Raw genomic sequence first — 57,395 nt, 5'->3', positions numbered from 1 at the left:
CGACGCCGCGACCCGGTGCCTCGACGCCGCGGACCTGCCCGCGGACGTGCGCGCCGAATTCCTGCACATCGCCCGATTCATCACATCCAGGGACCACTGACATGACCACCCTCGAGACGACCCCGAGCCTGCTCACCGACGCCGAGCACGCCCTCCGGGCCGCCTGCGATCACCTGATCGGCCTGCGGTCCCCGGAGGGCTGGTGGAAGGGCGAGCTGCAGACGAACGTGAGCATGGACGCGGAGGATCTGCTGCTGCGGCAGTTCCTCGGCATCCGCACCGAGGAGGACACGGCGGAGGCCGCCCGGTGGATCCGTTCGGAGCAGCGGGCCGACGGCACGTGGGCCAACTTCCACGGGGGGCCCGCGGAGCTGTCCACCACGGTCGAGGCGTACACCGCGCTGCGGCTCGCGGGCGATCCGCCCGACGCGGAGCACATGCGGGCCGCGTCGCAGCAGGTCCGGGCCATGGGTGGGATCGAGGCGAGCCGGGTGTTCACGCGGGTCTGGCTGGCCCTGTTCGGGGAGTGGTCGTGGCGGGACCTGCCGGTCATGCCGCCCGAGATGATCTTCCTGCCCTCGTGGTTCCCGCTCAACGTCTACGACTGGGCCTGCTGGGCCAGGCAGACGATCGTGCCCCTGACCGTCGTGACCGCGTACCGGCCGGTGCGCCGGCTCCCGTTCGAGCTGCCCGAGCTGCGGACCGGCCGGGCGCCGCACCGTGCCGGGGGCGGGGGCTGGGAGGCGGCGTTCGGCGCGCTGGACCGGGCGTTGCACCGGTACGAGCGGCGCCCGTCGCGGGCCCTGCGGCGGGCCGCGCTGAGGCGCGCCGTGGACTGGGTGGTCGCCCGCCAGGAGGCGGACGGCTCCTGGGGCGGGATCCAGCCGCCGTGGGTGTACTCGATCATCGCGCTCCACCTCTCCGGCTACGACCTGGACCATCCGGTGATGCGCAAGGCGATCGGAGGGCTCGACCGGTTCACCGTCCGCGACGAGAAGGGGCGCCGGTTGGAGGCGTGCCAGTCTCCCGTATGGGACACGGCGCTGGCGATCAACGCGCTGCTCGACGCGGGCACCCCCGCCGATCTTCCGGCCGTCACCGGGGCCGCCGACTGGCTGCTGCGCGAGGAGGTCACGAGGTCGGGAGACTGGGCGGTGCGCAGGCCGGGCCTGCCGCCCGGCGGGTGGGCGTTCGAGTTCGACAACGACGGCTATCCCGACATCGACGACACCGCGGAGGTCGTGCTCGCGCTGCGCCGGCTGGACCGCCCCGGCGCGCGGCCGGCGATCGAGCGCGGGGTCCGCTGGATGGCCGGCATGGCGAGCGCCGACGGCGGCTTCGCGGCGTTCGACGCCGACAACGACCGCGCGCTCTGCACCAAGCTGCCCTTCTGCGACTTCGGCGCGGTGATCGACCCGCCGTCCGCCGACGTCACCGCGCACGTCGTCGAAGCCCTGGCCAAGGAGCAGCCCCGCTCCCCCGTCCTGCGCAGGGCCGTGATCTGGCTGCTCAAGGCGCAGGAGGAGGACGGATCGTGGTTCGGCCGCTGGGGCGCGAACCACGTCTACGGCACCGGGGCCGCCGTGCCCGCCCTCGTCGCCGCGGGGGTCCGTCCGGGACATCCCTCCGTACGCCGCGCCGTCGCCTGGCTGGAACGCCACCAGAACGACGACGGCGGCTGGGGCGAGGACCTGCGCTCCTACCGCGACCCGGCCTGGATCGGCCGCGGGGCCTCGACCGCCTCGCAGACCGCCTGGGCCCTGCTGGCCCTGCTCGCCGCCGGCGAACGCTCCCCGGCGGTGGAAAGAGGCGTGCGCTGGCTGGTCGAGCGGCAGCGGCCGGACGGCACCTGGGACGAGCCGTACTTCACCGGCACGGGCTTCCCCGGTGACTTCTACATCAACTACCACCTCTACCGGCTCGTCTTCCCGATCAGCGCCCTCGGGCGCTACCTGCGCCGCGACCTGGAGCTCTCATGACCGGACTGCTGATCTGCGCCGCGCTCGGGATCGAGGCCCGCGCGGTCAGGCGCGGCCTGCCGGCCCACCTCGCCAGGGTCGTCGTCACCGGGATCGGCCCGCGGCGGGCGGCCCGCGCGGCCGCGGGCCTGGCCTCGTGGGAGGCGGTGGCCGTGGTCGGTTTCGGCGGCGCCGCCGGCAGGAGCCTGCGGCCCGGCGACGTCCTGGTGGCGAGCGAGGTCCGGTTCAGGGGACGCGTCCATCCCTGCCCGTCCGCTCCCCTCCTCGCCGGCGAGCTGGCCGACGCCGGCCTGCCCGCCCAGGTCGGGCCGCTGGTCACCGCCGATCACGTGGTCCGCGGCGCGGAGCGGCACCGTCTGGCCGCGGAGGGCGCGTACGGCGTGGACATGGAGACCGGCCCGCTGGCCCGCGCCGCCGCGGGGCGCCCGCTGGCCGCCGTGCGGGTCATCGTCGACACGCCGGAGGCGCCGCTGCTGAGCCTGGCCACGCTCACCCGCGGTGTGGCCGCCCGCCGCACGCTCGCCGCCGTCGGCCCCGTCCTGGTGCGCTGGGCGGCGCTGCTACCCGAGGAAGTGCCGTCATGACCATCCCGATCCGGCAGAGCCTGCGCGTCGGCGGCTACATCCTGGGCCAGCGGCTGCGGGGACGGACCAAGTTCCCGCTGCTGGTGGAGCTGGAGCCGCTGTTCGCGTGCAACCTCAAATGCGCCGGCTGCGGCAAGATCCAGCACCCCGCCGACGTGCTGAAGCAGCGCATGCCGGTGGAGCAGGCCGTCGCCGCCATCCAGGAGTGCGGCGCCCCCATGGTGTCCATCGCCGGCGGGGAGCCGCTCATGCACCCGCAGATCGGCGAGCTGGTCCGCCGGCTCGTCGGCATGAAGAAGTACGTGTTCCTGTGCACGAACGCGCTGCTGATCCCCAAGAAGATCGACGAGTTCGAGCCTTCGCGATACTTCGCCTGGACCGTGCACATCGACGGCGTGCGCGAGCGCCACGACGCCGCGGTGTGCAAGGAAGGCGTCTTCGACGAGGCCGTTGCCGCCGTGCGCGAGTGCCGGCGGCGCGGCTTCCGGGTCACCACCAACACGACGTTCTTCTCCACGGACAGCCCGCGGACCGTCATCGAGGTGCTCGACTACCTCAACGACGAGCTCGCCGTCGACCAGATGATGATCTCCCCCGCGTACGCGTACGAGAAGGCGCCCGTGCAGGACCGGTTCATGGGGGTGCGGGAGACGCGCGCGCTGTTCCGCGAGGCCTTCGCCGGCGGGAGACGGCGGCGCTGGCGGTTCAACCACTCGCCGCTGTTCCTGGACTTCCTGGAGGGGCGGATCGAGCTGCCGTGCACCGCCTGGGCCATCCCGTCGTACTCGCTGTTCGGCTGGCAGCGGCCGTGCTACCTCATGGCCGACGGGTACGCGCGGACCTACCGCGAGCTGATCGAGGACACCGACTGGACGGCCTACGGCCGGGGCCGCGACCCCCGGTGCGACAACTGCATGGCGCACTGCGGATACGAGCCGACCGCCGTCCTGGCCACGATCGGGTCGCTGAAGGAGTCACTGCGCGCCATCAGGAGCGGCTGACCCCTCCATGCGCCCGAAGCGCCGCGCGAGCACCCGGAACGCGCCGGGCGCCGCGCCGCGCAGCCTGGCCGGCACCCGCAGCCAGCCCGGCACGAACGACTCCGGCCGCCCGTCCCTGATCGCCGCCACGATCGCCCGCGCCACCCGCTCCGGCGCGATCGGCGCCGGCCGGCCGCGCGTGTACGGGGCGCCGCGCCGTACGAAGAAGGGGGTGTCCACCACCCCGGGCAGCAGGACGGACACGCCGACGCCTGGCACGTGATGCAGCTCATGGCGCAGGCTCTCCGCGAAGGACATCAGCCCCGCCTTGGTCGCCGAGTACACGGCCTCCTGCCCGACGCCCACCGCCCCGGCGATGGAGGCCACGAACACGAGGTGCCCGCGGCCCGCCGCCACCATCCCCGGCAGCAGCAGCCGCGTGAGCGCGATCGGCGCGGCGAGGTTGACCGCCAGCAGCTGCTCGACGCTGCCGGCCGGCATCCGTACGAACGGCCCCGCCCACCCCACGCCGGCGTTGTTCACCAGGACGTCGACGTGTCCGCTCCGCTCGGCCAGCTCCTCGGCCTGGGTGGTCACGTCGCACACCAGCACGCGCCCGCCGGTGGCCGAGGCGACGGCCGCCAGCCGCTCGCGGTCGCGCCCGGCCAGCGTCAGCCGCGCGCCGGTGCCCGCCAGCGCCCGCGCGGTGGCCGCGCCGATGCCCGAGGAGGCGCCGGTGACGAGGACGTGGGCATCGGCGAGCCTCATCGCGTCACCTGTTTTCCGTAACTGTGCGTATCCCGACGTACAGTCGTGTGCTTTCCACTCCCACGCCGTCCCAACCGGCCACGGGGCAGGTCACGTACGCGTCGCGGCGGCGACGATCGTCGCCGCGAGCGCCGTTCGGTGGTCCTTCGCCCAGGGCGGCCCCAGCGCCGCGCGCGGACCGTACAGGACCTCGCCGGCCCGCTCGGCCAGGATCCCGGCCGCCTGGTCCGCCACGTCCTTGGCGTCGTAGAAGTGGACGGCCCAGCCGCGCTCGTGGGCGAGTTCGGCCAGGATCTGGCGGTACATGACGGAGTCCGCCCGGGCCTCGTACGGCACGCGCCGCTGGACGGCGATGTCGTCGGGGAAGTCGAGCGGCCAGGCCCGGAGCGAGAGCGAGACGATCGGTTCGGGCAGCGCGGACGCGAGCTCGTCCAGCGAGGCCGACGTCGCCCGGGCCGCCGACGCCCGCACGCGGGCCACCAGTTCGGAGGCCGCGGCATCGTCGAGACGTCTGCCGTCGTGGTGGATGGGCGCCGCCGGCACGCCGGGCTCGATCAGCTCGATCCGCCGGCGGTCCACCACCTGGTGGTCGGCCGATGCCGTGACCGCCACGGCCCAACCGAAATGATGGGCTATCCCCACGCGCATGGCTCCGATTATGCTCCCGCCCGCCCCTTTCGGCCCGGGACGCGGGGCCGCGGGCCGCGCCTTGGGCGACGGCACGGTATGCAGAATGGACGATGGCGTGCCGCGGCCGTGTTTCCGCCGCTGATTTCCGACGACGCCCCGGACGGTGCCGCCGTCGGCCCGCCCGCCGCGTCCCACCCCCGCCCCCGGCCCGCGCCGGACGCGGTCGCGGGGCCATGGGGAGGACGGACGAATCATGCGAAACGGCGGGCGATTCGTGCCCGTGAGTGTCGAGACGCTGATCAGCGGCACCGCCGGGCGGCGGCGGAACCCGCGCGAGTCGCGTGCCGGCCCGCCGCGAGAGATATCGCCGCGGCGAATTTTATCGCAGGCGTACGACGGGCGGAAAATTTAACGGCAGATTTACCCGCGGTTGGAATTCACCGTCGAGGCAGTTCGGCGAAGTCGTGAGAATTGTTGGTGTCGTCGTGTACACCGAGCGTGGTAATCGCTGCTTTCCTCATATTTCCAAGATAAATGCCAAAGCCCTGTCAGGCAATAAGCCGGCCTACCGAAATATGGCCAATTATTCATTCTGAATCGACGGACAATGCCGCGCTGATTTCCCGGTCGCCGACGCGGATCTGGACGGCCGCCAAGGCGGTGAGCGCCTGCTCCTCGAGCTGGCGGAACCCCCGGCGGCGCGCGTCGTTGAGCGCCTCGTGGCCGTGGGCGGACGCCTGTTCCAGGTTCCCCAGATCGCAATGGGCGCCGGCCAGCCCGATGAGGGACTCCAGCCGGGGCTGCCAGTTGCCGACCTCGCGGGCGATGGCCAGCGCTCTGCCGTGCTCCTCGGCGGCCTGCTCCGGGCGCCCGAGATACGTGCGTACGGTGGCCCGGGTGTTGAGCGTGTCGGCCTCGGCCCGGCGGTCGCCGATCGCGACGGACAGCTCCACCGCGCGGTCGGCGAGCTCGAGGGCGCTGTCGTACCGGCCGGCGTCACGGTGGACCGCGGCCAGCGTGTTCAGGACGAGGACCTCGCCGTAGCGGTTGCCCGACTGGCGGAAGATGGGCAGGGCGCGGTCGAGGTAGTCCAGCGCGCGGTCGAGTTCGCCGAGATCGTGGTAGATCTCGCCCATGTTCTCCAGCGCGATCGCCTCGCCGTTGCGGTAGGCGGCCTGCTGGTAACGCGCCAGGGCCTCGTGCTGGAGCTCGGCCGCCCGCGCCAGTTGCCCCTGGCTCCGGTAGACCATGCTGAGGTTGGCCAGGCTGGTGGCGTGGATGGTGCGCTGGCCCGTCTGCCGGGCGATGGCGATGGCCTGGCTGTAGTGGTCGGCGGCCTCCTGCAGGGAGCCCAGCTTCCAGTGCACGTTGCCGAGGTTGTTGAGCACCGCGCACTCGCACTCGCGCCACCCGGAGCGCTGGGCGAGCTTCAGCGCCTGCGCGTAGTGGCTCAGCGACTGCGGATGCATGCCCCGGCTCTGGTAGACCTGCGCCATGCTGAGCTCGGTGGCGGCCTGGGCGGTGAGATCTCCGTCCAGGCCGGCGGCCGAGCGGGCGGCCTCGGCGACGGCCTGCCAGTCGTTCGGGTCGCGCCGCAGCGACAGGTAGCCGCGCAGCGTGTCGGCCAGCCGCCAGGCCACCTCCCGGGGGCCGTGCGCGGCGGCGTACGTGATGGCCGCGATGAGGCCGGAGCGCTCCGCGTCGAGCCACGCCAGCGCGCTCGCGGGCCCCTCGAACGTCAGCGGGGACTGCTGCCGCGGCGGTCCCGCCAGCTGCAGGGCCTGCGGGTAGAGCAGGCGTTTGGCCTCGTCGGCGACCCGGAGATAGAAGTCGAACAGGCGCGCGAGCGCGCTTGTCCGCTCGGCCCCGTTCGAGTTGTCCCGGGCGTAGAGCCTGATCAGGTCGTGGAACCCGTACCGGCCGGGAGCGGTCTGCAGGATCAGGTGCGTGCGCTCCAGGCGGTCCAGGGCCCGCCGCACCTGGTCGACAGGGGCGGCGGCCAGCGCCGCGGCGGCCTGCGGGGTGAGGTCGGGGCACGGGCTCAGGCCCAGCAGCCGGAAGAGGCGCTGGTCCGGCTCGTCGAGGGCGGCGTACGACAGGTCGAACGCGGCCCGCACGGCGGCCCGGCCGTCCCCGTCGACCTGCAGGGCGTTCAGGCGGTCGCTTCCCGCGAGCTCCGTGACGCCGTCGATGATGGCGCGCGTCGGCTGCCGGGACAGGTTGATGGCGGCGATCCGGAGCGCGAGCGGCAGGTAGTCGCACAGCAGCGCCAGCCTGGCGGCGGCGTCCGCCTCCTGACGTACGCGGTCGGCCCCGAGGATCCGGGCCAGCAGGGTCCGCGCCTCGACCGGGTCCAGCACGGCCAGCGGGAGCGGCCGGGCGCCCTCGAGGGCGACGAGCCCGTTCAGCCGGTCCCGGCTGGTCACCAGGGCCAGGCAGTCGGTGGCGCCGGGGAGCAGCGGGCGGACCTGCTCCGGCGTCGCCGCGTTGTCGAGCAGGACGAGGACGCGTTTGCTGGCCAGGAGGGTCCGGTACAGGGCGGCCGCCTCGTCCGCGTCCGCGGGCACCTGCTCGGGGGCGACCCCGAGGGAGCGCAGCAGGCGGGCCAGCGCCTGCTCCGGCCGCATCGGCGGCCCGGTGGCGAAGCCGCGCAGGTCGACGTAGAGCTGGCCGTCGGGGAAACGATCGCGGATCCGGTGCGCCCAGTACAGGGCCAGGGCGGTCTTGCCGACCCCGGCGGCGCCGGTGATCGCGATCGTGACCGGCGTGCTCGTGTGGTCCTGAACGTGCTCGTCCAGCCACCTGAGCTGCCCGGCCCGGCCGGTGAAGTCGGAGACGGAGCGCGGCAGCTGCGCCGGCACGGCGGGCGGCGCGGGTCCGGCCGCCAGGACGCGATCGGGCTGCGGCAGCAGCACCGGGTCGTTGCGCAGGATCGCCACCTCGAGCCGCTGGAGTTCGAGGCTGGGGTCGATGCCGAGCTCGTCGGCCAGGCGGCGGCGGGCTCTCCTGGCCTCCTCCAGGGCCGTGTGCGTCCGCCCGCTGCGGTACAGGGCGATCATCAGCTGGCAGGTCAGCCGTTCGCGGAACGGATGGCATCGGGTCAGCTCGGTCAGCTCGTCCAGCAGCTGGCGGTGGCGGCCGAGCCGTAACCCGGCGTCGATCTTGTCCTCCAGCGCCACCAGCCGCGACTCCTCCAGGCCGCTGCCCAGGCGCTCCTGGGTCTCCGGAGGCGCCGCCCCGGCCAGCACGGGACCGCGCCACAGGCTGAGGCCCTGGTCGAGCAGCGCCACCCGGCGCTCGTCGTCGGGTTCCGCCCGGGCCCGCTGCACCAGGCCGCGGAAGCGATGGGCGTCGATCCGCTCCGGGTCGGTGCGCAGGATGTATCCCGCGCCCTGCGCCGTCAGCGTGGCCTCGGCCTGGGCGGGGTCGGCGCGGGCCAGGATCGAGCGCAGCTGGGAGACCGACACCCGGATCGCGTGCTGTGCCGTACGCGGGCGGGACCCCGGCCAGTTCAGCTCGACCAGCCGCTCCACCGTGACGGGATGGTTGGCCTCCAGAGCCAGAACCGCGAATGTCAGCCGCTGTTTGCGTGGGCCCAGTCCGACGCGCTGCCCGTCCGAGTAGGCTTCGACGGCGCCGAGCAAGCGGAACTCCAACATGAGTCACACTCCGGTTTGGATTTCGCTCTCATGGTCTGTCAGGCGTTGGGGTTTCTCAAGACCTCGAAATCAGTCTCCGACGGCGCTTTGATCGGACTCTGAAGTAACTATGAACGCCCTCTCCCACTATTTACTCGGAGCCAGAACAATGACGCTGAGGGTGGGCAATGGCTGATTTTCCGGCTGTCGCGGAGGCGCCGCCGCCGCGGACCTTTCGGCTGGCGCACGCCTCGCGCGGCGCGGTCATGGACTCGGCCCGGCTGGCGCTGCCCTGCGCGATCACCCGTGAGTGGGCCTGGGGGTCGGCCACCGGCTCCGGCGTGCGGGTCTGCCTGATCGACAGCGGGGTCGACGCGCCCCACCCGGTCTTCACCAGGCCCATCACCCCGCTCACGGTGACGGGTGACGGCCTGGAGGTCGTGCCCGACGAGGTCGGCGACCAGGCGGGCCACGGGACGGCCTGCGCGGGCGTCATCCGGGCCATGGCCCCGGACTGCGAGCTGACCAGCGTCCGCGTGCTCGGCAGCGGACTTCATGGCCGCGGCGAGGTGCTGCTGGCGGCGCTGGAGTGGGCCATCGAGCAGCGCTTCTCCCTGGTCAACATGAGCCTGTCGACACGTCGCGCCGAGCACAAGGAGGCCCTGCACGATCTCGTGGACAGGGCGTTCTTCGCCGGGGTCACCATCGTGGCCTCCGCCCACAACCGGCCGGTGCGCAGCTATCCGTGGCACTTCCCGAGCGTGATCTCGGTGGGTTCGCACACCTTGGCGCTCGCCGAGCACATCGAGTGCAACCCGGAGCCCCCGGCCGAGTTCTTCGCGCGCGGGATCGGGGTGGAGGTGCCGCTGCCCGGCGGCGGGACCTCGCGCCTGACCGGCAACAGCTTCGCCACACCGCACATCACCGGGCTGTGCGCGCGCGTACTGCAGCGGCACCCGGGCCTTGCCACCGGCCAGCTCAAGCACGTGCTGGCGGCCGTCGCGAACAACCGGACCTGAGGAGGCCACCATGGGCGTGGGCATCCCTGATTCCCTGACCTCCTCGCTGGGGAGGCTGTTGCGCCCCACCGAGCACGACGAGTTGCTGAGGTCGGCCGTACGGCTCGCCCGGCTGACGTTCTCGGCGTCGGCCGCGTCGGTGTTCCTGTACGACGAGGAGCGCGACCGGCTGGTGTTCGAGGCGTCGTCCGGGGAGGGCGAGGACCGGCTGCTCGGGGTGGCCATCCCGACCGGGCGCGGCGTCGCCGGGTGGGTGTTCCAGACCGGCGAGACCGTGCTGCTCAGCGACGTCCAGGAGGATCCGCGCTTCGACCGGGAGTTCGCGCAGAGCACCGGGTACGTGCCGAAGGTCCTGATGGCGGCCCCGCTGGAGCTGGAGGACCGCACGATCGGCGTGATGGAGGTGCTCGACCCGGCGCTGCAGCGATTCGGGGAGATGGCGGCCATCGACCTGTTCACCGAGCTGGCCGCCCAGACGGCGATCACGCTCACGCTCATGGCCGCCGCCCGCTCGCTGACCCGGAGCGCCAGGGAGGGCCTCACCCCCTGGAGCCGGCTGGAGATCGCGCTCAGCCGTACGGAGGCCTCCGACACCGCGGTGGACGAGCTGCTCAACGCGCTGAGCAAGTTCGTCACCGCCACCACGGGCCACGGAGCGACCTGATGCATCTGGCCGAGATGGCGGTGCTGCGCGCCGTGCCCGCCGCGGGCGTCTTCCTCGCCCTCACCCGCCGCTGCCCGCTGTCGTGCGCGCACTGCTCGACGGAGTCCGCCATGGACGGCGCGGAGCACGCGGAACGGCCCTTCCGGCGGCTGGTCGCGTCCTTCACCAGGCAGGAGCATCCGGAGTTCATCGCCATGTCCGGGGGTGAGGCGCTCCTGCGGCCGCGGCTGGTGCGCGACCTCGCCGACTCGGCGCGGCTGTCGGGGACGCGGTCGTACCTGCTGTCCGGGCTGTACTTCGCCCGGGACGGGCACGCGGTGCCGCCCGCCCTGCGGGCGGCCATCTCGGCGGTCGATCACTTCGCGGTCAGCCTCGACCGCTTCCACGAGCGGGAGGTGAGCAGGCGCGCGGCCTTCCGGGTGCTGCACGAGATCCGTTCCTGGGGGCCGCAGGTGAGCGTGCAGATCACCGGGGACGGCGGCGCGGACCCCTACGTCGCGGACCTGGTGCGCGAGGTGCGGGAGGAGTTCGCCGACCAGGTGCCCATGCTCGTGGTGCCGCTCCGGCCGGTCGGGCGCGCGAAGACCCTGGACGGCCCGCGTGCCGGCCCGAAAACCCTGCCCGCCGCGCCGGCGCCCGCGCCGTGCGAGATGGCGGCCTGGCCGCTGGTCACCTACGACGGGACGGTCCTCACCTGCTGCAACGACGACCTCGCCGCAACCGCCCGCCCGCCGCACCTGGTGCTCGGGCACGCCGATGAGGACCCCTGGCCAGTGCTGCGCCGGCGCCACCTGGACCGGCCGCTGGCGCGGGCCGTGCGGATGTTCGGGCCGCGCTACGCGAAAGCGCGGTTCGGATCGGGCGCCGCCGCTCCCGGCTACTGCGACGTCTGCGTCACCTTGCATCAGGACCGCGGGCTGGGCGAACGGGTCGCCGGGTATCTGGACTCGCCTGCCGGTCCGGCGATGGAGAGCGCCGTACGCGGTCTCGTGGAACGGCACGGCCCGTACGGCTTCGCCCGCCGCCACGGCATCACGCGCTACAGCGAGCTGGTGACGCTCGGCTGGGAGGGTCGGGAGCGGTGATGCGCCGGTTGAGGCTAGCGGACATCGAGCGGCTGCGACGTACGCGTGGCCGCACCGTGCTGCTCTACCTCACCGATCGGTGCCCGGTCGGGTGCGCGCACTGCTCCGTCGCCGCGCTCCCGGCCGGCCCGCGCATCACCGACCACCGCCTCTTCGCGGACATCCTGGCGGGGATCTGCGCCGAACCCGGCATCGAGGCCGTCGCGATCTCCGGCGGCGAGCCGTTCGCCGAGCGTCGCGGGCTGATCCTCGCCGTCGACGCGTTCGCGGACGCGGGCAAGGACGTCGTGCTCTTCTCCAGCGGCCACTGGGCGTCGGGGCCCCGATGCCCGCGGTGGATCACGCGGGTGCTGGAACGGTCCTCGACCGTGATCCTCAGCACGGACCGCTTCCACCAGGCCACCGTCGACCGGCTGCGGTTCGGCCGCGCCGTCGCGCACGCGGCGCGGGCCGGCTGCCACATCGTCCTCCAGCTCCTGGACGAGCCCGGCGCGGTGCCGTTCGCCGAGGGGATCCTCCGTGACACGCTGGGGGACGACTGGCCCCGGCGCGCGGAGATCACGCTGATCACCCCGCTGCGGGCGGGCCGTGGCAGCGGCGTCTTCGCCATCGGGCGCCGCTACGGCGTCGCCGAGCTGGGCGCGTGCCCGCTGACCGCGTCGCCGACCGTCCGCTACGACGGCGTGATCACGGGCTGCTGCAACGAGAGCGTCATCACGGGCGGCGGCCCTCAGGGACTGCGGCGGCGGGCGACCGGCGCGGCCGAGGTGCGCGCCGCGCTGGCCGCGTTCCGCGACGACCCGCTGCTGCGCGCCGTCGGTTCGGTCCGGCCGGACGACCTGGTACGGCTGCCGCCGTTCGCCGCGCTCGCCCGCGCCCGCTACCCGGACGTCTGCGGCCTGTGCTGGCGCCTGCACGAGACCGCCGGGGACGACGGGGCCCGGTTGCTGACCGCCCTCATGGGCCGGGGAGGCGGGACATGACCACCAGCCTGCGCCTGATGGCCAAGATCGACCTCGTCATGCCCGCGCTGCTGGCCAGGACGGAGCGGATGTGGCGGCATCCCGCACCACGCGAGCTCTACCTGGAATGGCTCAGAGCCCTGCACGGCATGCTGCGCGCGACCGTGCCGCTCATCCTCGACGCCACCACGGCGTGCCTGGCCCGCGACGACGAGATCGCGCGGGGCGTCGCCGTCTATCTGGCCCGTCACGTGCACGAGGAGTACGGCCACGACCAGGACGTGGTGAACGACTACGCCCGCGCGGGAGGCGACGCCGAGACCCTGTTCACGGACCCGCCGCCGCCCTGCGTCGCCGCGGTGGTCGGCAGCCAGTACTACTGGATCAGGCACGCCCACCCGGTGGCGCTGCTCGGGCACGTCGCCGTCCTGGAGGGCTACCCTCCCCCACCCGATCTGGCGCCCCTGCTCTCCCGGCGCACGGGCCTGCCGCTGGACGCGTTCCGCACGCTGGTGACCCATGCCGTCCTGGACGGCACGCACCGCGAGGAGCTGTGGCGCGCGATCGACGGGCTCCCGCTCACCCCCGAGGCGGAGTCGCTGATCGGCCTGAGCGCACTCAACACGGCATACGGCCTGGCGCAGCTCGTCGACGCCGTCCAACTGCGCGCGAACGCCGCAGGAAAGGAGAGGTCATGGCGACCATCGACCAATTGGAAGCCGCCGGCTTCGACCTGACGACCGCGTCAGAGGAGCAGATCGCGGTGCTGCAGTCGCTCAGCGACGAGGAACTCCAGGTGCTCGCCTCCATCAAGGCGCGCATGGAGGACGCCGCGGACGTCGAAGCGCATGCGTACGCGAGCGGCGGCTGGTGCTGGTGACCGGTGATGCGACCCTGCGCTCAATGCGGCGGTGAGAACCCCGCCGCCGCCCGCTTCTGCATGTCGTGCGGCAGTGCCCTGTCCCCCGCGTCCGCCCCCCGTACCACCCTGCGGTTCGTGACCGTGCTCTTCGGCGACGTGGCCGGCTCGACAGAGCTCGCGCGCGGCCTCAGTCCCGAGGTCTGGCAGGGCACGCTGGCCACGTACTTCGCCGACGTGAGCCGGGCGGCGACCGAGCAGGGCGGCCGGGTGGAGAAGTTCATCGGGGACGCCGTGGTCGCGGTCTTCGGGGTGGAGGCCACCCACGAGGACGACGCGGTCCGCGCGGTGGAGTGTGCCCGGGTCTCCCTGGAGAGGATCGCGCGCCAGGCCGCCGACCTGCGCCGTACGCGAGGGGTGGACTTCTCGGTCCGCTTCGGGATCGCCTCGGGACAGGTCGCCCTCTCCGAGCGGGACTCCTCGTTCGCGATCGGCGAGGTCATGAACCGCGCCGCCCGGCTCCAGGCCGCCGCGCCGGCCGACGGCATCGTCATGGACGTGCGGACCTGGCTGCTCGTACGGGGAGCCGTACCCACCCGGTCCATCGAGCCGATCGCGGCCAAGGGCTTCAGCCGGCCGCTGCGGGCCTGGCAGATCGCCGACACCCCGGAAGGACGCGCCGACGAGGCGCGCACGCCGATGGTGGACCGCCGTTCCGAGCTGGACGAGCTCGTCGCCGCGCTGCGGGACGGTCTGGGCCGGCCGGGCGTCCCCGCCGTGGTGCTGTCTGGCGAGCCGGGCGTCGGGAAGTCCCGGCTGGTGGCCGAGGCGGCGCGGCGGATGGCGCCGGACGCGCGGTTCCTGACCCTGCGCTGCCGGCGCGACGGCCGGCGGCTGGGCTACTGGCCCCTCTACCAGCTGGCCGAGGCCCTGGGGGGAGACGTGCCGAGGGGGCAGGGGCCCCAGGGCAAGGAGGAGATCTTCTGGACGCTGCGGGAGCTGCTGCGGGAGGCGGCGGAGCGGCGTCCGGTCGTCCTCGTCCTCGACGACTGCCAATGGATGTCCCCGGCGGTGCGGGAGTTCGCGGAGGGCCTGGACGATCCGGACCTGGACGTCCGGGCCGTGCTGATGCTCAGCGGCCGGGTGGACGAGCCGCCGCTGACCCGGGGGCCGGTGACCACGCTGCGCGTCCCGCCCCTCGGCCCGGCGGACGCCCAGGAGCTGGCGGAGACCGTCGCCGCCCGGCTCGGGCCGCTCCCGCTGAGCGACGACCTCGCCCGGCGCAGCGCCGGCAACCCGCTCTACCTCGAACAGCTCGTCCACCTGCAGGTGGACGCCGAGGGCCGGACCGATCTCATCGCGCCGAGCGCGGAGGCGGCGGTGGGCGCCCGCCTCGACCAGCTGGGCGTGGACGCCCAGCGGCTGCTCGCCATCGCCGGCGCGCTCGGCGGCGGCTGCGTCGCCGGGGATCTGGAGCAGGTCGCCGCGGCCCTGGACCCGCCGCTCGACCAGACCTTCGACGAGACGCTCGCCCAGCTGCTCGGCGACGGGCTGCTGGTCACCCGGGCGAGCCCGGCCGGCGAGCTGGAGGTCGAGTCGCCGGTCGTCGCCGAGGTCGCGTACGGCCGGTTGCCGCTCGCCGACCGCGCCCACGTGCACGCCCAGGTCGCGGACCTGGCCGAGGCCCGCGTCGACCGCCATCCGTCGGAGATCGAGCTGTGCGCCCTGCACGCCGGGCGCGCGCACGCCGCCTGGCTCGAACTGCGCCCGGGCGGGCCGGAGGAGCGGCACGCCGCCGCCCGCGCGGCGCGTGCTCTGTGCTCCGCCGCCCAGTTCGCGGTCTCGCGCGGCGACCTGTCGATGGCGCTGCAGACCGCGAGCCAGGTCTCCCGGCTCGACTCCGGCCTGCCCGGCCTCGAACTGGAGATCGCGGCCGTCGAGACGTACGCCACGGCCGCCGCCGGGCGGGCGGACGAGACCCTGGCCCGGATCGCGGAGGCCAGGAAGCGCTGGGACACCGACGACAATCTGGCGGCCGCGGTGCAGCTCACCCTCAACGAGGCGGTGGCCCGCTCCACGATGACCGGGCGATGGCACCGGTCCCTGATCGGCCAGGCGCGCGAGCTGGCGTACCGGGCCGACGACCCGGCGGCGTACGCCAGGGTGCTGCTGCTCGAAGGCATCGGGCACATGGAGGACGGCGACTACGTGACGGCCGAAGGCGTGCTGCACGAGGCGTTCGGCCACGCGCGGCGGGCCCGCTGGTGCTTCGGCGCCACCGAGATCCACGGGAACCTGGCGCTCTGCCTCGCCTACGGCGACACCCCCGCCCCGGCGGCCACGGCGATCTGCGCGCAGCTGCACGCCGAGCTCAAGGACGCCCATACGGTACGCGCGGCCGTCGGCTGCCCGGCGGCCCTGCTCGCGGACATGACGTGCGACTCGGCCGCCGCCACGAACCTGCTCGACGAGGGCCGGTCCATCCTGGCCGGGATCGGGCACCAGCCCGGCCTGGCCGGGCTCGACATGTTCCGCGCGACCCTCGCGGAACGGCACGGCGACCACGGCGGCGCCGGGCAGGCCCTGGAGCGCGCCATCCGGCGGTTCGACGCGATCGGGTTCAGCGCGGGCGCGCAGTCGGCCAGGCTCTGGCACGCGACGTTCGGCGGGTACGACCCGCCCGACGCGGGTCCGCCCGACGCGGGTCCGCCCGGTACGCAGAGCGCCGGCAGCTGGGACGTCGAGGTCCTGATCGAGCAGGCCGCCGCGGCCGCCGCGCTCCGCGAGGGCCGCCCGGACGCCGCGGCCGAGCACGTGGCCCGCGCCGGCGCCCGCCTCGACGGGGTGCGCGGCGCAGGCGCCCGGATCACGCCGCTGCTCGTGTCGCTGCGGCTGGCGGCCGGCTGCCGGGACCGCGGGCTCGTCGAACGGGTGGCCGGCCTCGCAAGGGCGGGCGCCGAGGTGAAACGCGACGTCAGAGCCCTGCGCACGATCGACGCGCTCGTATGAGCCGACTATGAACCGACTCTGAAGCCCCTCCCTGACGATCGTAGAGACGGCACCGAGGAGGTGGGCGAATGAAGCGGTCGGCGGAATCCGAGGTCCTGCCGGGGACGGTCCTGGAGGACACGGCGGAGCGCTGGCTCCAGTTCGGTCTCACGCCGATTCGGGAGCGGTCCGGCGACCTCTACGCGGAGCTGGCCGGGACCGCCCGGCAGGCCGTCCGCGACGGGCTGGCCCACGACTTCTTCTTCATGCACAAGCCCCCCGGCCTGCGCATCCGTTTCCGGCCGGCGTCGCCCGAGCTCGACCCGCTGGTGCGCGACCGGCTGACCGCCTGGCGGAGGGACGGCGTGCTCGGCGACTGGCGTCCCGGCGTGTACGAGCCGGAGACGTACCTGTTCGGCGGGCCGGAGTCGATGCGCAGCGTCCATCGGGTCTTCACCGCCGACTCGCTGGCCTGGCTCGACTACCACCGGCTCCGCCTGGCCGGTCACAACCCCGGGCCCTCGTGGGCGATGTCGCTGCTGCTGCTCCGGTCGCTGTTCGGCGCGCTGCAGATCGTGGGCTGGGAGGATCTCGGGGTCTGGGAGCGGGTACGACGGCACCGTCCCCTCGCCGCGACCGCCGTCGCGGATCCGCGGTTCGCGCGGCTGGCCGCGGCGCTGCGGGAGGTCTGGCCGTCGCCCGACGCGCTGGCCGCCAAGCTGTCCCCCGAGGCGGCGGACCTCGCCGAGGACCACCGGCAGGTCGTCCGGCAGGAGGGCGAGCGCTGGTTCCGCGACTACTTCGAGAGCGGATCGGCCGCCATGGGACCGCGCGCGGTGGCGTCGTACCTGGTCATCTTCCACTGGAACCGGGCGAACCTGCCGTCGGTGCGGCAGGCCCTGATCGCCGAGGCGCTGCTGGCCCGTGAAGAGGGTGACGCGCGGTGACCACGATGAGCGAATCGGCCGTGCTCCGCGTCGCGGGGCTGCCCATCCGGCTCTGGCTGGCGGCCTCCTCCCCCGACCTGTTCGCGTGCGTACGCGCGCTGAACCACGTCCATGACGACTACCTCCGGGAGGCGTCCGACCTCGCCGGACGGCTCGGGGACGAGGTGGTGCCGAGGCCGGAGCTGCCGGCCGCGGCCCGGCGGGCGGTCCTCGCCGTACGGCGCCGCCTGCACCAGGGCCAGGCCCTCACCGGCGACCAGGCCCGCCGCCTGCGCGAGATCGTGACCGCCCCGGGCCTGACCGCCCACCTGGACCGCGTGGCCTCGCTGTCCGCCGAGCTGCTGCGGCTGGAGGAGCAGGCCGGGGCCCAGGTCGAGAAGGAGCACGACCGCCTGCTGGCGGCACCGTGGAACCTGCTCGGCTCCGTGCCCGGCGGCCGGGCCTGCCTGACCTCCGACGTGCTCGCGGACATCGAGCGGCGGCTGGCCCAAGGCGAGCCGTGGACCTCCAAGAAGCTGCGCAGGCGCAGCGACTACCTCTGGCGGATGATCGCCCGCGGCGCGGTCAAGACCACGCCGCGGACCTGGCTGGGCCAGGTGTCACTGGTGCCCGTGGCGGAACAGTCGCCCGGCCTCTCGGTGAACGGCCAGGTCGCCGTCGACTGGACGGAGAACGTGCACGCCAGGAGGCTGGAGCTGGCACGATCGGCCGCGGACCGGCTGCGCCGGGATCACCGGCTGTCGATGACGCCCCTGCACCGGGTGGAGGGCGACCGCCTCGCGGTCTGGACGGTCGATCAGGCCTCCGCCACGCCCGACCTGCTCGCCTACCGGCTGCGGCGGAGCCCCGCGCTCGACCGCATCGTCGAGGCCCTGCGATCCGGCGTCCGGCCGGTGTCCGCGCTGGAGCCCGGCTCGCCCCCGGGTCTCGTCGGCAAGCTCGTCCGGCTCGGCGTGCTGGAGGTCTCGGCGCCGCTGAGGCAGCGGCGCGGCCGATGGGAGAAGACCTCCGGCTCGACCGCCTCCGACGCCGGTGCCGGGTTCGTCGACGTGTACCGGCGCGCCGACGGCGCCTTCACCGCCGACCTGGCGACCCTGCAGCGGGCCTTCGAGCAGTACCGCAGGCTCGGCCTGCTGATCGGCGAGGACGAGCCCAAGCCGGAGAGCAGGCTCCGGGAACGGATCGGCCCGCGACCGCGCCCCGTCATGGACGTGTTCGCCGAGGAGCTGGCGGCCCGGACCGAGGAGGGAGAGCTGAACCACCGGGCTCTCCCGCAGAACTCCTGGCCACCGGCACACCGCCCCGGCTCCGGCTACGCGCGGCTCCTGGACCTGATGGCCGCGTCGCCGGACGCGGCACCCGTCATCGACATCACCCCGGCGATGCTCGACGCCGTCGGGGCACCGGACGCCCCGATCACCTGGCCGGTCGACTGCGTGGTCCGCCCGCTCCCCGGCGGCGGGTGGGTGCTGGACAACGCCGGCCCGGCCGCGGTCCTCGACGCGCGCTTCGTCGAGACGCTGCGGCGGCTGCACGGGACGGTGCCGGCTGCCGACGCCTACCGGGCGTTCCTCGCCGAGCTCGACCGAATCAGTGGCGTACCGTCAGTGGAGCTGCTGATTCCGCCACTGGTACCGCAGGCCGCCAACGCGATCCGCAGGCCGAGGTACACCTCCCTCTGGACCGGCGACCCCGACCCCGGCCATTACGGCACGACGTGGCGTACCGGGGCGGCGCGGTACCTGCCGCTGGGAGAGCTCACCGCGCATCGTGAAGCGGATCGGGTCGTGATCTCCCACGCCGGGAGACCCGTACGGATCTGCACCCATGCGACGCGCAGCCCCCTGACGCCGTGGAGCGTGCTGACCCGGATCCTGTGCGCCGACTCCCAGCAGCATGCCCCCCGGTACCGCCGGTTGCGCTGCTCGCTCACCGCGTTTCCCGGACGCTCCTTCGTCCCCCGGATCACCGTGGCGGGATCGCTGGTGGTCTCCGCCGCGCAGTGGCGGATCGCCGCCGATCGGCTGGACCTCGCCGGCGGAGACCTGGCCGGGCTCCGGGCGCTCAGCAGGCTGCGGGACCGGCTCGGGCTGCCCCGGTGGGTGTTCGTCGCCGGCCCGTCCGGATACCGCCCGCTGGCCTGCGACCTGGAAAGCGTGCGCGCGGTCCGGGTGTTCGAGCAGGCCCTGAAGGAACTCGCGGCCGGGGACGAGCTCACCGTCACGGAGATGTTGCCCGCGGCCGACGACCTGAGCGCGTTGGACCACGGTACCGAGCGGGTGGCCGCCGAGGTCGCCGTTCGATTGCCCCACGCGGTGCCGCCCACAGCGCTGGCGGTCGCCGCGGCCCAGATTTCGGCCGGAACGACGTGACCGGCCGGATGCCCGAAACACCCCGTCAAGACAAGACAGAAAGGTGGCCAGCCATGTCCGAGAACACCACCCCCGAGCCCCAGGACACCCCCGAGCCCCAGGACGACGTCGAGGAACTGGTCGACGAGCTCGAGGTCCACAGCATTTCGGACCCCGCGTTCACCGACCCGTGCAGCGGAATGTGCACCGGGACCTGCTGAACCGCGATCGCCAGGGGCGCCGCGAACAGGCGGCGTCCTTGGCGATCCACATGTGAGCCGGCATCCGCTGAAAGGGCATCGTCGTGACATCGACCCACGTGCTCGAACGAGCCGCCGTGCAGGCGGTCGCCGAGACACTCCTTCGGGAATACGCCGTGCCGGCCGAGCCGGCGCAGAACAGGCCGGACTCCGGACCGGCCATCCTCGCCGCGCTGGCCGCGGGTCAGACTTGTCCGCCGGACGAGTCAGCCGCCTCCCGCGCCGTGGTCACGTGGCTGCGCGACTTCCGCAGCCCTCACTACCACCCGGGCCTTTTCGGCGGCGGCGCGTCGTCCAGGATGTTCGGCCTGCGGATCGCCGCCACGGCGTGGCCGCGGCTGAACGAGCCGCTGGCGAAACAGCGGGCCAGGCTCATCGAGTACGTGGCCGCCCCGCGCTGGCGGACCGCGAACGTCGGATGGGAGGACTACGACCTCATCGTGGGCCCGGCGGGTGTCCTCGTGGCGTTCGCCATCGATCCCGGCATCGACGCCGCAGGCCGGGCACCGCTGATCGCCCGGCTGGCGCTGCTCTGCGAGGACGAGGCACTGTCCAGGTTGCGGGTGGGCCAGTACCAGGGCGAGAAGCTGCGCGGCTGGAACGTCGACCGCATCAATCTGGGCCTGGCCCACGGGCTGCCCGGCATCGTGACCGCCCTGCGCGCCGCCGCCGACGCCGACGGGCTGAGCGAGGAGCTGAACGACCTGCTGCGCCGGCTCGCGGGCCGGCTGGTGGCCGAATCCTACGTCGACGACAGAGGAGTGATCACCTGGCCGTTCGGGACCACCCGGCTGGACGGCCATCGCGCGCCTAAGGGAGACGGGCGGCGGCAGGCGTGGTGCTACGGCTGTCCCGGCAACGCCTGGACACTGTGGGAAGCCGCACGCGTGCTCGGCGACGGCGACCTGGCCGCCTTCGCCCTCGAGTCGGCGCGATCGTTCCTGGCGGCGTACGACGATGACCTTTATCTGGACGACCTGGGCATCTGCCACGGGGCCGCCGGACTGATGCTCGTGTTCGACTCCTTCGCCCGATGCGCCGGGCTGCCGGAGGCGGCGAAACTCGCGGATCACCTGACGGACCACCTCATGGGCCGCCTCGACGATCCCGCCGCGCTCGCGGAGACCGGGTGGTCATTACTGATGGGCGCACCCGGGATGCTGTCCGCGCTGCTGACGAGGAGCGGAGGTGACCGGCGATGGCTGGCCGCACTGGGACTGAGGTGACCCGCGGTCGCGGCGCGAGCGGCGTGCTGGAGGTGGTCCGCCTCCTGCCGCGCGTGTCGCTCCCGCTGACCGCTGCCCTGACCGCCGTCGTGCTCCTGCAGGCCCTGCTGAGCAGCGGATTCATGCTGGCCGGCGCCGCCGTCGTCGGAGACGTGGCAAGCCGTGCGGCCGGGGACGCGGGCCTCGCGCTGGATCTGGCCGTCTTCATCGCCGTCTTCGTGGCGCGGCTGGCCCTCACGCCCGTCCTGGGGATGATCTCCGCCGAGCTGGCGCGGCGGCTCAACGCGGCTCTCGGCCAGACGACCCTCGAAGGAGCGCTCCGGCCGGTCGGCATCGGTCATCTCAGCGATCCCGCGATCGCCGACCGCATCCAGCTCGCGCAGGGACTGGCGACGGGCTATCCGCCCGGCGACGCCGTGACGTCTCTCACGAGGCTCGCGACCAGCCGGTTGGGCGGGCTCGCCGCGGCGATCCTGCTCGCCACCGTCGAATGGTGGCTGCCGCTGCCGCTGGCCGCCGCCTGGATCACGCTGTCCCGATGGCGGCTGCGCGAGGTCAGGAAGGCCGTGGACGCCGAGGAAGAGTCGATGCCCGCGCTCCGGCAGGCCGCCTACGCCCGGGATCTCGCGATCGGCGACGCCGCGGCCAAGGAGGTCAGGGTCTTCGGCTTCCAGGACTGGCTGCACGACCGCTTCACCCGGGCCTGGCTGGCCGGCATGGACACGCTGGCCGGGTCGGACCGGCTGCTCAGCAGGACGGTGGGCCCGGTCGTGCTGGCGCTGTCCCATGCCGCCGTGTTCGCGTACCTGGCCTTCGCCGTGGCGGGCGGGCGGCTCGACGTGGAGTCGATCACCGTCGCCCTGCAGGCCATCGCGGCCATGGCCGCGCTGGGCTGGATCGGGGACATCCAGTGGATCCTGGCCCAGGCGAGCGCCACCGTGCCGCACGCCCTGGCGGTCGGCCGGCTCGGGGTGGAGGCCGAGCTCAGCCGGCCGGACACCGTCGCGCCGGACGAGCGGTGGCCCGCGCAGGAGATCCGGTTCGAGGACGTACGGTTCGGCTACCCCGACCGTCCGGTCCTGAAGGGCCTGGACCTGAGCATCCCGGCAGGTTCGTCACTGGCGATCGTCGGGATGAACGGCGCGGGCAAGAGCACGCTGATCAAGTTGCTGGCCCGGCTCTACGACCCCGTCTCCGGCCGGATCACGGTCGACGGCGTGGACCTGCGTACCCTCGACCCGCTCGCCTGGCGCCGCCAGCTGGCGATCGTTTTCCAGGACTTCGTCCGCTACGAGCTGTCCTTGCGGGACAACGTCGGATTCGGACGGCTCGACGCCGACCGCTCCAACGGCGCGTTCGACCGTGCCGCCAAGCTCTCCGGCCTCAACGACTTCCTGCCCAGGCTCCCGGCGGGGTGGGACACCCCGCTCAGCCGCAGGTTCGAGGGCGGCACCGACCTGTCCGGCGGCCAGTGGCAGCGCGTCGCGCTGGCCCGCGCGCTGTTCGCGGTCGAGCACGGCGCCCGCGTGCTCGTCCTCGACGAGCCGACCGCCAACCTCGACGTGCGCGCCGAGGCCGAGATCTACCAGCACTTCCTGGAGATCACCCGCGGGCTCACCACGATCCTGGTGTCCCACCGGTTCGCCACGGTACGGCTGGCGGACCGGATCTGCGTGATCGACGGCGGCGAGGTCATCGAGTACGGCTCGCACGAGGAGCTGATGGCGCTCGACGGGCGGTACGCCCACCTGTTCACCCTGCAGAGCGCGCCGTTCAGGGAGGCCCGCCATGTCTGACCGAACCTCCCCGCGCGTCGCCGTCCGGGCCATGGCCCTGCTGATCGGGGCCGCCTTCAAGGCCGACGCTCCCCGGGCCGCCCTCGTCCTCGGGCTCGCGCCCGTGGTCGGCGCCGTCGCCGCCGTGACGGCGGTCGGCCTGCAGCGCATGGTGAACTCCGCGGTCGAGGCGGACCTGCCCGGCATGCTGACCGCCGCCCTCATCCTGGCGGGCGCGCTCGTCGCCGGCCAGGTCGCGGGCACGGTCGCCGCGGACCTGCGCATCCGGCTGCAGCAGCGGGTCGGGCTCCTGCTCGACCAGCGCATCATGGCGATGACCAGCGGGCTGCCGCACCTGGACCACCACGAGTACCCGCCCTATCAGGACCAGCTCGAACTGCTCCGCAGCCACCGCACCTCGCTCGGCTCGGCCTTCGGGGCCCTGGTGGAGAACCTGCGGGCGATCGTCGCCTTCGGCTCCACCGTCGCGCTGCTGATGAGCGTACGCCCGGAGTTCCTCCTCCTGCTGCTCCTGGCCCTGCCCACGGTGCTCGCCGTACGGCGCGGCGAGCAGGCCACCGCCAGGGCGGAGGAGACGACCGTGGCGCCGGCGCGGCTGCGGCAGGGGCTGTTCACGACCGCCTGCTCCCCGAGCGCGGCCAAGGAGCTGCGGGTCTTCGGCCTGCAGGAGGAGATCGCGGGCCGCCACCGCGCCCTGTGGGAGCAGGTCGACAGGCCCCGGCGGCAGGCGGAGGCCCGTACAACCATGTGGACCTCCGTCGGCTGGCTGATCTTCGGCGCGGGCTTCGCCGGCGCGCTCTACCTCGTCGTCACGGCGGCGGTGCGGGGTCAGGCGAGCCCCGGTGACGTCGTCCTCACCATCGCGCTGGGCGGCCAGCTGACCGGCAGCGTCTCCGGGTTGATCCAGATGCTCACCTGGATGCAGAAGACGCTGCGCGCCATGGGCTACTACCTGTGGCTGGACGACCATGCCAGGGCCCGCATCCGGCCGCGGGAGGCGGGCGCCCCCGCGCCCTCCGCCGGCTCCGACCTCGTCCTGGAGAACGTCTCCTTCAGCTATCCGGACGCCGCCCGGCCGGTGTTGCGGGACGTGTCGCTGCGGCTTCCCGCCGGCCGCACCGTGGCAGTCGTCGGCGAGAACGGCGCCGGCAAGACGACGCTGGTCAAGCTGCTGTGCCGGCTGTACGACCCCACCGCGGGCCGGATCACGTACGGCGGGAGCGACCTGGCCGGCTACGACGTCCAGGCCTGGCGCGACCGGGTGACGGCCTGCTTCCAGGACTTCTGCCGCCTGGAGTTCCTGCTGCAGGAGTCGGCCGGCATCGGCGACCTGCCCCGCATCGACGACGAGCCCGCCGTCAGGGACGCCCTCGACCGCGCGGGCGGGTCCGGCCTGCCCGGCCTGCTCCCCCATGGCCTGCGGACCCAGCTCGGCCCCACCTTCCCGGGCGGCACCGACCTGTCGGGCGGGCAGTGGCAGAAGGTCGCGCTGACCCGTTCGATGATGCGGGACGCGCCGATCCTCCGCGTCCTCGACGAGCCGGCCGCCAGCCTCGACCCGGCGAGCGAGTACGAGATCTTCCGGCGCTTCCAGATCGCCGCGAACCAGACGGAGAACGGCACGATCACGGTCTTCGTCTCCCACAGGTTCGCCACCGTGCGCACCGCCGACCTCATCGTGGTCCTGGACGGCGGCACGATCCGCGAGCTGGGCAGCCACGCGGAGCTCATGGCCCTGGACGGCCTGTACGCCACGCTCTACCGGCTGCACGCCAAGGGGTACGAGGAGACGAAGCCTTCGTGGACCGACGCCCTGGACAAGGACTTCGAGGACGCGCCACCGGTGGCGGCCGAACTCTAGGAGTAGCGCTCGCACACCGTGAACGCCACACTCCTGGTGGCCTTCGACGGTGTCAGCAGGTGGAAGACGATCGTGTGCCGGCCCGGTTCGAAGGCTCCGAAGGGGTTACGCCGGTTCTTGGTCGTGCCGGTCACCCAGTCCGTCTTCCAGCCCTCGTCCTGGCCGTCCACCACCCAGCGGTAGCCGTACTCCACCTGCCTGCCCGACGGGCCCCTGAGCGAGGCGACCGGGAAGAGGCTGGGCGACCAGCAGCCCTTCTCGGTCTGCAGGCCGTCCAGCGTCAGCGACACCAGGCGTACGGTCCCCGCCGGCGCGGCCGTGGTCTTCGTGGCCCTCGTGGGCGTGGGGGTCGGCCGGGCGCGGGAGACGGTGGGGGTGGAGCCGGCCGTCCTGGTGGGACGCGCCTTCCTGACCGGCGCGCTGGGTGTCCTGGCGGGGGTCCTGGCAGGCTTCTTGGCCGACGCGCTGGGTGTGCCGGTGGCTCCCTGGCCCGCGGCCGAGGGTGAGGGCGCGGGTGTCGTCGCCACGCTGGGGGCGGCCGTCGTCGCCGGTGCGGGCATCCACATGATCGCCCCGGCCACCAGGGCCCCGGCCACCGCCAGCGCCCCGGCGCCCGCCAGCAGCGCCTTTCCGCGCGGGCGGCGGGCCACGGTGCCGTCCCGGCGGCTCGCGACCTCGCCCGTCGGGCCGGTGGGCGGGGCGCCGATGAGCCGGAGCAGGACGTCCTGCATGGCGGGCCGGGCCGCGGGGTCCTTGGCCAGGCAGGCCAGCACGATCGGACGCAGCGGACCCGGCAGGTCGCCCAGGTACGGCTGGTCGTGCAGGATGCGCCGGATCACCGCGGGCAGCGAGTCGTTGCCGAACGGAGGCGTCCCGGTGGCGGCGAACACCATCACCGACGCCCACGCGAACACGTCCACCGCGGGACCGAGCGGGGCGCCCGCGAGCTGCTCGGGCGCCATGTACGCGGGCGTGCCGACGATGCTGCTTGTCACGGTCAGCGAATGGCCGGCCGCGCGGGCGATCCCGAAGTCGATGACCCGCGGCCCGTCCCGGCCGAGCAGCACGTTCGCGGGCTTGAAGTCGCGATGCACCACCCCGGCCCGGTGGATCGCCGCCAGCGCGGTCGCGGTCGCCACCGCGAGCCGCTGCAGGTCGGCGCCGAAGTGGCGACCGGCCTGATGGAGCGAAGACCCCTCGACGTACTCGGTCACGATGTACGGCCGCCCGCCCAGCGAGGCGTCGAGCACCTGGGCGATGCAGAACGGCTCCACCCGGCGCGCCGCGTCGATCTCCTTGGCGAAGCGATGGTCGTCGGCCAGTCCGTCCACCAGCACCTTCACCGCGACCCGCCGCCCGTCGGGCCCCTGCCCGAGGTAGACCACGCCCTGGCCGCCCACGCCCAGCCGCCCGAGCAGCCGGTAGGGGCCCACGGCCGGGGGATCCTCGGGCAGGAGCGGGTTCATCACTCCGTCCCGACCGGGCAGATGGTGAACGAGAGAGCCCTGGACGCCGTCGCGGGCGAGGTGACGCGGAGGGTGATCTTGTGAGGTCCGTTCGACTTCACGAGCGGGCCGACGACCTGCATGGTGTGGGATTCGGCGATGACGGACTCGGAGCGCTCGACCACGCGTCCGTCCAGGATCCATTCGTAGTGGAACCTGGTGGCCAGCTTGGTCCCCTCGACCAGGCCGAAGGTGTTGGTCTGGCCGATCTGGCAGTCCTGGGTGTTGGCCTTCCTGGCGCCCATGGCCCGGATCCACACCACCCGGAAGGAACCACCGCCCGACGAGGGCTTCGCCGACGCGGTCGTCGGCTTGGGAGCGGGCTGCGTCGGCTTCACGGTCTTCTTCACGGTCGGGGTCACCGGCTCCGACGGACTCTTGCTCCTTTTCGGACGCTGGCGCGCTTTGGTCGAAGTCGGAGTCGAAGTCGGAGTCGAAGCGGGAGCCGGGGTCGAGGTCCGGGCCGGCGTCCCGGCGGAGGTCAACGCCAGTGCCTGCGTACTCGGCCGCTGTGGCTGGAACCGGACGTTCGTGGCCGCCCAGGCGACGGCGCCCGCGACCGCCAGCGCCCCCACCCCGGAGACGACCGCGATGACCGCCGTCCCCTTCCCGCGCCGCCGCCGTCCCGGGACCGTGGACACACCGCTGCCGCCGCCGGCCCCGGCCGGCGGCCCGGGGGCCTGCCCGCCCAGGAGCCACAGCAACACGTCCTGCATGCTCGGCCGGTGGGCCGGATCCTTGGCCAGGCACGCCAGGAGGATCGTGCGCAGCGGTTGCGGCAGGTCGCCGACCCGCGGCTCGTTGTGCAGGATGCGGTTGATCACCGCGGGCAGCGAGTCCTCGCCGAACGGAGGCGTCCCCGTGGCGGCGAACACCATCACCGACGCCCACGCGAACACGTCCACGGCCGGCCCGATCCGCTCACCGGCGAGTTGCTCGGGCGCCATGTACGCGGGCGTCCCCACGATGCTGCTGGTGGCCGTCGCCCCCGCTTCGACGGACCGGGCGATCCCGAAGTCGATCACCCGCGGCCCGCCCTGCCCGAGCAGCACGTTGGCGGGTTTGAAGTCGCGGTGGACGATGCCCGCCTGGTGGATGGCAGCCAGCGCGGTCGCGGTCGCCACCGCGAGCCGCTGCAGGTCGGCACCGACGTGACGACCGGCCTGCTGGAGCGAGGGCCCTTCGACGTACTCGGTCACGATGTACGGCCGCGGGCCCAGTGAGGCGTCGAGAACCTGGGCGATGCAGAACGGCTCCACCCGGCGCGCCGCGTCGATCTCCTTGGCGAACCGCTCGTCGGCGAGCCCTTCGCGCAGCACTTTGATCGCGACCGGGCGACCGTCGGGCCCCTGGCTCAGGTAGACCACCCCTTGGCCGCCCGCACCCAGCCGCCCGAACAGCCGGTAGGGCCCCACGGCCGTGGGATCGCCCTCCCGCAGAGGCTCGACGCGCGACATGGGACTCCTGTGACGACTGTAGGGGATCTTCGGCACCATAGCGGGAAATGTCAGACGCAGTGAGCCAGTCAGGTAAACCCGCGCGAGATCAGGCGGCAGCGCCCGGCCGCTCGACCGCTCCCGCAGCATCCTGGCTAGGTGCCGGTCGAGGCGGGGGTGGGGGCGGTGGAGGAGCGGCGCAGGTCCGGGGTGGACGCGCCCACCGCGGCGACGGCGGCGAGGCAGAGCAGGCCGCCGCTGATCAGGGCCGCCGCCCCCGAGGTGGCGTCCGCGACGAGGCCTCCGCGCATGTTGCCGAGGTCGGGGCCGGCCTGCCCGACGATCTGTTCGGCGGCGCTGACCCGGCCGAGCAGCTCGTTCGGGGTGTGCAACTGGACGATCGTGCTCCGGGACACCACGGAGACGGTGTCGGCGGCGCCGGCCAGGACGAGGAAGGCCAGCCCGGCCCACGGGTCGGTCGACACGCCGAACAGCGCGAGCGCCCCGCCCCACGTGGCCGATCCGGCGAGCATGACCACGCCGGGCCGGGGCAGCCGGGTGAAGGTCCCGGAGAAGACGGAGGCCACGACGCCACCGACGGCTATGGCCGTGAGGAACAACCCGAGAGTGCGCGGGTCGCCGCCGAACCGCTCCGCGTTGATCAAGGGGAACAGGCTGATCGGCATGGACAGCACAGTGGTGGCGAGGTCGGTGAGCAGGGCTCCGCGAACGACGTGAGTGCGGGACAGGAAGGCCAGGCCGTCCAGCACGCCGCGCAGTCCGGGGCGGGCGGGCGCGCCCTCGGGACCCATCCGCGGCAGACCGATCACGCCGTAGAAGGCGGCGACGAAGGTGAGCGTGTCGATCAGGTAGCAGCCGCCGACGCCCAGCGCGCCCACGATCAGCCCGCCCAGCGCGGGGCCCATCAGCATGGCGCCCTGGAAGGAGATACGTCTCAGCGCCAGCCCGGCGGCCAGCTGGTGCTTGGGCAGGAGGTGCGCGATGAACGTACGCGAGGCCGGGCCTCCGACAGCGCCGAAGCAGGAATGCGCGACCACCAGCCCCAGGATCCCGGCGGGCGGGAGGGGCCCGAAGAAGCCCTGGAGCGTGAGAAGGAGCGAGCACACGGCATGCCCGATGGTCGTGATCAGGCAGAGTCTCCGGCGATCCACCCGGTCGACGAGCGAGCCGGCGAACAGCCCGAGCACCACGAGCGGGATCGCCTGCGCCAGGCCGACGGCGCCGGTCCACGCGGTGCTGCCGGTCATCTCCCAGACCTGGAACATCACCGCGACGATCGTCATCTGGCTGCCGAAACCGGACAGGGCCTGGCCGATCCATAACCGCCGGAACCGCGGCGACGACCGGAGCGGGGTCACGTCGAGCAGCGTGCTCCTCAGCCCCATTCGGGGTCCTGTGCCAGCTTCTCGGCGATCCGGTCGTGGAAGCTCCTGCGTTCGAGGGCCTGCTCGATGTCGGTGACGACCCGGGAGAGCGGATAGGGGAGCTCGGCCTCGAGGTCGGCGAGGGCGGCCTCGGTGGCCCGCCACTCCGCCGCCAGGCGGCCGATGACGCCTCGGGCGCGGTCGGTGAGCGTCACCTTCTTGCTGCGCGCGTCGTCGCCCGCGACGGTCTCGACCCAGCCGGCCTCGCGCATCGCGGCCACCTTCTGGCTGAGCGCGGAATGCGTCCGGTTGACCGACTCGGCCAGCTCGGTGATGGTCATCGGTCCGCGGGCGTGCAGCCGGAGCAGCTCCATCACGTAGCTCGGCTTGAGCCCCTCGATCCGCTCCTCGGCGTAGATCCGGGCGATGTCGGCGTCCATCGACGCCTGGAGCAGCCGCAGCGGGCGCCAGAGGCTCTGCCGGCTGGGATCGAGCTCATGGGGGTCGGCCATGAGCAAATCGTAACAGCACTTATATAAGCACTGTTAGATGTCAGGCATGGCGCCGCACCCGTTCGTACGCGCACCTGGCCGACCGGCCTCGCCGGAGGCGGCGAGCGGTGGCCGGAGTGCAGCAAGGCGGCACGAACACGGGCGCGGTGCGAGGCGGACGCCGTCGGCGGGACAGATACCGCCCCACGTTCCGCCGCAGGATGACGGTGCCGGCCAGCACCACCAAGGCGATGAGGAAGGCGCTTTCGGCCACTTTTCTCGCCTCCTTACAGCGACTGCTCTTCGCACGACACTCGGCGCAGGAGCTATATATCCGCCACAGGGCCGCTACAGAGCTTCAGGCTCCCGGCCAGTTTCTGAGCAGGACGTCCAGCGCGTCCAGGGCCCTGGACCACGACACGTCCGCGCTGCGCGGGTTGGTGGCGAACCGGCCCGTCGTCTCCAGGGACACGTATCCATGGAAAGTGCCGCCCAGCAGCCGTATCGCGTCCGTCTGGTCGGGGTCCGACAGGTCGTAGCCGCGCAGGAGCGCCCGCGCCAGCTCCGCGTGCCGGCCCGCCGCGCTGGTGGCCGCCGCCACCGGGTCGAGTTCGAGCTGCGCCGCGGCGTACCTGCCCGGGTGCTCCTTCGCGTAGTCCCGGTAGGCGTTGGCGAAGGCCACCAGCGCCTCCTTGCCCGCCCGGCCGGCCAGCGCCGCGGCGACCCTGTCGGCGAGCTCCCCCATGGCCAGCTCCCGCACCCTGAACCGCAGGTCCTGCGCGTCCTTGACGTGCGCGTACAGGGCCGCGGGCTTGACCCCGAACCCGCGCGCGAGCGCCGAGACGGTCACGTTCTGGAAGCCGATCTCGTCGGCCAGGTCCGCCGCCGCCCTGGTCAGCCGCTCCGGGGTCACTCCCGCCCGCGCCATGCGCCCACCCTTCTTACACCTTTTAAGTATTTGCATAATAGCCTTAAGGAGAGCTAGCCTCGCCGCCCATGAGACCAGTCACCGAGCGGGACATCCGCACATCGTTCATCAACTGCTCGAAGGGCGAGACCCAGCGCCTCAGCGTGCCCAGGGACTTCACGCAGAGCCCCTGGGAAGACCTCGACTTCCTCGGGTGGCGAGATCCGGGCGCGCCCGAACGCGCCTACCTGGTGGCCGAACGCGACGGCTCCTTCGTCGGGATCGCGCTCCGGGTGACGTCCGGCACGTCGCGCGGCTTCACCTCGCGCAGCATGTGCTCGCTGTGCCTGACCATGCACACCAGCGGCGGCGTCGCGCTGATGACCGCGCGCCGGACCGGCGAGGCCGGCCGTCAGGGCAACTCGGTCGGGCAGTATCTGTGCACCGACCTCGACTGCTCCCTGTACGTACGCGGCAAGAAGAAGGCCGCGGGCGACGGAGCCATCGACGAGTCACTCAGCCTGCCGGAGAAGGTCGCCCGCACCCGGGCCAACCTGTTCGCCTTCCTGGCCAAGGTGTGACCGGCGGCGGTCGGTGTGCGTGGTGTGGACGGCGGGCCAGCCCTCGGAGGGGGCGGGCTCCCGGCACAGGCCGTTGAGGGTGGCGCGGATGACGCGTTCGGCCTGGAGGTCGAAGGCCCGGGCGTCGTCGACGCGGATCAGGCCGTCGATGAGCAGGACCGCGAGGCCGTGGATCGGCGCCCAGACCACGAACTCGGCCCCCGGGCGCGACGCCGCCGAGAGAGCGCCGAGGTCGGCGAGGCGGTCGAGCTCGGCCGTCAGGACGTCGTGCGGGTGGGGCGAGACGCGCGAGTCCGGGCCGGTGGCGCCGGCCCCGAAGACGAGGCGGGCCACGGCCGGATCCTGGACCGCCCAGTGCAGGTAGCCGCGACCGAGGGCGATCAGGCGCCGCAGAGGATCGGCGGTCTCGCCGACGGGCGCCCGCGGACCGGCACCTGCACCGCTCAGCTCGCCGGCCTGTTCGCAGGCGTCCGCCAGGAGGTCGCCGAGGCGGGAGAGGATCCGTTCGGACAGCGCGCGGACGAGCGTGTCGCGCGAGGCGAAGTGGTGGTAGGCGGCGCTGGGGCTGACGCCGACCCGGGCGGAGGCCTCGCGTAGCGACCAGCCGTCGGCGCCGCGCTCGCGCACGAGCTCCTCGGCGGCGTCCAGGAGCGCCGCGCGCAGGTCGCCGTGGTGGTAACGCCCCTTCGCCATGAGCCGATCTTAACACCGATCAGATCCGTGTTACGCTGCGCGAAAAGCCATCTCAACACTGTTCAGATTGGAGTGGGTCATGTGCCCCACCGCTTCTTCGCCGTCCGCCGGACAGAGCGTCGTGCCGGACGTCCGGCAGAGCCCGCCGCCGATCGTGCGGGGCGAGCCGGTCGAGGTGGCCGACGGCGTGTACGTCATCCCGGACGGCCGCGTCGAGCTCGTCCCCAACGTGGGCATCGTCGTGGGCGAGCGGGCCGCGCTGGTGATCGACACCGGCATGGGACCCCGTAACGGCGCCCACGTCCTGGAACAGGCCCGCCTCCTGGCCGGCGACCGGCGCCTGTACCTGACCGTCACCCACTTCCACCCCGAGCACGGCTTCGGCGCGCAGGCCTTCCAGGGGGCCGCGACCATCGTCTACAACGCCGCCCAGCGCGCCGAGCTGCGCCGCAAGGGCGCGGCCTACCTCGACATGTTCAAGGGGCTGAGCCCCGCCGTCGCGGCCGAGCTCCAGGACGTCACCCTCGTCGAACCCGACCTCGTCTACGACGGCGAGGCGGAGCTCGACCTCGGCGGCCGGACCGCGGTCCTGCGCACCGCCGGCCCGGCGCACACCGCCTCCGACCAGATCATCCTCGTCGACGACCGCATCCTCTTCGGCGGCGACCTGTTCGAGACCCGCATCTTCCCGATCACCCCGTACCTTCCGCCCCATGACGTCGACGTCGACGGCGCCCGCTGGATCGACGTCCTCGACCGGCTCATCGCCCTCTCCCCCGAGGTCGTCGTCCCCGGCCACGGCGAGGTGACCGACGCCTCCCTGCTCCACGACGTCCGCGACTACCTCGCCTACGTCCGCGCCGAGGCCGCCCGCCTGCGTTCCTCCGGCGCCACCGAGGAGGAGACCGCGGCGGCGATCGACCAGGCCGCCCGCGCCCGCTGGACCACCTGGGAACGTCCCGAGTGGATCGGCTTCGCCGCCCGCGCCTTCTACCACGAGGCCGCCTCATAGCGCCTGGACCTGCGGCGACGCCGGGTACGGAGCACAGGCCGTACCGGCCGGGGCAGCTCGGCGCGATCATCGCGGCCCGGGCCGGCCCTGGTTCGCGATCGCCGATTCACACCCTTGTCGAACGCCCGCCGGCCCCGACTCCGAAGCGGCCCTGACCGCCGGGGGCAATGGCGCGGCAATCCCCCGCGGATAATGGTCGGCGGGACCGCCATAAAATCACTACATTACCGCCATACGAATTCAGCAGGACATCGGTACATCTTCATCAGAGACCCGATAAGGGCGCCATAAATTCACCAGAAAAGCCGCTCTGGCCTGGGATTATGCGAGCGCTGGCGGTGTCTGTAAATGCGGGTTCGTCGAACGCGTCACCGCTTACCGAAGGGCGCGAAGGGTGCGACTCCGAATGCGATTCGAGCACCGATCCGAATGGCTGTCCAGACCCTTGTGGAGTGAATTCCGATCATCTACTGTCCAGGTGATCAAATCACTCACCCGCGCACTCGGGAGGCCCAATTGCGCCGATTAACGACCGCCGTCGCCCTTTCGGCGGTGCTGATCCCCTTCCTCTCTCCCGAGGCCTCCGCCTCCGCCTCCACCTCCACCGTTGCCGTCGCCGAGCCGCCCCCGGCCGAGGTTCAGGAGGTCGGCCCCGGTCAGTACTTCGCCGACTCCGGCACCTTCAAGATCGCCGAATCGGACGTGTCCTTCGCCGCGATCGGCCGCCGGCACGGTGTGGCCGCGGCCAACGGTGACCTGGCCCGGCCGCAGTCGGCCCCCGCCACCCGCCCCGAGCTGGCCGTCTTCGGGCCCGGCTGGCAAGGGGAGTTCCTCGGCGGGGCGATCAACCGGAAGCTGGAGGTCCAGAACGGCGCCGTCGTCGTCACGGACCTGGAAGAAGGGGGTTCGACCCGCTACGACCTGAAGAGCAGCGTCTCGCTGCCGGGCGGCGGCGGCATCAACACCTACGAGGACGCCACCGGCGCCAAGCTCACCGAGACGACCAAGTGGGACGCGACCGCCGGCGCGATGCGTACCACGATGGCCGAGGCGATCACGGTGGATGCGACCACCCAGGACGCCGGTGACGACACCTTCACCGACGCCAACGGCAACCCCGTCAGCGCGGCCGACCTCAAGTTCAACTACACCTGGGCGCAGCCGGCGGGCCTGCAGAGCACCGACACCTGGCGGGTGACCAGCGTCGGCACCACCGCGTACGGCAAGTCGACGGTCGGCTACGACACCCAGGGCCGCATCAGCACCATCAAGGAACCGGCCGGGGCCGAAGCTCCCGAGACCACCCTCGCGTTCACCTACGCCACGTCCACCACGGCCGGCACCTCCTCGCTCGGCGACTTCACGGGCCGGCTCAAGGAGGTCACGGTCACCCTCGGCACCGAGGCGCCGCAGACCGCGGCCCGCTACGCGTACGACCTGTCCGGGCTGCTGCGCACGGTGTCCGACCCCAGCGACGGCACCACCCAGGCGACCTACGCCTACGACGAGATCGGCCGCCTGACGTCGATCGACTCGCGCAGCAACGGCGCGTGGCAGCTGAGCTTCCCGGCGGGCAGCGCGGTCCCCCAGGCGACCTCCGTCGACGCCGACCGGCCGACCGCCGACACGCCGATCGAGGGCTCGGGAGGGATCCCCAGCCCCGTGACCCCGGAGCCGCCGCCGGGCGACTTCATCCCGGGCGGCATCGACGGCACGCAGGCCTATCCGAAGTACTGCCCCACGGCCAAGGACTGGATGTGGTGGACCAAGATCGGCTGCATGGCCTACGCGGCGCACTACGGCTGGCACAGCCCGAGCTGGAAGCGGACCGCCAGCGGCTTCAAGGTCATGGGCATCAACCACGACCACTGCACGCAGGCTCCGGACCGCCCCAGCGGCTTCGACTACCGGCCGGCCTGTGACTCGCACGACTACGGGTACGGGCTGATCGGCAACACGTACAAGAAGTACAAGTACTACCTCGACCGCAGCCGCAAGGCCGACGTGGACAACAGGTTCTACATCACGCTGCGCGACAAGGTGTGCGGCGGTTACTTCATCCTGGTCCGCGGGGCCTGCCGGCGGATCGCCCTCGTCTACTGGGCCGCCGTCCGCGTCAAGGGCAACCCCAAGAACGGCGCGAACGCGACGTAACCACTCGCTGTGACCCCAGAGGCCGGACGGCGGGATCGATCGCCGTCCGGCCACCCCCTCATGTCGGCGTCGTCACCATGGAACTCTTCACGTAAGGCGCGATATGTCATGAAATTTCCGGTCTTATCCTGCGTCATCGTGGCATTCGCGGCCACGACGCTCGTGAGCGTGCCGGCCCACGCGGCCTCGGCCAACCTGGAGAAGCAAACCACCCAGCAGACCACCCAGCAGGTCACAGCGGCCGCACCGACGGTGGAGCCCGAGCTGCGCACCAAGCTGGCCGCCGGCGGCAAACTCCGGGTGAACGTGGTCACCAAGTCCCGGACCGACCTGCCCGACGCCTCCGCCAACGGCCAGGTCCTGCAGACCTCCTCCCGCTTCCCCATGGTCACCCTGCGCGTGGACGCGGCGGCCGTGGACCGGCTGTCCAAGCTCGCCAACGTGGTCAGCGTCACCGAGGACAAGCCCGTACCCCCGGTGCTGGCCCAGAGCATCCCCCTGATCGGCGGGGACCGCACCCGCGCCGCGGGCATGACCGGCGCCGGCAGCGTCGTCGCCGTCCTGGACACCGGCGTCGCCGTCAACCACCCCTTCCTGGGCAGCCGCGTCCTCGAAGAGGCCTGCTTCTCCCCCGTCGACGCCGACTACTCGGCCACCAGCCTGTGCCCCGACGGCAACGCCGAGCAGGAAGGACCCGGCGCGGCCGACACCGACACCGGCCCCTGCGCCGACGTCGCCCTCGACTGCGACCACGGCACCCACGTGGCCGGCATCGCCATCGGCAACGGCCAGAACGTCACAGGAGCCCCGCCCGCCGGCGTCGCCCCCGCCGCCGAACTCGTCGCCATCCAGGTCTTCAGCAAGTTCACCTCCGAGGACTTCTGCGGCGCCGGCGCGGCCCCCTGCGTGCTCAGTTTCACCAGCGCCCAGATCGCCGGCCTGGAGAAGGTCCTGGAGCTGCAGGAGGGCGGCACCCCCATCGTGGCCGCCAACCTGAGCCTCGGCAGCGGCCGCTACACCGCCGCCTGCGACTCCGACCCCCGCAAACCCGCCATCGACGCCCTCCTGGCGGCCGGCGTGGCCACCGTCATCGCCTCCGGCAACAACGGCTACGGCGACGGCATCAGCGCGCCGGCCTGCGTCTCCTCGGCCATCGCCGTCGGCAGCACCACCGACACGGACACCCCGTCCACGTTCAGCAACCGCGGCACCCTGCTGGACCTGTTCGCCCCGGGCACCGACATCGTCTCCTCCATCCCCGGCAACAAGTACGCCTCCATGAGCGGCACCTCGATGGCCGCCCCCCACGTCACCGGCGCCCTGGCCGTGATGCGCCAGGCCCAGCCCACCACCGCCGTCTCCCAGCTGGTGACCACCCTGAAGACCACCGGCAAGGTCATCACCTACACCGGCGCCACCACCCCCCGCATCCAGCTCGACACCGCCGTGCTCGGCGGCACCAACCCAACCCCGGACCCCGACGCGGACCCCTGGCCGCTGCCCAACTACACCAACGGGACCGACTACGCCATCCCCGACCACGGCTACGTGGAATCGAAGATCGTGGTCAACGACCTCATCGGCAGCGCACCCGCCAACATCGAGGTCTACATCGACATCCACCACACCTGGCGCGGCGAGATCAAGGCCGACCTGATCGCCCCGGACGGCAAGGTCTATCCGCTGCGGGCGCCCGCCCCCAACGACAGCGCCGACATCATCCACGAGACGTATCACATCAACGCCAGCGCCTCCCCGGTGAAGGGCACCTGGAAGCTGCGCGCCCAGGACGTCGAATGGCTCGACACCGGCTACATCGACAGCTGGACCATCAGGCTGCCCTGCTTCGGCGCCTGGGACGACGTCCCCATCCCCGACCCCGGCAGCGCGGACTCCCAGATCGTGGTCGGCTGGCTCTCCGGCAACGCCCCCTCCAACGTGACCGTCTACGTCGAGATCAACCACACCTGGCGCGGCGACCTCAAGCTCGACCTGGTCGCCCCGGACGGCAAGGTCTACCCGCTACGGGCCCCGGCACCCAAGGACGACGCCGACGTCCTGAACGAGACCTATCACGTCAACGCCAGCACCTCACCAGCCAGCGGCAGCTGGAAACTCCGCGTCGAAGACGTCACCTCCGGCGACAAGGGCTACATCAACGGATGGACGCTCACCCAGTGAGGGAACGCGGCGGCCCGCCGAGCCGCCGCGCACCCTCGACCAGCTCGGCGACGTCGGCGGCCGCCGCGAAGCCGAGCCGCAGGTAGCCGCCCGGAGCCTCCGCGGCGAAGTAGTCGCCGCCCGCGCTGATGACCACACCCCGCGACCGCGCCGCCTCGACGGCGGCGTGGTCGTGGCCCGCGCTCATCCGCACCCACAGGTGCAGCCCTCCGGTGGGGATCTGCCCGGGCACCCAGCCGGGGACCTCGCGGGCGAGCGCGGTGACCAGCGCGGCGCAGCGTTCCCGCAACGCGTGGGCCAGGGCACGCAGGTGCCGGTCCCAGGCCGGGGTGCTGAGCAGCTCGACGGCCGCCTCCTGGAGGGGGCGCGCGATGAAGAAGTCGTCGACCCGCCGCATCGCGCGCAGCCGTTCCATCACCGGGCCCCTGGCGATGACCGCGCCGATGCGCAGGCTGGGCGAGGCGGGCTTGGTCAAAGAGGTCACGTGGACCACGGTGCCGTCGCGGTCGTCGGCGACGAGCGCGCGGGGCACCGGCGCGCCGTGCCCGAGGTGGCGCGCGAAGTCGTCCTCGACCAGGAAGGCGCCGGCCGCGCGGGCCACGTCGGCCACCTGCCGGCGACGCTCGGGCGAGAGCACGGCGCCGGTCGGGTTGTGGAAGGTCGGCTGGCAGTACAGCAGCCGGGCCCCGGTCGTGGCGAAGGCGTCGGCCAGCAGGTCGGGCCGGATGCCGTCGCCGTCCAGAGGCACGGGTACGGGTCGCAGCCCCGCCGCGCGGGCGGCCACCAGCGCGCCCGGATAGGTGGGCGATTCGACCAGGATCGGGCTGCCGGGCGCGGCGATGGCACGGAACACCATGGAAAGGGCGCTCTGCCCGCCGCTGGTGATCAGCACGTCGTCGGAGCCGACGTCGCCACCGGCCTGCCGGGCGAAGATCGTACGCAACGGCGCCAGGCCGGCCACCGGCGCGCGATCCCACGCGTCCGGACGGCGGGCCGCCCGCGCCAGGGCGGCGGCCAGCGCCTTGACGGGCTGCAGGGAGCTGTGCAGGTAGCCGCCGGCCATCGTGATGGCGCCGGGCGGCGGGCCGAGCAGCTCGCCCGCCGTCAGCGCGGGCATGCTGCGGTCCGCGAGCACGACCGTCTGCCAGGAGGTGTCCCCCACTCCGTCGGCGGACCGGTCGCGGCGCGCCGCGACGAAGGTGCCGCTGCCCGGCCGGGTCACCACCGCCCCCTCGGCGGCCAGCAGAGCGAAGGCACGCGTCACCGTCACGGGGCTCACCCCGTGGCGGCGCACCAGGTCGCGGGCGCTGGGCAGCCGGTCGCCCGCGGCCAGCCCGGCGATCTCCGCCCGCAGGCTCGTGGCGAGAGCCTCAGTAATGTTACTCTCTGACATGAGAGACAAGAGTAACGCTTTCCACTTTTCACCGGAAACGCTTCGAGCCCTTCGCGCCGACACCCCGGGCTGCGAATCGGTGGTGCACTTCAACAACGCCGGCTGCGGCCTGCTGGTCAGGCCGGTGCTCGAGGCGATGCTCTCCCACCTGCGGCTCGAAGCGGCCATCGGCGGATACGAGGCGGCCGCGGCCCGGCAGGCGGAGGTCCGCGACTTCTACGCCGCGACGGCCGGGCTCCTCAACTGCTCCCCCGAGAACATCGCTTTCGCCGGGAGCGCGACCGACGCCTACACCAGGGCGCTGTCCGCCATCCCGTTCGAGCGCGGCGACGTCATCCTCACCACGCGCAACGACTTCATCTCCAACCAGATCGCCTTCCTGTCCCTGCGCAAGAGGTTCGGCGTCGAGATCGTGCACGCCCCGGACCACGCCGACGGCAGCGGCGTCGACGTCGAGGCGATGGCCGCGCTCATGCGCTCGCGGCGGCCCCGGCTGGTCGCCGTGACCCACGTGCCCACCAACTCCGGCCTGGTCCAGCCGGTCGCCGAGATCGGCCGCCACTGCCGTGAGCTGGAGCTGCTGTATCTCGTGGACGCCTGCCAGACGGTCGGCCAGTACGAGATCGACGTCGAGGAGATCGGCTGCGACCTGCTCACCGCCACGTGCCGCAAATTCCTGCGCGGCCCGCGCGGCTCGGGCTTCCTCTACGTCTCCGACCGGGTCCTGCGCGCCGGCTACGAGCCGCTGTTCATCGACATGTACGGCGCCCGCTGGGTCGAGCCGGGCCGCTACCGCCCGGTCGAGACCGCCGCGCGCTTCGAGGACTGGGAGTTCCCGTACTCGGCCGTGATCGGCAGCGCGGTGGCCACCAGGTACGCCCTCCGGGTCGGCGTGCACCGCATCGCCGAGCGCACGCCCGCGCTCGCGGCCCGGCTGCGTGACCGGCTGGCGGGCGTCCCCGGCGTCCGGCTCCTCGATGGCGGCACGCGACCGGCGGCCCTGGTCACCTTCGAGATCGAAGGCTGGCAGCCGCAGCCCTTCAAGGAGGCCATGGACGCGCGGGGGATCAACTCCGCCCTCAGCTTCCGCGAGTTCGCCCAGTACGACTTCGGCGACAAGGACGTGGAGTGGGCCCTTCGCCTGTCACCGCACTACTACAACACCGAGGAGGAGGTGGACCGCGTCGCCGCCGCGGTCGCCGAGCTCAGCCTCACCGCCGCCCGGCGGTGAGGCTGAGGGCCCGCACTCAGAAGTACGTGGGCAGGCGGGGCGTGTAGTGCTCCTCCAGTGACGTGACCTCGTCGTCGGTGAGCTTGACGTCCAGCGCCGCGACCGCGTCGGCCAGATGGCGCGCCTTCGTGGCGCCCACGATGGGCGCGCTGACGACCGGGTTGTTCAGCACCCAGGCCATGGCCACCTGCGCCATCGAGACGCCACGCGCCTGCGCGATCCGCTGGACGGCGTCCACGATGGCCTTGTCGCCCTCCAGGAACAGCGGCCGGCCCTGGCGGTCGGTCGTCGGGTTGGTCGCGGCGCGGCTGGTGCCCTTCTCCCCCCAGGGACGGGCGAGCAGGCCCGCGGCGAGCGGGCTCCACGGCATGCTGCCCACGCCCTGGTCCGCGAGCAGGCCGAACATCTCCCGCTCCTCCTCCCGCTGGACCAGGCTGTACTGGTCCTGCATGGAGACGAACCGGCTCCACCCGTTCGCCCGCGCGACGTGCTGCATCGTGGCGAACTGCCAGGCCCACATCGACGAGGCGCCGATGTAGCGGGCCTTGCCTGCCTTGACGACGTCGTGCAGGGCCTCCATCGTCTCCTCCACCGGCGTCTCGGGGTCGAAACGGTGGATCTGGTAGAGGTCGACGTAGTCCGTGCCGAGGCGGCTCAGGGAGGCGTCGATCTGCTCCATGATCGCCTTACGGGACAGCCCGGCGCCGCCGGGGCCCTGGTGGATCGGGAAGAACACCTTGGTCGCCAGGACGATGTCGTCGCGGCGCGTGTACTTCTTCAGCGCGCGCCCGACGATCTCCTCCGACGCGCCCATCCCATAGACGTTGGCGGTGTCCCAGAAGGTGACGCCGAGCTCGACCGCCTGCCGGAAGATCGGCTCAGCCCCCTCGTCGTCGAGCGCCCACGGCGTCCACTCCCCGGACACCCCGAAGCTCATGCAGCCGAGCGCGATCCGGCTCACCTTCAGGCCCGACGACCCCAGACGGGTGTACTCCATTTGCTATCTCTTTCCTCGCGAAACCGCAGTTCGACGGGGAGGCGGCCGCCCCCACCGGGGGAGGACACCTCCTCGACCGTCCATCCTGCGCGCGGCGGGCGCGCGCTGGCAGGGTGGGCTGTTCGGGGGTGTGACAGGGCCCCCCAACGCAGCCGCCGCGCAGGTCAGGGCCCGGCAGACTGGAAGGTATGGCACGTGAGCAACGGGACAGCAGTGGCGGCAGCGAGCTGGGACGTTTCCTGCGCGCACGCCGCACCCAGGTGACCCCGGGCGAGGTCGGCCTGACGGTCGGCCCGGGCCTGCGGCGCACCCCCGGCCTGCGGCGCGAGGAGCTGGCCACCCTGGCCGGGGTCAGCGTCGACTATTACGTCAGGCTGGAGCGCGGCAGGGAGACCCGGCCCAGCCCGGCCGTCGTCGACGCCCTGGCCCGCGCCCTTCTGCTGGACGAGATCGAGCACGAGCACCTGCGCAGCCTGGCCGCGCGCGCCGCCCGCACCGCTCCCGAGCCGCCGGCCGCGCCCGGCCGGACCGTCCGGCCCGGGGTCAAGCTGCTGCTGGAGAGCCTGCGGCCCTACCCCGCGTACGTGGGCAGCCGCACCGGCGACCTGCTCGCCCACACCCCCGCCGGGCTGCGGCTGTTCGCCGGGATGGACAGCTGGCCGCCCAGGCAGCGCAACATCGCCCGTTACGTCTTCCTCCATCCCTCGGCCCGCGAGCTGTTCCACGACTGGGACAACCAGATCCGCGGCTGCGTCGCCAGGCTGCGGGCCCTGGCCGGCACCGACCCGGACGCGCCCGACCTGACCAACCTCGCCGGGGAGCTTCTGCTCAAGAGCCCGGAGTTCGCCCGCCTGTGGGAACGCTACGACGTGCGCGGCCACGTACAAGGGCGCAAGACCTTCCACCACCCTGAGGTCGGGGACCTCACCCTCGGCTACCAGTCCATGCTGCTGGAGGGCACCCCCGGCCACCGGCTGATGACCTACTACGCCGAGCCCGGCACCCCCGAGTACGACGCGATCGTCCTGCTGGACCTGCTCGCCTCCGAGCGCGCCACGAAGCTCCCCTCCAGGTGAATCGTGGGAGGCCCTGTCACTCCCCCGAACAGCGCGGTCTGCCACCCGGCCGGCACGAACGCCATGGTGGACGCGACGAGCGAACCTTCGTGAGGAGAACATGATGTCCGCTGAGCCCACACCCGCCCAGCGCCTGATCGGCGACTTCGCGCCGAAACTGGTCGAACTGACCGACGAGGTGCTGTTCGGCGACGTCTGGGAACGTCCCGGCCTGTCGCCCCGCGACCGCAGCCTGATCACCATATCCGCGCTGGTGGCGCTGTACCGCACCGGCCAGCTCGAATCCCACCTGCGCCGAGGGCTGGACAACGGCCTGACCGAGGACGAGCTCGTCGAGGCGATCACCCACCTGGCGTTCTACGCCGGCTGGCCCAACGCCATGACGGCGATCACCACCCTGAAGGAGATGCACCGATGACCGCTTGCGCCGCGACGATCAGGCTCGTGCCCGGCTCCTGACTTGCCCATCAAGATCTAGACGTTTAATATCCAGGATTATGCGGATGAGCGAGGGCGTGGAGTGGGCCCTGCACAGCTGCCTGAACCTGACGTGGGTCGAGCAGGACGAGGCCATGACCGCCGCCCGGCTGGCGGCGTTCTACGAGCTGCCCACGGCGTACCTGAACAAGCAGCTCCAGGCGCTGGCGCGGGCGGGCCTCGTCACCTCCACCCCCGGCCCCCGGGGCGGGTTCCGGCTGGCCCGCGCGCCCGAGCGCATCACGCTGCTCGACGTGGTCACCGCGATCGAGGGGCCGGGCGATGCCTTCCGCTGCGAGGAGGTGCTGCGGAAGGGGCCGGGCGGGCGGCCGGACGTCGACTACCGCAAGGCGTGCTTCGTCTCGCAGGCCATGCGGCGGGCCGAGCTCGCCTGGCGCAAGGAGCTGGCCGGCCAGACGCTGGCCGACATCAAGGCGACGGTGGAGCGCCACTCTCCCGGCACGCCCGCGGCCACCCGCGACTGGTTCGCGAGCCGCCGCCCCTGAACGGCCCTGTCCCCTGAGCGGCCCCGCCGCATGGGGTAATTCTGGATATCAAATATCCAGACCATCCAGGAATAAGGAGATCCAGCAATGCGCATGAGCATTCGCAAGCCCGCCGCCGACGGCCTGAAGGCGATGTACGCGCTGGAGGCGTACATCAACGCCGCCCCCGTCCCCCGCGCCACGCTCGACCTGCTCCGGTTGCGCGTCAGCCAGATCAACGGCTGCGGCTTCTGCGTGGACATGCACGCCCGCGAGGCCCGGGAGGCGGGCGTGCAGGACCGGCGCGTCAACGCGGTCGCGGCCTGGCGGGACACGCCGTTCTTCTCCGACGAGGAACGCGCCGCCCTCGCGCTCGCGGAGGCGGCCACGCGGGTCGCCGACAACCCCGACGGCGTCCCCGACGCGGTGTGGCAGGAGGCCGCGGCCCACTACGACGAGGAGTCGCTGGCCGCCCTGGTCATGGCGATCTCGGCGATCAACGCCTGGAACCGCATCAACATCACCCTCCGCAACGCCCCGGCCTAGCACCTCGTTATCGAGCAAACGCTTGGTAGAGTCATGGCGTGCTGCTCGATGACAAGGTCGCGGTCGTCACCGGGGCGGGCCCCGGGCTGGGGCGGACCCTGGCGCGCCTGCTGAGCGAGGAGGGCGCCAGGGTCGTCGTGGCCGCCCGCACCGCGGCCACCGTCGAGCGGATCGCCGCCGAGGTGCCGGGCGCGCTGGCCGTGCCCGCCGACGTGACCAGGACGAAGGACGTACGGCGGCTCGCCGGCACCGTGATCGACCGGTTCGGCCGGGTGGACGTGCTGGTCAACGCCGCCTTCCCCGGATCGCACCGCAGGAACGTGCTCGACATGTCCGACGACGACCTCGAGGCCTGGCGCGCGGCCGTCGAGACGGGCGGCTACGGCACCCTGCTGGCCTGCAGGTTCATCGCGCCGCACATGGTGGCCCAGGGCTCCGGCTCGATCGTCAACATCACCTCCATGTCCTCCCGCACGGGCTACGCGGGGCGCAGCGACTACGCCGCGGGCAAGGCCGCCGCGCACCTGCTGTCCCACTGCCTCGCCGACGAGCTCGGCCCGTACGGGGTGCGGGTCAACTGCGTCGCTCCCGGCTGGATCGCCAGTGACGTGCTCGACGACTGGATGCGCACGCGGGCCGCGGCGGAAGGCGTGCCGTTCGAGCAGATCCTCGCCCGCGACGTCTCCGCGATGGCGCTGCGCCGCATCGCCACCGAGGAGGACGTGGCCCGCGCCGTCCTCTACCTCGCCTCCGACCACGCCAAGGCCCTCACCGGCGCCACCATCGACGTCAACGGCGGCCAGCTGTTCACGTAAACGCGATCTTGTCTGCTGCCCCGGAAGTGATCACACTACGGTTCAGGCAGAGCTCGGCGTCGAACGAGGAGCACCTCCATGACCACCCCTTTGACCTGGCTCGTACGGATAGGTGCCGCGTGCGTCCTGGCCGCGCCCGCGCTGTCGCCCGGCGTCGCATCGGCCCTGACCACGGCCCCAGCAACGGACACAGCGCCGCTCCAGCCCCTGAGCCTGACGGGCCTCGACCTGCGCGCCGGGTCCGACCCGTACACCGTGCCGCTCACGGCGGAGTACGAGCAGGTGGGCATCGGCGGGGCGCTCAGCGGGACGGACCGCGTCGCGCTGCCCGGCAACGAGGACCCCGCCTGCGCCGCCCGGGCGGCCTATCTGCCGCGGGTGCCGGTCCGCTCCTGGTTCTGCTGGCCCGCCGCCACCCAGGGCGACAAGGCGGACCTCCCGCACTCCCCCTGGGTGCCGCAGGGGCTGGCCACCTCGGGCGAGGCCCAGCTCGACGGCACCCCGATCGGCGGCGACCACCGGACGCTCATCACCAGCTGGGTCTGGCTGAACTCCCCCGACCCGGACAACCCCGACTACCGCACCAACTCCGTGAACCTGTCGGTGGTCGACCTCGACGACCGCCGCTACCGCAACGTCCTGCCCGTGTGGGTCGACAGCCAGGGGAAGCTGCGCCGCGTGTACGGGCACGGCGGCGGCCTGGCCTGGTACGGCCCCTACCTGTTCATGACCTCCAGCACCAACTGGAACGGCTACTCGGGCCCCGACTCCACGTACAACACCATCCGGGTGTTCGACACCCGCAAGATCTACCGCAAGCGGGACGGGAGCGGCGGCGACTACAAGTACGTCATCCCTGAGGTGCGCCACTACATCACCCCCATCCGCCTGGACTACGTCTCCCTGGACCGCCACAGCTCCGGCGGCGCCAGCCTGATCACCGGAACCTACAAGGCCTCCAGCGGCTCGACGGGCTCCCCGGCCGGCACCAAACTGGTCCGCTACCGGTTCCAGCCGCCCCCGGACGGCGACTACCGGCTCATCAACGCTCCCGTGCAGGCCTGGGTGTCCACCGTCCCGGCCGACCCCGCCGACGCCATCAGCGACGTGCAAGGGGTCCAGTCCGACGGCGACCTCCTCTACATCAACATGGCGGCCGGCGCGCACCCCGGCCCCGACCCGAGAAGACGCTTCGCCACCGTGAACGTCGCCGCCACGCCCCGGACGATCAGCGCCCACACGAGCTGGGCGTACCGGCCGGAGGACCTGTCACAGTGGTACGCCACCGGCGAGCTGTGGGGGCTCACCGAGGGCGAGGAGGAACGGGTCGTCTTCTCCGTCGCCATCGCCGACGTCGATCCCTCCTGAACTCGGCACCACTGGCGAAATCTTGATGGTCCCGGATTAACGACATCGCCATCCGCCGGGCGTCCCGGTGGAGGAATCGTCCCGAGTTTGCTGGGGTGGGTCCGGGAGGTGACCGATGCCCCAGGACAGACCGATTCTCGTCACGGGCGCCGCCGGCAGCGTCGGAGCGGTCGGCCGGACCGTCGTGGAGACGCTGCGGCGTCAGGGGCTCCCGGTCCGGGCGCTCGTCCATCGCGAGGACGAGCGCGCCGAGGCGCTGCGGGCCACGGGGGCCGAGGTCGTCGTCGCCGACATGACGCGCGCCGCCGACGTCGTGCCCGCCATGCACGGCGTCGGCCGGGTGTTCTTCAGCATGAGCGTCTCGCCGTCGTACCTGGAGGGCGCGGTCACCATGGCGACCGTGGCCCGCCAGACCGCCGGCATCGGGGCGTTCGTCAACCTCTCGCAGATGACCGTCTCCGGGATGACCACCACGAGCACGGAGGAGTCACGCCAGCAGCGGCTGCACTGGCTCGCCGAGCAGGCGCTGACCTGGTCCGGGCTGCCGCTGGTCGTCGTCCGGCCCACGGTCTTCCTCGAACACCCCTTCTTCACCCTCTTCGCCGCCGCCTCCATAGCCGAGCGGGACGAGATCCGCCTCCCGTTCGGGGGCGCGCGGACCTCGCCGGTCGCGGCCGGCGACGTGGCGGAGGTCGTCGCGACCATCCTGGCCGCCCCGTCGCCGCACGTCGGCAAGGTGTACGAGCTCACCGGCCCGCGCTCGGAGGACATGAACGCCGTGGCGGCGGAGTACTCCGAGGCCCTGGGGCGGCGTATCACGTACGTGGACATGCCGCTGAAGGAGTGGATCGAGCGGGACCTCCGCAAGGCGAAGCTGCCGGACCACGTGGCCGAGCACATCTCCACCATGGCGCGGCTGCACGCGCGGGGCCGCTACGCCCGCCTGACCCACGACGTCGAGACCATCACCGGACGGCCCGCGACGAGCGTCAAGAACTTCGTCGCCGGTCACGCGGCCCTCTTCGGCGGCACCCGGGTTGGCCCTGGGGGCCTGCGGTAGCGATCATCGGAGGATGCCGAGAAGTGCGCTGGACCGGGCGCGTGACCTGTGGGCGGCCCTGACCGGCACCCCCGTCACGTTTCCCGCGAGCGGGGACGTGAAGGTCGTGGTCTCGCCCGGGTCGTCGTTGTGCCCGCCGGGCTGGACGGGCGTCGTCGCGCTGGGTGGGGCGATCCTGGCCACCGTGCCCGGCGCCGGCCTGGCCGAGCCGGTGCGGAGCGCGCTGCTCAACCTCGGCGACGCCGGCCTCGCCCGGCTCCCGGACCTCCTGCCGGTCCTGGACGTCCTGGGCCCGGCGACACTGGCCTACCTCGACGCCGGTGACTTCGTCGCCGCCCCGCCCGTCGCCGAACGCCTGCCGGCCGATCACCCGGCGATCCTGGCCCTGCTCGAATCGGTGCCGCAGGAGGAGGCGGACGAGTCCGGCCTGGAGGAGATCGCCTCCGCCTACGCCGTCCGCGAGGGCGGGGACGTCCTCGCCGCCGCCGGCTTCCGCCCCTGGCTGGACGCGGCCGCGCACGTGAGCGTGCTGACCGCGCCGCGGTGGCGCGGCCGGGGGCTGGCCCGCCTGGCGGCCTCCGCGGCGGTCGCCGACGCGCTGGCGATCGGGCTGCTGCCGCAGTGGCGGGCACGTCCGGAGCCGTCGCGGCGCGTCGCCCGCGCGCTCGGCTTCCGCGAGCACGGCGCGCAGATCAGCATCCGCCTCTAGGACCGCTCACGGGCCGAAGATCCGGCGAGCTCGGATGTTTATACGCCGCGGATATACCCTCAGAGTATAGTCTCCGGGCATGAGCGTTCCCCTTGCGCTGCTCGGCCTCCTGGAGCGGGAGCCGAGCCATGGTTACGACCTGAAACGCGACTACGACACCTACTTCGGCGGGGGCAAGTCCCTGCCGTTCGGCCAGGTGTACTCCACGCTCGCCCGCCTGGTCAGGGACGGCAAGATCGCCGCCGGGCAGAGCGAGCCGGGCGACGGCCCCGACCGCAAGCGCTATGCCATCACCCCGGTCGGCCGGAGCGAGGTCGAGAGGTGGCTGGCCGAGCCGGTCGAGGCCGAGCCGTACCTGCAGACGGTGCTGTTCACGAAGGTCGTGCTGGCGCTGATGCTGGGCCGCGACGCGGCGGGCTACCTCGACGCCCAGCGCGCCACGCATCTGCGGCGCATGCGGGAGCTGTCCGAGATCAAACGCGGCGGCGCGCTGATCGACACGCTCCTCGCCGACCATGCCCTGTTCCGGCTGGAGGCCGACCTGCGGTGGATCGACGTCACCCAGGCCAGGCTGGGGGCGCTGGCGGAAACGGTGCGCGAACGATGATCGTCAACGCTCTGCTGCGGGCCGAGGGCATCAGCCGCTCCTTCGGCAGCACGCCCGCGCTGCGGGAGGCCGCCCTGTCGGTGGCCGCGGGCGAGGTCCTGGCCATCATGGGGCCCAGCGGTTCCGGCAAGTCGACGCTGCTGCACTGCCTGGCCGGGATCTTCACCCCGGACACCGGCGAGGTGTGGTTCGACGGGCGGCGGCTCGACACGCTGGACGACGGCCGCCGCAGCGAGTTGCGGCGCACCGCCTTCGGGTTCGTCTTCCAGTTCGGCCAGCTCGTGCCCGAGCTGACGGTGGCCGACAACGTGGCGCTGCCGCTGCTGCTCGGCCGTACCAGACGCAAGCAGGCGTACGCGCGGGCCGCGTCCTGGCTGGAGCGGCTGGAGCTGGCCGGGCTGGGCGGCCGGCGTACCGGGGAGCTGTCGGGCGGGCAGGCGCAGCGGGTGGCCATCGCGCGGGCGCTGGTGACGGGGCCGCGCGTGATCTTCGCCGACGAGCCGACCGGCGCGCTCGACTCGCTCACCGGTGAGCACGTGATGAACCTGCTGGTGGGCCTGGCCCGCGAGGAGGGCGCCACCGTGATCGTGGTGACGCACGACGCCCGGGTGGCCGCCTGCGCCGACCGCGAGGTCGTGGTGCGCGACGGCAAGGTGACCGACCCGTACGCCGGCGGGGTCCTCCGATGATCTCGCTGGGGCTGCGGCTGTCGCTGCGCAGCGGCAGGGAGACGGCGGCCCGGCTGGCGCTGATCGTGGCCGGGGTGGCGGTCGGCGTCGCGGTGCTGCTGGCGACGTTGTCGCTGTTCAACGCCTTCCAGGCCACCGGCGACCGGCCCTGCTGGGAGTGCGCGCGCGGCACGGCGCCCAGCGGCTGGGCCCTGGACGCCACCGGCGACGGCGCTCTGTGGAACCTCCGCGAGGACTTCTACGCGGGCCGGACGATCACCAGGCTCGACGCCGCCGCGCTCGGCGGCCGGGCGCCGGTCATCCCCGGCCTGTCCCGCATGCCCGGCCCCGGCCAGTACTACGCCTCGCCGGCGCTGGCCCGGCTCCTGGACTCGGCGCCGCGCGAGCAACTCGCCGCCCGCTTCCCCGGGACGCGGGCGGGCCTGATCGGCCGGGCCGCGCTGTCCGGGCCCGACGAGCTGGTCATCGTGGTGGGCGGGACGCCGCAGCAGGTCGCCGCCATGATCGGCACCCGGCGGGTCGACACGGTCGCCACCGAGCCGGCGGTCGACCAGAGTGCGGACGTCTACCGGTTCGGGTTCGGCATCGCCGCCGTCGGGCTGATCGTCCCGCTGCTGGTGCTGGTGGGCACCGCCACCCGGCTGGCCGCCGCCCGCCGCGAGACGCGCTTCGCGGCGATCCGGCTGGTCGGCGCCACCTCCCGGCAGATCAACATCCTCGCCGCGGTGGACGCCGCGCTGGGCGCGCTGCTCGGCGCGCTGGCCGGCGTCGTGCTCTTCCAGCTCGTACGGCCGGTCGTGGCCGGGATCCGGATCACCGGTTCGCGCTTCTTCCCCGAGCTGGCCGTCCCGAGCCTCTGGCAGTACGCGGTCGTGCTCGCCTGCGTGCCCGTCGTCGCGGCGGCCGCCTCCCTATTGTCGCTGCGCCGGGTGCGGATCTCACCGCTCGGCGTGGCCAGGAAGGCCGCACCGCCGCCGCCGAGAGCGTGGCGGATGATCCCGCTGCTCGCCGGGCTGGGGCTGCTCGCGGGTCCGGCGTTCAAGGACGGCAAACCCGACACCCTGCTGGCCAACGCGGGGATCGCGCTCGTCATGGCCGGGCTCGTGCTGGCCGGGCCGTGGCTGACGATGCTCGGCGCGCGCCTGGCCGCCCGGCTGACCCGCGGCGCGGCGACGCTACTGGCAGCGCAGCGCCTGGCCGCCGACCCGAAGACCGCGTTCAGGTCGGTGAGCGGGCTGGTGCTGGCGGTGTTCATCGGGACGACGATCGCGGCCCTCGTGCCCACGGTGGTCGCGGGCCAGCGGGCCGTGGCCGGCGGCACGCTCAACGACGTGCTGGGCGCCACGCTCTGGCGGCCGGGCATCGCGAGCCTGTCGCCGCGGGCGGCGGCGGACCTGCTCGCCCAGGTGCGCGCCCAGCCCGGCGTGGACGTGCTGCCGATCTACGCCAGGGCGGATCTGGAGAGCCTGCGCCCGCCGCCCGACGGCTCGCCGCCCGCGACCTCCGTCGTCGAGTGCTCGAACCTGGCCCGCTTCCCCGTGCTCGGCCGGTGCCCCGCGGGCGCGCAGGCCGTGCTGGGCCGGTTCGACCGCGTCGTCGGCGCCGACAACCCCCTCACCATCGACAAGCTCCTCCCGCTGGCCGGACCGGCCAGCGAGTCCGCCTCCGCCGCCGGGCTCGATCTGATGGCCGTCATGATCCGTACGGGCGACGCGGCGACGCTGGAGCGGCTGCGTACCCTGGTGGCCGGCTACTCCGCGCAGGCGCCGATGACCTTCGCCGAGGTCGCCCAGGTCAGGGCCGACCTGTACACCAGGGCGGAGAGCATCGCGCTGGCCATGGTCGCGCTCACCCTGGTCGCGGGCGGCTGCAGCCTCGTGGTGGCGGTCGGCGGCGGCCTGGTGGAGCGCAGGCAGCCGTTCACGCTGCTGCGGCTGGCCGGCACGCCCACGCGGACCCTGGCCACGGTGGTGCTGCTGGAGTCGGCGCTGCCGCTCGTCCTGGCCGCCGTGCTCGCCGCCGGCGCCGGCTTCGCCGTGGCCGAGCCGCTCATCGGCCAGCTCGCGATGAAGGGCGCCTCGCTCGCGATGCCCGGGCCGGTCTACTTCGCCTCCCTCGGCGGCGGCCTGGCCGCCTCCCTCCTGGTGATCCTCACCGCCCTCCCGCTGCTCAGGCGCATGACCGCGCCCGACAACGCGCGTTTCGAATAGGAGTTGCGATGAAGCTGAAATCGGCCGCGCTGATCGCGCTGGCCCTGGTCGCAGCCGTCATGGTGGTGGTGCGCACCGACGCGCCCGCCCTGGCGGACGACGGCCGCTACGCCGCCGAGATCCGCCGCACCGAGTACGGCATTCCCCACATATCCGCCAAGGACTACGGCGGGCTCGGATTCGGGTACGGCTACGCCTTCGCGCAGGACAACCTCTGCGTGCTGGCCTCCTGGGTGGTGACGTTACGGGGCGAAAGGTCCCGGTACTTCGGCCCCCAGGCGAAGTCCGACGACCCGGTCCGCCCGGTCGCCAACCTGGTCAGCGACGTCTACTACAAGAGCGTCGCCGACTCCGGCGTGGTGCCGCGGCTGCTGGCCCGGCGATCGCCCCTGGGCCCGACCGGCGAGCTGCGCCGGCTCGTGGACGGCTACGTCGCCGGGTACAACCGCTACCTGGAGCAGACCGGGGTGGCGAACCTGCCGGATCCCACCTGCCGGGGCAAGGCCTGGGTCGGCCCCATCACCGCGACCGACCTGTGGAACAACCTCCTCGACCTCAGCCGGATGACCGGCATCGCCGGGATGAAGGAGTACGTCGTCGGGGAGGCCGAGGCCGAGGGGCCGGAGCGCAGGCCAGCCGCGGGCAGCAACGCCTGGGCGCTCGGCCGCCGGGCGACCCGCGACGGCCACGGCATGGTGCTGGCCGACCCGCACTTCCCCTGGAACGGGATCCGCCGCTTCTACCAGGTGCAGCTGACCATCCCCGGCGTGCTCGACGTCTCCGGCGGCAGCCTGTACGGCACGCCGGTCGTCGAGATCGGCCACAACGCGACCACGGCCTGGACCCACACGGTCTCCCACGCCCAGCGGTTCAACCTCTACCGGCTCGACCTCGTGGACCGCACCAGCTACCGGGTGGACGGCCGGACCGAGCCGATGGGCCGCCAGGAGGTGCAGGTCACCCTCCAGGACGGCACCGTCGTGGACCACACGCTCTACACCTCGCGCTACGGCCCGGTGCTGGCCGCCGGGCAGACCGGCAAGGTCGCCTACGCGCTGGCCGACGTCAACGCCGACAACCTGCGCGCGGCCGACGAGTGGCTGGCGATGGCAAAGGCGCGCAACCTCACCCAGCTGCGCGCCGCCCAGAGCACGTACCAGGGCATGCCGTTCGTCCACACGCTCGCCACCGACGTCGGCGGGAGCGCCTACTTCGCCGACACCTCGATGGTCCCCCACGTCACCGACGCCCAGGCGGAGCGCTGCGGCAAGCCCTCCCCCATCCCGGGCCTGGAGGAGTACGTCCTGGACGGCTCGACCTCCGCGTGCCTGTGGGGCAGGGACCGCGACGCCGTCGTGCCCGGCGTCTTCGGGCCCGGCGACCGGCCGAGGCTGACCCGCGCCGACTACGTGGCCAACTCCAACAACACCTTCTGGATGACGAACCCGTCGGCGCCGCTGACCGGCTACCCGCGCGCGTTCGGCAAGGCGCGTACCGATCTGGAGCCGCGCCCGCGCGTCAGCCTGGACATGATCGCCCAGCGGCTGTCCGGCGCCGACGGGCTCGGCGCTCCCGGCTTCACCCTGGAGACGCTGCAGGCGAGCGTGCAGGGCAAGCGCAATTACACCTTCGAGCTCATGCGCCCGGACCTGCCGAAGCTGTGCCGTGACAGCACCCTGACCACGTCCGGCGGCAAGCCGGTGGACGTGCGCGAGGCCTGCCGGACACTGCTCAAGTGGAACGGGCGGGCCACCCTGGACGGTCAGGGGGCCATCCTGTGGCGCGAGTTCTTCCAGCGGCTGGGGCAGCCCACCGAGCCGGGAGAGCCCGTCTACAGCCCGTGGCGGGTGCCGTTCGATCCCGCGCGTCCGCTGGCCACCCCCCGGGGTCTCAAGAGCGACGACCCGGTGGTACGGCGGGCCCTGGCCGACGCCGTGGCCGCCTTCCAGGCCGGCGGCATCCCCCTGACGCTCACCCCGGGCCAGGCGCAGCGCTACTCCTCGATCCCGATCCCCGGCTGCACCGAAGGGGAGGGCTGCTTCGACCGGGTACGCATGCGCGGCATCCTCGGCGCGGACGGGCGCTACCCGGAGGTGGACACCGGTTCGACCTTCATGATGGCCGTCGAGCTCACCCCCGCCGGGCCGCGTACGCGGACCATCCTCACCTATTCGCTCTCGGCCGACCCCAGCTCGCCGCACCACACCGACCAGACGGTCCTGTTCTCGCGCGGCCGGTGGGTCACCGAGCGGTTCACCGAGGCCGAGATCGCCGCCGACCCGAAGCTGAGGACCTCCACCGTGCGCGGGTGATCCGGTCGGCGGGGACCTCACCCTTCAGCGGTCCCCGGTGAGGCCGAGGCGGGCGGCGAGCCTGCTCCGTACCGGATCGTCGCCGGGCCGGTCGAGCTCGTCGAGGATGTCCAGCGCGGCCCGCCACTCCCGGCGGGCCGCCGCCTCGTCACCGGCGGACCGGTGGGTGTCGCCGAGGTTGAGCAGGCACGCCGCCTCCTCCCCGCGGTCCCCCGCCTCCCGGAACAGCCGCAGAGCGTGCCGGTAGCGGCCGGCGGCCCGGTCGTGGTCGCCGGCGCGGTGGTAGGCGTAACCCAGACTGTCCAGGGCGGCCGCCTGGCCGTACGGGTCGCCGAGCGACTCGAACAGGGCCACGGCCTGCTCGCAGTGGTCGATGGCCTCGCGGTGATGCCCGAGTTCGGCGTGCTCCCAGCCGACGGAGTTGAGAATGTCGGCGGTGCTGCTCTTGTCGCCCAGGTCCCGGTACAGCTCAAGTGCCCGCTGGGCGTGCGCGAGGGCCTCGCTGTGGCGCTTCTGAGCGCTGAACACCATGGTGAGACTGTGGTTCGCGCGAGCCTGGAGCGCCAGGTCGCCGAGCCGGGTGGCCAGGTCGAGCGCGTGATCGAGCTGGACGCGGGCGTCGTCGTAGCGGCCGAGCCGCAGATGGGTGCGGGCGATGGTCTGGTGCGCCCGGCACTGTCCGACGAGGTCGTCCTGGTCCCGGGCGGCGTCCAGGGCGGCCTGCTGCGTGGTGAGGATGTCCTGCCGGCGTCCCTGGCGGTTGAGGTAGTCGGCCAGCGACCAGGCCAGCTGCCAGGCGTGCGTGGCCAGCCCGGCGTCGGCGGCCCGCCTGACCGCCCACAGCAGCGCCTGGATCTCGGCGGCGAGCCAGTCGGCGGCCTGCTGGTGGTCGCGCAGGACGACCGGGACGGCGCCGGGGGCGAGGGGTTCGGTCAGCTGGATCGCCCGCCGGTTCGGGTAGAACAGCAGGGCCGCCGCGTGCGCGGTGTGCAGGTAGTGGTCGAGCAGGCGGCGCAGCGCCGCGTCGCGCTCGGCCTCGGTGTCCTCGGCGTACGCCCGTTCGGCCGCGTAGTCGCGCAGCAGGTCGTGGAGGGCGAAGCGGCCGGGAGCGTGCTCGGTGACCAGGTGCGCGCGGACCAGCCCGGCCATGGGCCGCCGGGCGTCCGTGCCCAGGAGGCCGGCCGCGGCGGGCGGTGGGATGTCCGGTCCCGGGTGCAGGGCCAGTAATCGGAACAGCCGGGCCGCCTCCGGCTCCAGCGCGCGGTACGAGGCGGCGAACACGGTCCGCAGGTCCGCCGACAGCTCGCCGGCGTCCAGCGCGTCGAGGCGGGTGGACTCCGCGCGCAGTTCCTCGGCCAGGGACGCGAGCGGGAGCCCCGGGCTCATCAGGGCGCGGGCCGCGATGATGCTCAGCGCCAGCGGCAGCCCGGCACAGCGCTCCACCAGGGCGGCCACCGCCTCCGGCTCGGCGTCGACCCGCTCGGGCCCCAGGTGGTGCACCAGCAGCCGGCGGGCTTCGGCGGCGTCGAGCACGTCCAGCGGCACGTGGCGGGCGTCGTGGCCGGCGATCAGCCCGGGGAGCTGGTTGCGGCTGGTGACCAGCACGGTGCAGGAGGGCGTGCCCGGCAGCAGGGGGACGACCTGGGCGGTGTCGCGGGCGTTGTCGAGCACGATCAGCAGGCGTTTGCGGGCCGTCAGGCTGCGGTAGAGCGCGGTCTGCTCCTCCGGCCGCTGCGGGACGGCGGCGGGATCCGCGCCGAGCGCGCCGATCAGCAGGCGCAGGGCCGTCTCCACCGGCATCGGCGCGTTCCCGGCGTCGAATCCGCGCAGGTCCAGGTAGATCTGCCCGTCCGGGAAGCGGTCCACGTGGTGGTGCGCCCAGTACAGGGCCAGCCAGGTCTTGCCGATGCCGCCGTACCCGCCGATGGCGGAGATCATCGCCACCCGGTCCCTGCCGTCGCCGGTCAGCGCGTCGTCCAGGGTGGCCAGCTCGCGCGGGCGTCCGACGAACACCGGCGGCGGCGCGGGCAACTGGCGCGGCACCATGACCCCGGCGGGTGGGGGCGTCGGCGCGGGAGGCGCGGGGGCGGACTCGGCGGGAGCGGGCGCCACCGCGGCGGTGAGCATCTGGTGGTGCAGGAGCCGCAGGTCGGGGCCGGGGTCCACGCCGAGGTCGGCGGCCAGCCGCTTGCGGATCCGCTCGTACTGCTGGAAGGCCTCGCCCTGGCGGCCGCTGCGGTACAGGGCGAGGATCAGCTGGGCGGCCGGCCGCTCGTCCAGCGGGTGTTCGGCCGCCAGGGACTCCAGGGGGCCGAGCAGCGCGGCGTGGCCGCCGCGGCGCAGCCGTACGTCGTGGTAGGCCAGGCGCGCGGCCAGCCGCTCGCCCTGCAGGACATGCCGCTGGGCCCTCGCCCACGAGGTGTCCAGGTCGGCGAAGGGCTCGCCGCGCCACAGGTCCAGCGCCTGCTCGTACAGGCGTTCGGCGGTGGCGTCGTCGCTCGTGCGGGCCCGGTTCCGCAGGTCACGGAAGCGGTGCAGGTCCACCGCGCTCTCGTCGGCCCGCAACAGGTAGCCGCCGCCGCTGCGGCGGATGCCGCCGTCCCAGGCCGCCGGCAGGGACGTACGCAGCCGGGACAGGTAGCTCTGCAGGGTCGCGGTCGGCCGGCGCGGCGGATCCTCCCCCCACACGCAGTCGGTCAGCTGGTCGAGGGACACCGGCTGGTTGACCTTCACCAGCAGCGCCGCCAGCACGCTTCGCTGCCTGGCCGGCCCCAGCTCGATCGCCTGGCCGTCGGCCCAGGCGCAGATCTCCCCCAGCACGCCGAAATCGACTCGTAGCACTCAGCCCTCCAGAGACCGGCTCATCATCCGGGGGTCGCGACCCCGTCTGGATGCTCGCATGCCGCGGGGCGCCCCGCACCACCGCTCGCGCGAGTGGAGCAAGGGGTCGTGCGCTCTGGGTAGTTATAATCGGTAGATATACCCCAATATGAACAATTACCCCCCAGATCGACGCTGATGACCCCGGCGACGTGGTGAGGGGATGGGATGGGCGAACAGCGTGCGCAGGGTCCGCGGACCGTGCCGGCGGACCAGGTTTCCGAGGAGCGAAGACGGCTGCTCGCGGAGGTCGGTGACGATCTGTGGGGGATCGAGCTCCTGCGGTTCGCGCTCGAACAGGCGGTGGCCGATCTTGCCGGGCTGGGCGGGATGGTGCACCTCGGCAGCCCCGGTCACGGCGGCGGGCTGCGTCTCGTCGTGACCAGCGGACTACCCCCCGCGCTCACCCTCGCGTGGGAGCGCGTCGACGGCAACGGCCCACTCGCCCCTGCCCGCGCTTTCCGCAACGCCGCGTCCGTCCGGGTCTCCATGGCGAACATCGCCGCCGGCATCCCCCAGCAGGGCTCCGCCACGGCCGAGGCCCGGTCCTGGCCGGTCGGCACGGCGATGACGGCCGTCCCACTGCTCGGCCCCGGCGGGCCGGTCGGCGCGCTGTCGATCGTGACGGCCTCCTCCCACGAGCCGTCGCCCGGCCAGCGGGCCTTCCTCGACCTGCTGAGCCGATGGGTGGGCGGGCGCCTGGGCAGGCCCTCCGCGCCACTGCCCGGCTCGGGCCCCATGGGCGGGCGGAGCCGGTCCGCCGGCTCTCACATGCCGCAGCACCTGGAGACCATCGGCACGTGGGACTGGGACATCCGGACCGGTGACGTCATCTGGAACGACGCGATGCTGACCCTGCTCGGCCTCGAGCCGGGCACCTTCGACGGACGCATCGAGACCTGGATGGCCCTGGTCCACCCCGAGGATCTGCCGTGGGTGCTGACCGACATCGACGAGGCGATCCGCGCGGGCAGGATGTACAACACCGAGTACCGGGTGTGCCGCCCGGACGGGACGGACGTCTGGGTGCGAGCCCGCGGCCGGTTGCTGGTCGACGAGAACGGCGAGCCGGCGCGCATGGTCGGCACGCTGTGGGACATCACCAAGACCCATGACGACCTCGAGGCGGTCGCCGAGCAGCGCACAGATCACACCGAGCGCGCGGCCCAGGAGCGCTCCGCCCGTATCAAGCAACTGACCAGGGCGCTGGCCGAGGCGGTCACCGTGCGGGACGTCTTCGACGCCTCCGCCGAGCACATCCTGCCGGCGTTCGGCGCCGCCGGTCTCATGCTCACCTTCCTGGACGGCGACCATCTGCGGCCGGTCGGGTTCACCGGGTACTCGCAGGAGTTCGTCGACCGGGTGACCCGGATACCCGCCACCGCGGGGCTCCCGATCTCTCAAACCCTGCGGGAGCGCACGCCGATCTTCATCAACTCGGTCGAGGAGTACATCGAGCGCTACCCCGAAACGGCCGACCTGCCGGCGGCGGGCGGCAAGAAGGCGTGGGCCTTCCTGCCGCTGATCGCCTCGGGACGCCCCGTCGGCAGCTGCGTCGTCTCCTTCACCGATCCGCGCCAGTTCACGGGCGAGGAGCG

General features: G+C 72.9%; 47 protein-coding genes (1 of these 47 running past the window's edge). 35 read left to right on the top strand and 12 right to left on the bottom strand.

Annotated elements, in window-relative coordinates:
• The 4 genes in view from ACIHFD_RS58045 to hpnH are tightly spaced (at most 1 nt apart) and all read left to right on the top strand, a layout consistent with a single transcriptional unit that may run on beyond the window.
• Positions 1-100, top strand: partial view of a polyprenyl synthetase family protein gene (locus ACIHFD_RS58045; protein WP_397374237.1) — the 3' end only. The gene continues 911 nt to the left of window position 1, outside the view; the window shows 100 of its 1,011 coding nt (coding positions 912-1,011); the start codon falls outside the window, past its left edge; it ends in the stop codon at positions 98-100.
• Between the two features lies 1 nt (position 101).
• Positions 102-1,979 (top strand): squalene--hopene cyclase, encoded by a 1,878-nt coding sequence (shc, locus tag ACIHFD_RS58040; RefSeq protein WP_397374236.1) that lies wholly within the window; start codon positions 102-104, stop codon positions 1,977-1,979.
• Positions 1,976-2,563, top strand: coding sequence for a hypothetical protein (locus ACIHFD_RS58035; protein WP_397374235.1), 588 nt, complete (start codon positions 1,976-1,978; stop codon positions 2,561-2,563). The genes shc and ACIHFD_RS58035 overlap by 4 nt, the downstream gene beginning before the upstream one ends.
• A complete protein-coding gene (hpnH, locus tag ACIHFD_RS58030; protein WP_397374234.1) occupies positions 2,560-3,564 on the top strand; it encodes an adenosyl-hopene transferase HpnH in 1,005 nt (334 codons plus the stop codon). The genes ACIHFD_RS58035 and hpnH overlap by 4 nt, the downstream gene beginning before the upstream one ends.
• Here hpnH and ACIHFD_RS58025 read toward each other — a convergent pair.
• The 3 genes from ACIHFD_RS58025 to ACIHFD_RS58015 form a co-directional block, all read right to left on the bottom strand.
• Positions 3,538-4,311 (bottom strand): SDR family NAD(P)-dependent oxidoreductase, encoded by a 774-nt coding sequence (locus ACIHFD_RS58025; protein WP_397374233.1) that lies wholly within the window; start codon positions 4,309-4,311, stop codon positions 3,538-3,540. The genes hpnH and ACIHFD_RS58025 overlap by 27 nt on opposite strands.
• Positions 4,312-4,401: 90 nt before the next feature.
• Complete coding sequence (locus ACIHFD_RS58020) at positions 4,402-4,959, bottom strand: hypothetical protein (protein ID WP_350732985.1); 558 nt, start codon at positions 4,957-4,959, stop codon at positions 4,402-4,404.
• Positions 4,960-5,528: 569 nt separating this feature from the next.
• Entirely contained in the window at positions 5,529-8,600 is a 3,072-nt protein-coding gene (locus ACIHFD_RS58015; protein WP_397374232.1) for a BTAD domain-containing putative transcriptional regulator, read from the bottom strand.
• Positions 8,601-8,767: 167 nt separating this feature from the next.
• Between ACIHFD_RS58015 and ACIHFD_RS58010 the strand changes: the two genes are divergently transcribed.
• From ACIHFD_RS58010 to ACIHFD_RS57950, 13 genes are all read left to right on the top strand, one after another.
• Complete coding sequence (locus tag ACIHFD_RS58010) at positions 8,768-9,598, top strand: S8 family serine peptidase (protein ID WP_397374231.1); 831 nt, start codon at positions 8,768-8,770, stop codon at positions 9,596-9,598.
• A gap of 10 nt (positions 9,599-9,608) precedes the next feature.
• Positions 9,609-10,262 carry a GAF domain-containing protein gene (locus ACIHFD_RS58005; RefSeq protein ID WP_363982680.1) on the top strand — a complete coding sequence of 218 codons (654 nt, stop codon included), beginning with the start codon at positions 9,609-9,611 and terminating at the stop codon, positions 10,260-10,262.
• Entirely contained in the window at positions 10,262-11,347 is a 1,086-nt protein-coding gene (locus ACIHFD_RS58000; RefSeq protein ID WP_397374230.1) for a hypothetical protein, read from the top strand. The genes ACIHFD_RS58005 and ACIHFD_RS58000 overlap by 1 nt, the downstream gene beginning before the upstream one ends.
• Complete coding sequence (locus ACIHFD_RS57995) at positions 11,347-12,330, top strand: hypothetical protein (protein WP_397374229.1); 984 nt, start codon at positions 11,347-11,349, stop codon at positions 12,328-12,330. The genes ACIHFD_RS58000 and ACIHFD_RS57995 overlap by 1 nt, the downstream gene beginning before the upstream one ends.
• Complete coding sequence (locus ACIHFD_RS57990) at positions 12,327-13,046, top strand: iron-containing redox enzyme family protein (protein WP_397374228.1); 720 nt, start codon at positions 12,327-12,329, stop codon at positions 13,044-13,046. The genes ACIHFD_RS57995 and ACIHFD_RS57990 overlap by 4 nt, the downstream gene beginning before the upstream one ends.
• Positions 13,004-13,189: an aroma-sacti cluster domain-containing protein gene (locus tag ACIHFD_RS57985; protein WP_350732996.1), complete on the top strand. Its 186-nt coding sequence runs from the start codon at positions 13,004-13,006 to the stop codon at positions 13,187-13,189. Before ACIHFD_RS57990 ends, ACIHFD_RS57985 begins: the two co-directional genes overlap by 43 nt.
• A gap of 117 nt (positions 13,190-13,306) precedes the next feature.
• A complete protein-coding gene (locus ACIHFD_RS57980) occupies positions 13,307-16,177 on the top strand; it encodes an AAA family ATPase (protein WP_397374227.1) in 2,871 nt (956 codons plus the stop codon).
• Between the two features lie 68 nt (positions 16,178-16,245).
• On the top strand, positions 16,246-17,103 hold the full coding sequence (locus ACIHFD_RS57975) for a thiopeptide-type bacteriocin biosynthesis protein (RefSeq protein ID WP_397374226.1): 858 nt from the start codon (positions 16,246-16,248) through the stop codon (positions 17,101-17,103).
• A 5-nt stretch (positions 17,104-17,108) separates the two neighbouring features.
• Positions 17,109-19,475, top strand: a complete 2,367-nt coding sequence (locus ACIHFD_RS57970) for a hypothetical protein (RefSeq protein WP_397374225.1) — start codon at positions 17,109-17,111, stop codon at positions 19,473-19,475.
• A gap of 53 nt (positions 19,476-19,528) precedes the next feature.
• Positions 19,529-19,675 (top strand): hypothetical protein, encoded by a 147-nt coding sequence (locus tag ACIHFD_RS57965; protein WP_397374224.1) that lies wholly within the window; start codon positions 19,529-19,531, stop codon positions 19,673-19,675.
• 83 nt (positions 19,676-19,758) lie between these two features.
• Positions 19,759-20,940, top strand: a complete 1,182-nt coding sequence (locus ACIHFD_RS57960) for a lanthionine synthetase LanC family protein (protein ID WP_397374223.1) — start codon at positions 19,759-19,761, stop codon at positions 20,938-20,940.
• The gene (locus ACIHFD_RS57955; protein ID WP_397374222.1) at positions 20,913-22,736 is read left to right on the top strand and encodes an ABC transporter ATP-binding protein; all 1,824 of its coding nucleotides are present in this window, start codon (positions 20,913-20,915) and stop codon (positions 22,734-22,736) included. Before ACIHFD_RS57960 ends, ACIHFD_RS57955 begins: the two co-directional genes overlap by 28 nt.
• A complete protein-coding gene (locus ACIHFD_RS57950; protein ID WP_397374221.1) occupies positions 22,729-24,597 on the top strand; it encodes an ABC transporter ATP-binding protein in 1,869 nt (622 codons plus the stop codon). The genes ACIHFD_RS57955 and ACIHFD_RS57950 overlap by 8 nt, the downstream gene beginning before the upstream one ends.
• On the opposite strand, the gene ACIHFD_RS57945 is transcribed toward ACIHFD_RS57950, so the two are convergent.
• The 5 genes from ACIHFD_RS57945 to ACIHFD_RS57925 all read right to left on the bottom strand — a co-directional run bounded on the left by ACIHFD_RS57945 (position 24,594) and on the right by ACIHFD_RS57925 (position 30,342).
• Entirely contained in the window at positions 24,594-26,063 is a 1,470-nt protein-coding gene (locus ACIHFD_RS57945; RefSeq protein WP_397374220.1) for a protein kinase, read from the bottom strand. The two genes, ACIHFD_RS57950 and ACIHFD_RS57945, sit on opposite strands and share 4 nt — an antisense overlap.
• Entirely contained in the window at positions 26,063-27,559 is a 1,497-nt protein-coding gene (locus ACIHFD_RS57940) for a serine/threonine-protein kinase (protein ID WP_397374219.1), read from the bottom strand. The genes ACIHFD_RS57945 and ACIHFD_RS57940 overlap by 1 nt, the downstream gene beginning before the upstream one ends.
• A 134-nt stretch (positions 27,560-27,693) precedes the next feature.
• Positions 27,694-28,944, bottom strand: a complete 1,251-nt coding sequence (locus ACIHFD_RS57935; protein WP_397374218.1) for an MFS transporter — start codon at positions 28,942-28,944, stop codon at positions 27,694-27,696.
• Complete coding sequence (locus tag ACIHFD_RS57930) at positions 28,935-29,435, bottom strand: MarR family winged helix-turn-helix transcriptional regulator (RefSeq protein WP_397374217.1); 501 nt, start codon at positions 29,433-29,435, stop codon at positions 28,935-28,937. The genes ACIHFD_RS57935 and ACIHFD_RS57930 overlap by 10 nt, the downstream gene beginning before the upstream one ends.
• 337 nt (positions 29,436-29,772) lie before the next feature.
• On the bottom strand, positions 29,773-30,342 hold the full coding sequence (locus tag ACIHFD_RS57925) for a TetR/AcrR family transcriptional regulator (protein WP_397374216.1): 570 nt from the start codon (positions 30,340-30,342) through the stop codon (positions 29,773-29,775).
• Positions 30,343-30,410: 68 nt separating this feature from the next.
• Here ACIHFD_RS57925 and ACIHFD_RS57920 point away from each other — a divergent pair, with 68 nt between their 5' ends.
• Positions 30,411-30,902, top strand: a complete 492-nt coding sequence (locus ACIHFD_RS57920) for an FBP domain-containing protein (RefSeq protein WP_397374215.1) — start codon at positions 30,411-30,413, stop codon at positions 30,900-30,902.
• Here the strand turns inward: ACIHFD_RS57920 and ACIHFD_RS57915 are convergent.
• Positions 30,834-31,595: a TetR/AcrR family transcriptional regulator gene (locus tag ACIHFD_RS57915; RefSeq protein ID WP_397374214.1), complete on the bottom strand. Its 762-nt coding sequence runs from the start codon at positions 31,593-31,595 to the stop codon at positions 30,834-30,836. The genes ACIHFD_RS57920 and ACIHFD_RS57915 overlap by 69 nt on opposite strands.
• A 79-nt stretch (positions 31,596-31,674) precedes the next feature.
• On the opposite strand from ACIHFD_RS57915, the gene ACIHFD_RS57910 reads away from it, so the two are divergent.
• The 3 genes from ACIHFD_RS57910 to ACIHFD_RS57900 all read left to right on the top strand — a co-directional run bounded on the left by ACIHFD_RS57910 (position 31,675) and on the right by ACIHFD_RS57900 (position 36,942).
• Positions 31,675-32,607 carry an MBL fold metallo-hydrolase gene (locus tag ACIHFD_RS57910; RefSeq protein ID WP_397374213.1) on the top strand — a complete coding sequence of 311 codons (933 nt, stop codon included), beginning with the start codon at positions 31,675-31,677 and terminating at the stop codon, positions 32,605-32,607.
• Positions 32,608-33,123: 516 nt separating this feature from the next.
• Positions 33,124-34,761, top strand: a complete 1,638-nt coding sequence (locus ACIHFD_RS57905; RefSeq protein WP_397374212.1) for a phospholipase A2 — start codon at positions 33,124-33,126, stop codon at positions 34,759-34,761.
• Positions 34,762-34,899: 138 nt separating this feature from the next.
• Positions 34,900-36,942, top strand: coding sequence for a S8 family serine peptidase (locus ACIHFD_RS57900; protein WP_397374211.1), 2,043 nt, complete (start codon positions 34,900-34,902; stop codon positions 36,940-36,942).
• On the opposite strand, the gene ACIHFD_RS57895 is transcribed toward ACIHFD_RS57900, so the two are convergent.
• Positions 36,932-38,335, bottom strand: a complete 1,404-nt coding sequence (locus tag ACIHFD_RS57895) for a PLP-dependent aminotransferase family protein (RefSeq protein ID WP_397374210.1) — start codon at positions 38,333-38,335, stop codon at positions 36,932-36,934. The genes ACIHFD_RS57900 and ACIHFD_RS57895 overlap by 11 nt on opposite strands.
• Here ACIHFD_RS57895 and ACIHFD_RS57890 point away from each other — a divergent pair.
• Positions 38,334-39,566: an aminotransferase class V-fold PLP-dependent enzyme gene (locus tag ACIHFD_RS57890; protein WP_397374209.1), complete on the top strand. Its 1,233-nt coding sequence runs from the start codon at positions 38,334-38,336 to the stop codon at positions 39,564-39,566. The two genes, ACIHFD_RS57895 and ACIHFD_RS57890, sit on opposite strands and share 2 nt — an antisense overlap.
• A gap of 16 nt (positions 39,567-39,582) precedes the next feature.
• On the opposite strand, the gene ACIHFD_RS57885 is transcribed toward ACIHFD_RS57890, so the two are convergent.
• Positions 39,583-40,563, bottom strand: coding sequence for an aldo/keto reductase (locus tag ACIHFD_RS57885; RefSeq protein WP_397374208.1), 981 nt, complete (start codon positions 40,561-40,563; stop codon positions 39,583-39,585).
• A gap of 188 nt (positions 40,564-40,751) precedes the next feature.
• On the opposite strand from ACIHFD_RS57885, the gene ACIHFD_RS57880 reads away from it, so the two are divergent.
• The 12 genes from ACIHFD_RS57880 to ACIHFD_RS57825 all read left to right on the top strand — a co-directional run bounded on the left by ACIHFD_RS57880 (position 40,752) and on the right by ACIHFD_RS57825 (position 52,917).
• Positions 40,752-41,639: a helix-turn-helix transcriptional regulator gene (locus ACIHFD_RS57880; protein WP_397374207.1), complete on the top strand. Its 888-nt coding sequence runs from the start codon at positions 40,752-40,754 to the stop codon at positions 41,637-41,639.
• 100 nt (positions 41,640-41,739) lie between these two features.
• Entirely contained in the window at positions 41,740-42,057 is a 318-nt protein-coding gene (locus tag ACIHFD_RS57875; protein WP_350733037.1) for a carboxymuconolactone decarboxylase family protein, read from the top strand.
• Between the two features lie 85 nt (positions 42,058-42,142).
• Positions 42,143-42,622 carry an RrF2 family transcriptional regulator gene (locus ACIHFD_RS57870; protein WP_397374206.1) on the top strand — a complete coding sequence of 160 codons (480 nt, stop codon included), beginning with the start codon at positions 42,143-42,145 and terminating at the stop codon, positions 42,620-42,622.
• A 93-nt stretch (positions 42,623-42,715) separates the two neighbouring features.
• On the top strand, positions 42,716-43,147 hold the full coding sequence (locus ACIHFD_RS57865; RefSeq protein WP_397374205.1) for a carboxymuconolactone decarboxylase family protein: 432 nt from the start codon (positions 42,716-42,718) through the stop codon (positions 43,145-43,147).
• A 38-nt stretch (positions 43,148-43,185) separates the two neighbouring features.
• Entirely contained in the window at positions 43,186-43,962 is a 777-nt protein-coding gene (locus ACIHFD_RS57860; RefSeq protein ID WP_397374204.1) for an SDR family oxidoreductase, read from the top strand.
• 78 nt (positions 43,963-44,040) lie between these two features.
• Positions 44,041-45,330, top strand: coding sequence for a hypothetical protein (locus ACIHFD_RS57855; protein WP_397374203.1), 1,290 nt, complete (start codon positions 44,041-44,043; stop codon positions 45,328-45,330).
• 115 nt (positions 45,331-45,445) lie between these two features.
• On the top strand, positions 45,446-46,390 hold the full coding sequence (locus ACIHFD_RS57850) for an NAD(P)H-binding protein (protein WP_397374202.1): 945 nt from the start codon (positions 45,446-45,448) through the stop codon (positions 46,388-46,390).
• A 13-nt stretch (positions 46,391-46,403) separates the two neighbouring features.
• A complete protein-coding gene (locus ACIHFD_RS57845; protein ID WP_397374201.1) occupies positions 46,404-47,099 on the top strand; it encodes a GNAT family N-acetyltransferase in 696 nt (231 codons plus the stop codon).
• A gap of 79 nt (positions 47,100-47,178) precedes the next feature.
• Positions 47,179-47,706: a PadR family transcriptional regulator gene (locus tag ACIHFD_RS57840; protein ID WP_350733046.1), complete on the top strand. Its 528-nt coding sequence runs from the start codon at positions 47,179-47,181 to the stop codon at positions 47,704-47,706.
• A complete protein-coding gene (locus ACIHFD_RS57835) occupies positions 47,703-48,395 on the top strand; it encodes an ABC transporter ATP-binding protein (RefSeq protein ID WP_397374200.1) in 693 nt (230 codons plus the stop codon). Before ACIHFD_RS57840 ends, ACIHFD_RS57835 begins: the two co-directional genes overlap by 4 nt.
• Positions 48,392-50,605: an FtsX-like permease family protein gene (locus ACIHFD_RS57830; protein WP_397374199.1), complete on the top strand. Its 2,214-nt coding sequence runs from the start codon at positions 48,392-48,394 to the stop codon at positions 50,603-50,605. The genes ACIHFD_RS57835 and ACIHFD_RS57830 overlap by 4 nt, the downstream gene beginning before the upstream one ends.
• Positions 50,606-50,613: 8 nt before the next feature.
• On the top strand, positions 50,614-52,917 hold the full coding sequence (locus ACIHFD_RS57825; RefSeq protein ID WP_397374198.1) for a penicillin acylase family protein: 2,304 nt from the start codon (positions 50,614-50,616) through the stop codon (positions 52,915-52,917).
• Between the two features lie 24 nt (positions 52,918-52,941).
• On the opposite strand, the gene ACIHFD_RS57820 is transcribed toward ACIHFD_RS57825, so the two are convergent.
• Positions 52,942-55,758, bottom strand: a complete 2,817-nt coding sequence (locus tag ACIHFD_RS57820; RefSeq protein ID WP_397374197.1) for an AfsR/SARP family transcriptional regulator — start codon at positions 55,756-55,758, stop codon at positions 52,942-52,944.
• Positions 55,759-55,965: 207 nt separating this feature from the next.
• On the opposite strand from ACIHFD_RS57820, the gene ACIHFD_RS57815 reads away from it, so the two are divergent.
• Positions 55,966-57,395 (top strand): PAS domain-containing protein (locus ACIHFD_RS57815; protein ID WP_397374196.1); only part of this gene is annotated, 1,430 nt, incomplete at its 3' end.

The sequence above is a fragment of the Nonomuraea sp. NPDC051941 genome (assembly GCF_044593615.1).
The sequence above is the reverse complement of the archived record's forward strand: the minus strand, read 5'-3'. Positions and strand labels throughout refer to the sequence as shown.

Bases quoted from the DNA above. Each gene is read 5' to 3' on its own strand.
- shc (WP_397374236.1), top strand. From the start codon at position 102: ATGACCACCCTCGAGACGACCCCGAGCCTGCTCACCGACGCCGAGCAC.
- ACIHFD_RS57890 (WP_397374209.1), top strand. From the start codon at position 38,334: ATGAGAGACAAGAGTAACGCTTTCCACTTTTCACCGGAAACGCTTCGA.
- ACIHFD_RS57840 (WP_350733046.1), top strand. From the start codon at position 47,179: ATGAGCGTTCCCCTTGCGCTGCTCGGCCTCCTGGAGCGGGAGCCGAGC.
- ACIHFD_RS57825 (WP_397374198.1), top strand. From the start codon at position 50,614: ATGAAGCTGAAATCGGCCGCGCTGATCGCGCTGGCCCTGGTCGCAGCC.
- ACIHFD_RS57920 (WP_397374215.1), top strand. From the start codon at position 30,411: ATGAGACCAGTCACCGAGCGGGACATCCGCACATCGTTCATCAACTGC.
- ACIHFD_RS58005 (WP_363982680.1), top strand. From the start codon at position 9,609: ATGGGCGTGGGCATCCCTGATTCCCTGACCTCCTCGCTGGGGAGGCTG.
- ACIHFD_RS57895 (WP_397374210.1), bottom strand. From the start codon at position 38,335: ATGTCAGAGAGTAACATTACTGAGGCTCTCGCCACGAGCCTGCGGGCG.
- ACIHFD_RS57850 (WP_397374202.1), top strand. From the start codon at position 45,446: ATGCCCCAGGACAGACCGATTCTCGTCACGGGCGCCGCCGGCAGCGTC.
- ACIHFD_RS57885 (WP_397374208.1), bottom strand. From the start codon at position 40,563: ATGGAGTACACCCGTCTGGGGTCGTCGGGCCTGAAGGTGAGCCGGATC.
- ACIHFD_RS57915 (WP_397374214.1), bottom strand. From the start codon at position 31,595: ATGGCGAAGGGGCGTTACCACCACGGCGACCTGCGCGCGGCGCTCCTG.
- ACIHFD_RS57910 (WP_397374213.1), top strand. From the start codon at position 31,675: ATGTGCCCCACCGCTTCTTCGCCGTCCGCCGGACAGAGCGTCGTGCCG.
- ACIHFD_RS57990 (WP_397374228.1), top strand. From the start codon at position 12,327: ATGACCACCAGCCTGCGCCTGATGGCCAAGATCGACCTCGTCATGCCC.
- ACIHFD_RS57930 (WP_397374217.1), bottom strand. From the start codon at position 29,435: ATGGCCGACCCCCATGAGCTCGATCCCAGCCGGCAGAGCCTCTGGCGC.
- ACIHFD_RS58015 (WP_397374232.1), bottom strand. From the start codon at position 8,600: ATGTTGGAGTTCCGCTTGCTCGGCGCCGTCGAAGCCTACTCGGACGGG.
- ACIHFD_RS57880 (WP_397374207.1), top strand. From the start codon at position 40,752: ATGGCACGTGAGCAACGGGACAGCAGTGGCGGCAGCGAGCTGGGACGT.
- ACIHFD_RS57925 (WP_397374216.1), bottom strand. From the start codon at position 30,342: ATGGCGCGGGCGGGAGTGACCCCGGAGCGGCTGACCAGGGCGGCGGCG.
- ACIHFD_RS57935 (WP_397374218.1), bottom strand. From the start codon at position 28,944: ATGGGGCTGAGGAGCACGCTGCTCGACGTGACCCCGCTCCGGTCGTCG.
- ACIHFD_RS57855 (WP_397374203.1), top strand. From the start codon at position 44,041: ATGACCACCCCTTTGACCTGGCTCGTACGGATAGGTGCCGCGTGCGTC.
- ACIHFD_RS57870 (WP_397374206.1), top strand. From the start codon at position 42,143: ATGAGCGAGGGCGTGGAGTGGGCCCTGCACAGCTGCCTGAACCTGACG.
- ACIHFD_RS57830 (WP_397374199.1), top strand. From the start codon at position 48,392: ATGATCTCGCTGGGGCTGCGGCTGTCGCTGCGCAGCGGCAGGGAGACG.
- ACIHFD_RS57985 (WP_350732996.1), top strand. From the start codon at position 13,004: ATGGCGACCATCGACCAATTGGAAGCCGCCGGCTTCGACCTGACGACC.
- ACIHFD_RS57865 (WP_397374205.1), top strand. From the start codon at position 42,716: ATGAGCATTCGCAAGCCCGCCGCCGACGGCCTGAAGGCGATGTACGCG.
- ACIHFD_RS57975 (WP_397374226.1), top strand. From the start codon at position 16,246: ATGAAGCGGTCGGCGGAATCCGAGGTCCTGCCGGGGACGGTCCTGGAG.
- ACIHFD_RS58020 (WP_350732985.1), bottom strand. From the start codon at position 4,959: ATGCGCGTGGGGATAGCCCATCATTTCGGTTGGGCCGTGGCGGTCACG.
- ACIHFD_RS57875 (WP_350733037.1), top strand. From the start codon at position 41,740: ATGATGTCCGCTGAGCCCACACCCGCCCAGCGCCTGATCGGCGACTTC.
- ACIHFD_RS57950 (WP_397374221.1), top strand. From the start codon at position 22,729: ATGTCTGACCGAACCTCCCCGCGCGTCGCCGTCCGGGCCATGGCCCTG.
- ACIHFD_RS57845 (WP_397374201.1), top strand. From the start codon at position 46,404: ATGCCGAGAAGTGCGCTGGACCGGGCGCGTGACCTGTGGGCGGCCCTG.
- ACIHFD_RS58025 (WP_397374233.1), bottom strand. From the start codon at position 4,311: ATGAGGCTCGCCGATGCCCACGTCCTCGTCACCGGCGCCTCCTCGGGC.
- hpnH (WP_397374234.1), top strand. From the start codon at position 2,560: ATGACCATCCCGATCCGGCAGAGCCTGCGCGTCGGCGGCTACATCCTG.
- ACIHFD_RS58010 (WP_397374231.1), top strand. From the start codon at position 8,768: ATGGCTGATTTTCCGGCTGTCGCGGAGGCGCCGCCGCCGCGGACCTTT.
- ACIHFD_RS57995 (WP_397374229.1), top strand. From the start codon at position 11,347: ATGCGCCGGTTGAGGCTAGCGGACATCGAGCGGCTGCGACGTACGCGT.
- ACIHFD_RS58035 (WP_397374235.1), top strand. From the start codon at position 1,976: ATGACCGGACTGCTGATCTGCGCCGCGCTCGGGATCGAGGCCCGCGCG.
- ACIHFD_RS58000 (WP_397374230.1), top strand. From the start codon at position 10,262: ATGCATCTGGCCGAGATGGCGGTGCTGCGCGCCGTGCCCGCCGCGGGC.
- ACIHFD_RS57965 (WP_397374224.1), top strand. From the start codon at position 19,529: ATGTCCGAGAACACCACCCCCGAGCCCCAGGACACCCCCGAGCCCCAG.
- ACIHFD_RS57970 (WP_397374225.1), top strand. From the start codon at position 17,109: ATGAGCGAATCGGCCGTGCTCCGCGTCGCGGGGCTGCCCATCCGGCTC.
- ACIHFD_RS57835 (WP_397374200.1), top strand. From the start codon at position 47,703: ATGATCGTCAACGCTCTGCTGCGGGCCGAGGGCATCAGCCGCTCCTTC.
- ACIHFD_RS57940 (WP_397374219.1), bottom strand. From the start codon at position 27,559: ATGTCGCGCGTCGAGCCTCTGCGGGAGGGCGATCCCACGGCCGTGGGG.
- ACIHFD_RS57955 (WP_397374222.1), top strand. From the start codon at position 20,913: ATGGCTGGCCGCACTGGGACTGAGGTGACCCGCGGTCGCGGCGCGAGC.
- ACIHFD_RS57945 (WP_397374220.1), bottom strand. From the start codon at position 26,063: ATGAACCCGCTCCTGCCCGAGGATCCCCCGGCCGTGGGCCCCTACCGG.